Raw genomic sequence first — 55800 nt, forward strand, 5'->3', positions numbered from 1 at the left:
AGCCTCGGTGGCAAGACCGCGACCACCGCACCCGCGGCCGGCAAGGACAAGGCGCCCTGACGCAAAGGGCGGCGGATGTTCGATCCGCCGCCCTGGTTTTCCGCAGGCGCGGGAATTACTTCACCCCGTGCATCATCCGCTTCAGCAGTGGCGCAGCAATGAAGGCCAGCACCGCGCAGCCCAGGCCGATCCACATCAGCAGCCAGAACAGGTGCGCATAGGCGCCGGCGGCAGCCACCATGTCCAGCGTTTCGCCTTCCGGCACTTCGATCGCGGCCAGCTTGCCGAACAGCGCGGCCAGCGTTTCCGAGAACGCGGTTGCCAGGAACCAGGTGCCCATCATCAGGCTCATCACCCGCGGCACGGCCAGCTGGGTTACCGCCGACAGGCCGACCGGCGACAGGCACATCTCACCGCTGGCCAGCAGGAAGTAGGCCAGCACCAGCCACCACACGCTGGCCATCTCGCCGGTGGCGCCGACCTGCTGTGCGGCCAGCGCCAGTGGCACGAACGACAGCGCGCCGATCACCAGGCCCCACGCTGATTTCACCGGCTTGCCCGGTTCCCAGCCGCGGCGGTCCATCCAGGTCCACAACGCGGCGAAGGCCGGTGCCAGCAGCACCAGGAACAGGCCGCCCAGGTAGGTCAGCGAACCGGCGGTCTGCGGAATCACCAGGCAGTCGCGCACCAGCAGCACCAGCATCAGCGCAACGATGCCGATGAAGAACGCACGCGGTGCGGTCGAGCCGGGGCGCCGTTCGGACAGGCGCGCGCTGACCACGAAGCCCAGCGGTGCCAGCAGCAGCGAGATGATCGACCACGGCAGCGGCGTACCGCCGGTGATCACCAGCGAGGGCACGATGTCCTTTGTCAGCAGGCGGTCGGTGAAGGTCACCCACGAGCCGTAGGACTGCTCGTACATGGTGAAGAACACCAGCGCCATGAAGATCAGCACCATCAGCGCGATCATCTGCTGGCGCTCTACCGGCGTGCACTTGCTGCCGGTGAACCAGGCGAACCAGACCAGCACGCCACCCAGCACCACCAGCATCAGCATCAGCGCCAGGCTGATTTCACCGCCCAGCGCGAACGCGCCGTTGCCGGCCGCCCACATCAGCCACGCGACCGGCAGCACACCGAGCACCGCGCACAGATAGATGAGCCATTCGCGCGGCAGGCCCAGCACCTTCTGCTTCAGCGCGGCCGGCTGCGGCGGTTCGGCATGGCCCTGCAGGTACTTCTGGCCCCACAGGAACATCGCCAGGCCGGCCAGCATGCCGATGCCGGCTGCACCGAAACCGTACTTCCAGCCGTAGGCCTCGCCGAGGAAGCCACACACCAGCGACGAGAACAGCGCGCCGAGGTTGATGCCGGCGTAGAACAGCGAGAAGCCCGAGTCACGGCGCGGGTCGTCCTTGGCGTACAGCTTGCCGACGATGGTGGAGATGTTCGGCTTGAGGAAGCCGACGCCCATGATGATCAGCGCCAGCGACAGGTAGGTCACCGCCAGTGCCGAGGTATCGCGCACCACTTCACCGTTGACCCGGTAGGCCGCGTGACCTTCGAATGCCATGCCGAGGTGGCCGAGTACCAGCAGGATGCCGCCGAACAGCACTGCCCGGCGCATGCCCAGCCAGCGGTCGGCCAGCATGCCGCCGAACACCGGGATGCAGTACACCAGGCCGCCATAGGCACCGAGCAGGTCCAGGCCGGCCTTGTCGCCGAACAGGTGGTACTTGGTGAGATACAGCAGCAGCAGCGCCTTCATGCCATAGAAGGAGAAGCGCTCCCACATTTCGGTGAAGAAGCAGACGTAGACGCCCTTGGGATGGCCCAGGAAGTCGTCGGAAGCAGTAGCGGCAACGGTCATCGACGGCGGGGACAGCAGGAAAGGGCGCGATTATAGGCCCGTAACCGGCGCCGCACCCGGTAGCGCCGGGCCATGCCCGGCGAACGGGGTCACAGGTACCGCAACCACGCCAGATCGCGCCTTCGCGCCTTGAACCGCGCGAATGCCCGCGTCGGTGGATACATCACCACCGCCAATGCACAGGCCACCAGCAGCAGGCCGCTGACCGAATCCAGCGCATACAGCTCGCCGTGGGTCGGGCCCCAGGCGGCCAGCGCCGCCAGGTACAGCCCCTTCAGCACATACAGGTGCAGCAGGTAGAAGAACATCGGTGCTGCACCAATATCGGCCAATGGCCGCAGCGCACGTGCCAACGGCGGCCATTCGTACAGTCGCAACAGCAACAGGCCCACGCCCAGCGTCAACAGCAGGAACTGCAGCGACGGCGGGTACTTGGTGACGTTGAAGATGCTCAGCCAGGTGCGCAGCACGGTGGTCTGGTACTGCCAGGGGGAATCGCCGTATTCGTTGGCAAAGCGCAGCAATGCGAACAGGGCCAGCGCCCCCGCACCGGCCCAGAACAGCCAGCGCTGCCGCTGCTCCGGTGCGCGCTCGCGGGCGAACCAGGGCCCCATCAGATAGCCCAGTGCGATCACCCCGATCCACGGCAGCACCGGGTAGGAGGTGCGCAATCGCAGTGCCCCGGCCTCGATCCAGTCGCGCTGGTGCAGCACCTTCCACAGGACTGCCAGCGCGCCATTGCCTTCCACGCGCACGCCGTCGAGAAGGTTGTGGCCGGCCACCACCGCAACTGCCAGCACCAGCAAGGCCGGGCGCGGCAGCCACAGCAGGCCGGCCAGCGCGATCATGCTGAGGCCGATGGCCCAGATCACCTGCAGGTACAACGTGTCCGGCGGCAGCTGGAAGGTCCAGGCGAAGTTCACCAGGGTCAGTTCCAGTACCACCAGGAACAGGCCGCGCTTGAGCAGGAAGGTGGCGGTGGCGCGGCGTGGATCCGGCTGGCGCTGGCCGTACAGCCAGGCCGACAGACCGGTGAGCAGCACGAATACCGGCGCGCACAGATGCGCCAGCAGACGGCAGGCGAACAGGGCGGGAGAGACCGTGGACGCATCCATCGGGTCGCTGACCTGGTATTGCAGGAAGAAGGTCTCGCGGACGTGGTCGAGCAGCATCAGCAGCATCACGGTGCCGCGCAGCTGGTCGATGGAGGCCAGGCGCGGGGTGGGGGAAGAGGGCATGTGATGCAGGACGTGATGGGGCAACAGAAAGATATAACATATCAATTGTGTCCGTGCCCACTCCGACTTTGCTGTATCGGCCGGTTGCCCGTGCATGTGCGGGTCCATCGCACCGCAGCATCGGGCCCCATCCTTTGGCACGCTGGACTTGCCGGAGCCTGAACGCTAGCGTGGCAGGGATTTTTTGCCAGCAGGGGCTTTCATGAACCATGACGCTGCGCCGAAGCAGCTCACTTTCCGCGCGGTGGTCCTTGCCATCGTGCTGGCAGTGGTGCTGTCGGCCGCAAACGCCTACCTCGGTCTGTTCGCAGGCCTGACCATCGCCACCGCGATTCCCGCCGCGGTCATTTCCATGGGCGTGCTGCGCCTGCTGGGTGGCGGTTCCATCCTTGAAAACAACATCGTGCAGACCGGCGCCTCGGCCGGCTCGTCGATCGCCGCCGGTGTCATCTTCACCATCCCGGCGCTGGTGATCATGGGCTACTGGCCGGACTTCAAGTACTGGTGGGTGCTGGGCATCGCTGGTCTCGGCGGCCTGCTGGGCGTGCTGTTCTCGGTGCCGCTGCGGCGTTCGATGATCGTTGAAGACCCGCTTCCGTTCCCGGAAGGCAAGGCCGCGGCCGAAGTGCTCAAGGCCGGTGAGAACCCGGGCCCGGGCCTGAAGATCCTCGGCCTGTCGGCGGTGATCGGTGCGTTCGTGAAGCTGGCCGCGGAAAGCGGCATGCGCCTGATTCCCGATGCCTGGGCTACCTCGGCCTACGTCGGCAGCTCCAAGGTCACCGCCTTCATCGGCACCAACCTGTCCCCGGCGCTGCTGGGCGTGGGCTACATCGTCGGCCTCAACGTCGGCATCGTGGTGGTGTCCGGCTCGATCCTGACCTGGCACATCGCCATTCCGATCTACCAGGCGTTCTTCATGAACACCGATCCAGGCCTGGCCGCCTCGGTCGCTACCGCATCCTCCACCGAGGCGGCGTTCGCCATCTGGGGCGCGAAGATGCGCTACCTGGGTGTGGGCGCGATGCTGATCGGCGGCATCTGGACCCTGATCTCGCTGCGCAAGTCGCTGCTCAACGGCGTCAAGAGCGGTTTTGCCGCTGCCCGCAAGAGCGGTGGCCCGGTACTGGCGCACACCGAACGCGACCTGCCGATGAAGTGGATGCTGGTGGCCCTGGTGGTGTTCACCCTGCCGCTGCTGGCGCTGTACCAGGCCATCGTCGGCCAGTGGCACGTGTCGATCCCGATGACCTTGATCATGATCGTCGCCGGCTTCCTGTTCGTGTCGGTGTCGGCCTACCTGGCCGGCCTGATCGGTTCGTCCAACAACCCGGTCTCGGGCATCACCATCTCCACCATCCTGTTCGCTTCTGCGGTGCTGGTGCTGCTGCTGGGCAAGGACGGCCTGCAGCCGGTCGGTGCCTTCGGCGCGCCGCTGGGTGCGGTGGCGGCAATCATGATCGGCGCGGTGGTGTGCTGCGCCGCCGCGGTCGGTGGTGACAACCTGCAGGATCTGAAGGCCGGCTACATCGTTGGCGCGACCCCGTGGAAGCAGCAGCTGATGCTGGGCATCGGCGCATTCTCGTGCGCGCTGATCATGGCCCCGGTGCTGAACCTGCTGGCCACCGCCTACGGCATCGGCGTCAAGTCCGAGCTGCACCCGAACGCGCTGGCTGCGCCGCAGGCCAACCTGATGGCCTCGGTCGCAAAGGGCCTGTTCGGTGGTGAACTGCCGTGGACCTTCATCGGCATCGGTGCCGTGGTCGGTGCGGCGATCATCGCCTTCGACAGCTGGCTCAAGTCGCGCAACGCGCGCTTCCGCGTGCCGGTGCTGGCCGCCGCGATCGGTATCTACCTGCCGCTGGAGCTGATGGTGCCGATCTTCCTCGGCGGCCTGATCTCCTACCTGGTCGAGCGCTTCCACAAGGTGCGCGCCGACGATGAAGAAGGCCGCGACCGCGTGCACAAGCCGGGCGTGCTGTTCGCCGCTGGCCTGATCACCGGTGAGGCGCTGATGGGAATCGCCATCGCCGTTCCGATCGTGGTCAGCAGCCGCGCCGACGTACTGGCCGTGCCGTTCCACCTGCCGGCCGCACAGTGGATCGGCCTGGCCGTGCTGTTCCTGGTCGGCTGGCTGATCTACCGCACCGGCAAGCGCGCCGTGGCGTAAGGGCCATGGGGTCGGATCCCTTCCCGTAGGGAAGGGCTCTGACCCCGGGTTCGCCGCCGGCTGCACGGCAGGGGTCAGAGCCGATTCCGGTGGAATCGGATCCGACCCCGGCATTCCTCAACAAACCCCGCCTCGGCGGGGTTTGCTTTTTCTGGCGGCGCGGTCGGCCTGCACCGGCAGCCATGACCGATGGCCTTGGCAGCCCCGCCCGCGCAGGCCTACCATCGGTTTTTTGCCGTCCTGCGGAGACTCCGATGAAACTGCGTCATGCCCTGTTGCCACTGAGCCTGCTGGCTGCCCTGCCCAGCGTCGCCGCTGCCCGTGGCCTGGAAGTCCGCGACATGGTGGCCATGGACCGCGTCTCCGCGCCGGTACTGACTGCTGACGGTGGCACCGTGGTGTTCGCCAAGCGCAGCACCGATGCCGCGCTGAAGTCGAGCACGGCGCTGTTCGTGCGCAACCTGCGCACCCGCGATGCAGCGCCGCCGAAGCAGATCACCCCGGCCGGCTGGAACGTCAACTCCGCCTCCTTGTCGGCCGATGGCCAGACCGTGTACTTCCTCAGCGCCAGGAACGGTAGCCAGCAGCTGTACGCGCAGCCGATCAGCGGCGGCACCCCGCGCCAGCTGACCGACTTCCCGGTCGACGTGGACAGCTACCACGTATCGCCGCAGGACGACCGCGTGCTGTTCAGTGCCGGCGTGTTCCAGGCCTGTGCCTCGGATCTGGCATGCACCGAGAAGAAGCTGAAGGAAAAGAAGGACACCAAGGCCAGCGGCCAGGTGTGGGATTCGCTGTTCGTGCGCCACTGGGATACCTGGAACGACGGCCGCCGCAACACCCTGTTCGTGGCGCCGCTGCCGGCAGGCAAGGCCGGTGCGGTGAAGGGTGCTTCGGCGCTGAGCGCGACCATCGACGGTGATGCACCGTCCAAGCCGTTCGGCGGCAATGATGATTTCGCGTGGTCGCCGGATGGCGCCAGCGTGGTGGCCAGCATCCGCGTGGCCGGCAAGCAGGAGCCGTGGTCGACCAACTTCGACCTGTACCGCTTCGACGCCGCCGGCAAGCAAGTGCCGGTCAACCTGACCGCCGCCAACCCGGCCTGGGATGCCGGCCCGGTGTTCAGCGCCGACGGCAAGACCCTGTTCTATCGTGCGATGAAGCGCCCGGGCTTCGAGGCCGACCGCTTCGGCCTGATGGCGATGGACCTGGCCAGCGGCAAGACCCGCGAGATCGCCCCGCAGTGGGATCGTTCGGCCGGTGGCATCACCCTGTCCGCCGATGGCAGCAGCATCTACACCACTGCCGATGACCTCGGCGAACACCCGCTGTTCCAGATCGACGTGGCCAGCGGCAAGGCCACCAAGCTGATCGGCGACGGCAGCGTGACCTCGGTGGACGTGGCCGGCACCAGCGTGGCGATCACCCGCAACAGCCTGAAGAGCAACGACCAGGTGCTGGTCGGCCTGCTGCCGACCGCCGGCCAGCCGATCGGCGAACTGCGCGCGCTGACCCCGGCCGCCGGCGAGGTGCTGAAGGACGTGTCCTTCGGTGACTACGAGCAGTTCGAGTTCAAGGGCTGGAACAACGACACCGTCCACGGCTACGTGGTCAAGCCGCACAACTACCAGGAAGGCAAGTCCTACCCGGTTGCGTTCCTGATCCACGGCGGCCCGCAGGGCAGCTTCGGCAACGGCTGGAGCTACCGCTGGAACCCCCAGACCTACGCCGGCCAGGGCTACGCCGTGGTGATGATCGACTTCCATGGCTCCACCGGCTACGGCCAGGCCTTCACCGATGCGATCAGCCAGCACTGGGGCGACCGCCCGCTGGAAGATCTGCAGAAGGGCTGGGATGCGGCGCTGAAGAAGTATTCCTTCCTCAACGGTGACAAGGCCTGTGCGCTGGGTGCCAGCTACGGCGGCTTCATGGTCAACTGGATTGCCGGTAACTGGAACAGCCCGTTCAAGTGCCTGGTCAACCATGACGGCGTGTTCGACCAGCGCATGATGGGCTACGCCACCGAAGAACTGTGGTTCACCGAGTGGGAGCAGGGCGGCACGCCGTACCAGAAGGCGGCGAACTACGAGAAGTTCAACCCGGTCAACCACGTGGCGGACTGGAAGAAGCCGATCCTGGTCATCCACGGCCAGCAGGACTTCCGTATTCCGGTCGAGCAGGGCCTGGCCGCGTTTACTGCTGCCCAGCGCCAGGGCATCGAATCGAAGTTCCTGTACTTCCCGGATGAAAACCACTGGGTGCTGAAGCCGAACAACAGCATCCTGTGGCATGACACCGTCAATGCCTGGCTGAAGCAGCACATCGGCAACTGATGACTGCAGCGCCGCCCTTCGGGGCGGCGCTTTTGTTTCACCATCTGCTGTACCGGTGGGTGCCGACCGTTGGTCGGCACACCATCCTGATCTGCCGCCAACAGCAGCCGGCCAGCGGCCGGCTCTACCCAGAGCGCCTGCATGCCTTCGACCGCCCTGATCCAGAACGACATCGTCGTCTTCGGTTTGATCGCCGCCACCCTCGGCGCCGTGTTCTGGACCGCCTCGCGCGAGCAGGGGCTGTGGAAGCGCTTCTACACCTTCGTGCCGGCACTGCTGCTGTGCTACCTCATCCCCGGCATCTACAACACCGTCGGCCTCATCGACGGCCAGAACACCAAGCTCTACAACCCGATCGCGCGTGACATCCTGTTGCCGGCGGCGCTGATCCTGCTGACCCTGGCGGTGGATATCAAGGGCATCCTGCGGCTGGGTCCGAAGCTGGTGTTGATGTACCTGGGCGCCTCGGCCAGCATCATGCTGGGCGCGGTGGTGGCCTTCCTGCTGATGCGCGCCGTGCATCCGGAAACCGTGGCCGGCGATACCTGGGCCGGCATGGCCGCGCTGGCCGGCAGCTGGATCGGCGGCGGTGCCAACATGCTGGCGATGCGCGAAGTGTTCGACGTCAACGCCACCACCTTCGGCCAGTTCGCGGTGGTCGATGTTGGCGTGGGCTATGTGTGGATGGCCGCGCTTATCTTCCTGGCCGGGCGCGCGGCGAAGATCGACGCGCGCAGTGGTGCCGATACCTCGGCGATCGATGAGCTGAAGGAGCGCATCGCGCGCTTCCAGGCCGAACACGAGCGCATTCCCAGCCTGACCGACCTGATGCTGATTGTGGCGGTCGCCTTCGGCGGCGTCGGCCTCTCGCATGCGATCGGCGCGCCGTTGGCGGCATGGTTCAAGCTCAACGTCAGCTGGGCCTCGCAGTTCAGCCTGGACGCACCGTTTGTCTGGGTGGTGGTGCTGTCGACCACGCTGGGCCTGAGCCTGAGCTTCACCCGCGCACGCACGCTGGAAGGCGCGGGTGCCTCGCGGCTGGGCTCGCTGCTGCTGTACTTCCTGATCGCCTGCATCGGCATGCAGATGGATCTGCTGGCGCTGCTGGACCGCCCGTGGCTGTTCCTGCTTGGCATCATCTGGATCAGCGTGCACATCGTGCTACTGTGGTGCCTGGGCAAGCTGCTGAAAGTGCCGTTCTTCTACTTCGCGATCGGTTCGCAGTCGAACATCGGCGGACCCGCGTCGGCGCCAGTGGTGGCGGCCGCGTTCCATCCGGCGTTGGCACCGGTAGGCGTGCTGCTGGGCACGATGGGCTATGCCACCGGCACCTACCTGGCCTACATCGTCGGCATCACCCTGCGCGCGCTGGCCGGGCAGGGCTGACGGGGTAGTGCCGGCCGCTGGCCGGCAATCAGGTAATGCTTCACGGGTTCATGAGGTTGCCGGCCAGCGGCCGGCACTACCGATGCGTTACGCGACCGGCAATCCGCGTTCGATCAACCACGCTTTCGCGTCTTCGGCGTCCTGCTCGAACCACGCCTTCGTAGACCCCAGTCGATACGTATACCCCCACGCATCCATGTCAGCCATCAGCTGTTCGCTGCCGACACCGGGCAGGTGGCCGGCCAGCACGATCTGCAGGTAGCAGGTGGCGTCCTCTTCGGGCACCGAGTCGGTGGCATCGGTATGCACCTGCGCGCGGCGCTCGGGCGGCAGCACGATCAGGTGGCAGGCCTCGTGCAGCATCGAGTGCACGGGGGTGTCATCGCGCACGTACACGTCGCTGGCGATGATGCCGGCTTCGGGCTCGCCCCAGTAGCTGCCGGGAATCGGCGCGCCGGCGGCGACGTGGTGCAGCCGCAGATCGTGTGCGGCGAGCAGGCGCTGCGCATCGGCGAAGGCGATATCGCCGACGCGGGTGACGTTCGGTTCGGGCGTGGTGTCGGTCATGCGGGTCATGCAGCCCCGCCCATGCAGGCACGGGCGGGGCAGGGGGTCAGGGTTTGTCCGGGCCTTCCGGCAGCGCCACGGAGATGTCCAGCACGTCGTGCTGCCCATCCTTGACCAGGTCGACCTTCACCGCATCGACGTCGATGTTGACGTACTTCTTGATCACTTCCAGCAGCTCGCGCTGCAGCAGCGGCAGGTAATCGGGACCGCCGCGGTTGCTGCGTTCCTGCGCGATGATGATCTGCAGGCGGTTCTTGGCGGTTTCGGCGGTGGTCTTCTTCGCTTTGAGGAAATCAAACAGGCCCATGCTTACCCTCCGAACAGCTTGCTGAAGAAGCCCTTCTTCTCGACGTTGGTGAAGCGCATCGGGCGTTCTTCGCCGAGGATGCGCGCGACGGCGTCGTCGTAGGCCTGGCCGGCAGCGGACTCGACATCGAGGATGACCGGCTCGCCCTTGTTGGAGGCGTTGAGCACGTCACCCGACTCGGGGATCACGCCGATCGCCTTCAGTCCAAGCACTTCCTCGACGTCGGCGATGCTGAGCATCTCGCCGCTTTCCACGCGCACCGGGGTGTAGCGGGTCAGCAGCAGGAAGGCCGGCACGTCCTGGCCGGACTCGGCCTTGTGGGTCTTCGAATCGAGCAGGCCGATGATGCGGTCCGAGTCGCGTACCGAGGACACTTCCGGGTTCACCACGACCACGGCGCGGTCGGCGAAGTACATCGCCAGGAAGGCGCCCTTCTCGATGCCGGCCGGGGAGTCGCAGATGATGTAATCGAAGCCGTCAGCGGCCAGGTCCTTCAGGACCTTGCCCACGCCTTCCTGGGTCAGCGCATCCTTGTCGCGGGTCTGCGAGGCAGCCAGCACGTACAGATTGTCGAAGCGCTTGTCCTTGATCAGGGCCTGCTTGAGGGTCGCTTCGCCGTGCACGACGTTGACGAAGTCGTACACCACGCGGCGTTCGCAGCCCATGATCAGATCGAGGTTGCGCAGGCCGACGTCGAAGTCGATCACCGCCACCTTCTTGCCGCGCCGTGCCAGGCCGCAGGCCAGGCTTGCGCTGGAAGTGGTCTTGCCGACGCCGCCCTTGCCGGAGGTGACTACGATGATTTCAGCCAAAGGACTTCTCCTGATGATTCTGTTTGGGTGCTGCGTCAGTCCAGCGCAGCGATCTTGATCTGGTCCTGTTCCAGCCACACCTGCACGGCCTTGCCGCGCAGGGTGTCCGGGACATCGTCCAGTACCTTGTAGTGGCCTGCAATGGCGACCAGTTCCGCATGGAAATCACGGCAGAAGATGCGTGCCGCGGTGTTGCCCTGGGCCCCTGCCAGCGCGCGGCCGCGCAGGGTCCCGTAGATATGGATGCTGCCGTCGGCGATGACTTCCGCGCCAGCGCCGACGGTAGCCATCACGGTCAGGTCGCAGTTTTCCGCGTACAGCTGCTGGCCCGAGCGCACGTTGCCCAGCTGCATGCGGCCCGGTTGCGGTGCAGCCGCATCGGCGACCTTGGCCACCGGCGTGGCCGGGGCCGGCTTCGGTTCGGCGCGCGCGGCCCGGCGCGGTTCCGGTGCGGGCGGTGGCGGAGCCGGTTCGGCCTCGGCACGCTCGTACTGGGCGCGGAACTTGGCCAGCAGCGGCAACCCGAGCTGCTGCGAGAGCAGGTCGACCGCGCTGGTGCCATAGGCCAGTGCCACCGGCAGCACGCCGGCACTGCGCAGGCCATCGACCAGCGCCTGTGCGGTGGCCACGTCCGGCACCTGGCTGAGGCCACCGAAATCGAGGATCACCGCCGCACGGCCGAACAGCTTCGGCGCGCGGGTCACGCGCTCGTGCATTTCCTGCACGAGGCGCTCGACATCAAGGGTACGGATGCGCAGGTTGGCGATGCCCACCTGGCCGATCTTCAGTTCACCGGCCTGTTCGTAATCGAAATTCACCGCCACGCTCAGGTCCCCGTCGGCCGCTGTGCCTGCGCCGGCAGCTGCCGGGCACGTGTCCACGCCACATCCGGCAGCTTGTCACCGTAGGTCTCCTGGACCCACGGGTAGCTGCACAGTTCCTTGGCCAGCATGCTGGCGCGCACATCGACGTGCGGCATGGTGTTCTGGCCCAGCTCGCGGAAGCCGAAGCTGCCGTGGAAGAGCAGGGCGGCATCGGCGCCGTGGTCGAGGAAGACCTCGCAGGTCATCTGCGGATAGCGCAGCTCGGCGAAGCTCTGCGCGTCGGCATAGAACGCGCGGCCGACGCCACCGCCGCGACGGCGGCTGGCGACCACGATGCGGTCGATATAGAAGAACGGGGTGTCCAGTTGCTGCTTGAACCAGGCGAAGTTGCTGCTGTCGTGCTGGCTGTCGCTGCCGAAGCCGATCAGGAAGCCGGCCAGGTTGCCGTCGCGCTCGGCGACGCGGAAATATTCAGCGGTTTCATAGAACAGGCGCAGGCGTGCCGCATCCAGGGGAAGGATGGCCAGGCCAGCGTTGTTGTTCAAAGCCAGGACGGAATCGAGCTCGTGCTCGCGCACGTCGCGGATGACAATCGACATTGTGACTCCGTGGGGTAACGCGGTTGGTCCATCAATGGACCCTGCGCACGATTATTGCATGCCCGGGGTGGGCTGCGGCATGAACAGGCGACCGGGCGGGCATGACTTCCGTGGGGTGCGGGACGCAGGCTGGGCCCGTAGAGTGCTGGCATGTTGGGAGTCCTCAGCCATACACGCGTCCTCCGCCTGGCCGGCCTGTTCACCTGGGTCATGGTCGGACTGCCGCTGGCGTATTCGCAGTTCGAGAACCTGCACAGCCGCAACGACATGGGCGGTTGGGCGATCCTGCTGTTCGTCGCCTACCTGTCCTTCGGCACCGCCTACTACTGGCTGACCCGCATCCTGCGCAGCGACAGCCATACCAGCTGGCTGGACCGCGGGCTGCTCCTGCTGCTGACCGTCTCGGCGCTGGGGGTGAGCTTCCTCAGTGGCTCGGGCCTGGGCAGCATCCTGATGATGGTCGCCGCCGGGGTCATTCCCTGGATGCTGTCGGTGCGGCTGGGCGTGCTGTGGCTGCTGGTCAGCCAGCTGGCGGTGGCCCCGGTCTACTACATGCTGCTGCGCTTCCCGCTGTTCGAGGCAGTGATGCAGTCGCTGCTGTACGGCGGCTTCTCCATGTTCATCTTCGTGACCAGCCTGGTCGCCCGCCAGCAGACCGAGGCCCGAGACGAGCAGCGCCGGCTCAACGCGGAGCTGCGCGCGACCCGCGCCCTGCTGGCCGAAAGTGCCCGGGTCAACGAGCGAACCCGCATTTCGCGCGAGCTGCACGATCTTCTGGGGCATCAGCTGACCGCACTGACCCTGAACCTGGAAGTGGCCAGCCATCTGGCCGAGGGCCAGGCCCTGGAGCATGTAAAGCGTTCGCATGGCCTGGCCAAGCTGCTGCTGGGCAACGTCCGTGAGGTGGTCAGCCAGCTGCGCGAGACCGGTGCCATCGACCTGGCTGCCGCGCTGCGGCCGCTGACCGAGAACGTGCCCTCGCTGGACATCCAGCTGGAGATCGAGGACTCGCTGAACGTGGAGGATCCGCAGCGGGCCCACGTCCTGCTGCGCTGCACCCAGGAGATCATCACCAACGCCGTGCGCCATGCCGGTGCGCGCCAGCTGTGGATCAAGGTGTACCGTGAAGCCCCCGACCGGGTGGTGATCGAGGCCCGCGACGACGGTGTCGGCGCGGAAATGGTCAATGTCGGCAATGGCTTGCGCGGCATGCGCGAGCGCCTGCAACAATGTGGTGGCCAGCTGCAGGTCGAGACCCGTCCCGGCGAAGGCTTCCGCCTGCGGGCGACGGTGCCGGCAACGGTGCTGGTGGCCGCCCTTACCAAGGTTCCTGAAGGAGTGCGTTGATGATTCGCGTCTGCCTGGTCGACGACCAAACCCTGGTGCGGCAGGGAATCCGCTCCCTGCTGGCGCTCGACGACGGTATCGAAGTAGTGGCCGAAGCCGGCGATGGCCGGCAGGCGGTGGAGCTGATCCCGCAGGTGCGCCCGGACGTGGTGCTGATGGACATGCGCATGCCGGTGATGTCCGGGCTGGAGGCGTTGCAGATGCTGTCCCGTCAGGAACAACTGCCGCCGACCATCATCCTCACCACCTTCGACGACGATCAGCTGGTGCTGGCCGGACTCAAGGCCGGCGCCAAGGGCTACCTGCTCAAGGACGTGACCCTGGCACAGCTGGTCGGCGCCATCCGCACGGTGGCCGACGGGGGCTCGCTGGTGCAGCCGGCGGTGACCCAGCGCCTGTTGTCCGGCCTGGAGCACATGCGCAACGACTTCGTCAGCCTGGATCGCCCGGATCCGTTGACCGACCGCGAGACCGAGATCCTGCGGCTGATGGCCAGTGGTTTCTCCAACAAGGAGATCGCCAATTCGCTGGGCGTGGCCGAAGGTACGATCAAGAATCACGTGTCCAACATCCTCTCCAAGCTGGGCGTCCGCGACCGTACGCGTGCCGTACTGAAGGCGTTCGAACTGCAGCTGGTCTGAGAAAAATCGTTCCCGGACAACGACTTGGATCGCAGCCCCGGACCCTGGCCGGGGTTGACCCCTACATGCCGGGCACCGGTATGCGTTACCCTTCGAATTCTTTGTCCATACAAATACGCAGCCGGCAGGGAAACCGGTGCGCCAATCCCGATAAACAATGCCCGCGAAGCCTGCTAGGATTGGCGCTTCGCTTCAATCAACCCGGCCGTGGGATCGGCCCCGGAGACTCTCTGAATGACCCGTATTATCGAGTTCCTGATCGCCTTGGGGATCGTGGCTGGCCTGTTCGTCATCATTGGCGTATGTCTGCCGGGCGAGCGTCACATTACCGAAAGCATCGAGACCAACCGCAAGATGACGATCGTGTACGACACGGTCAGCAGTCTGCGCCGCTTCAAGGACTGGAACCCGCTGGTACTGCGCGATCCCGCCGTTGAACTGAAGCTGTCCGGCCCGGTCTCCGGTACCGGTGCCACCCTCGACTTCACCTCCAAGGACCTGGGCACCGGTTCCTGGAAGATCACCGAAGCCGAGGAAAACAAGCGTGTTGTGATCAACATCGACGACGCCACCAAGGGTCACGACAAGGTCACCACCTTCACCCTGGAGCCGACCGGCAAGGGCGGTCGCAACGTCAAGATCACCCAGGACTACTCGGTGAAGTACGGCTTCGACCTGTTCGGCCGTTACGCCGGTCTTTATGTCAGCCGCCAGATCGGCGACGACATCAAGATGGGCCTGTCGCGCATGGCCAACATGCTGGCCAGCGTTCCGAACGTGGACTACCGCACCCCGGAAGCCCCGCTGACCGATCTGGCCATCGTCGATGTGCCGGCTGAGGACCTGCTGGTCGTCAACGCCGGCAACGTGGACCGCGGCCAGGACAGCATCACCAAGTCCATCAAGGACAACCAGGAGTGGATCAAGCGCGTGATCGAGGCCAATGGCCTTGAAGCCGCCGGCCCGTTCCGCATCATCACCACCGACTTCGGTGCTGAGAAGTACGCCTTCGATATCGCCCAGCCGGTGAAGAAGAAGGGTGCTGAAGGTGCCACTGCTGAAGCCCTGACCGTCAAGATCGACGGCGGTGCTCCGGTCAAGTACGTGCACGTTGCTCCGCACCGTTCGGCACATGCGGCCTACACCGGCCACATGGCGGGTCTGGACGTGGCGCGCAGCGGCCTGCGTGCCTGGGCCGTGACCTCGGGCAACGAAGTTATCGACCGTCCGTACGAGACCTGGAAGGACGGCATCGACAAGTCGTTCACTCCGGAAGCCACGTACGACATCTACTGGGCCGTCAAGTAAGCCTCGGCTGACCCATGTAGTGCTGGACACGAAAACGCGCCGCTTCCTGCGGCGCGTTTTTTTTCATCCCGCGCCCGGCATCGGGCGCTGCGCAAGGAGCAGTCATGTTCAATCTTGAACGACGCGCACGTAAGCCCTCGCTGCTGGCCTGCCTGGGGGCGTTGCTGGCGGCGGCTTCGATCGGCCTGTCCGCCTATGCTTCGCACGGTGTTGCCGATCCGCTGGCGCAGCAGCATCTGAACATGGCGGCGTTGTATGCGTTCGCGCATGGCGCGGTGCTGGTGGCGCTGGGTCCACGTGCGCAGGGCGCGATCGCGCACCTGGCGCTGTACGTGTTGCTGCTGGGCGTGCTGCTGTTTTCCGGCAGCCTGGTGGGCGGCGCGTTGTGGCAGTGGCCGACGCGGCTCGCGCCGATCGGTGGCACCAGCATGATGGCTGGATGGGTGCTGCTGGCGATCAATGCGCTGAGGCGGTGACAACAATCCGGGGAGCAGCCGAGCATGGCTCGGCTCTACATGGGATCGTTGCGCCGACAGCATCTGTAGAGCCGAGCCATGCTCGGCTTCGAGCGAAGCGACCGGCTTTTGTCTTTGCTCTCTTGTTCCATTCCGTGGCGGACGCACACGGAATAATTCCAGGACACGGGCGGGGTGGGCTTGCGGGGGTGTAAGCCGCATGGATGCGGCGCCCAAGCCTCCACGGACGGATTCACGGCGGCCCCCGCAAGTTCATCCCGCCCGCGGCCATGCATTGACTGCTTCAGGCTTTCGCCGCGAGGGGCTCAGCCGTTGGCCGGTCTCCAGCACCAGTGCCACGGTTCGTAAACGATCCCGTGCGGGTTGTCGCGGGGGTAGCTCAGATGGAAGCCATGCCCGCCGGCATGCGCCTGCAGCCATGCGAACGCGTCGGTGGCTTCGAAGGTCTCTTCGGCGGGGGCATCGCCGGGGGTGCCGATGTCCAGCGCGTGGCCGCTGTGGTGTTCGCTGAAACCCGGCGCGGCGTTGACCTTCAGGATCTCCGCCACGCTCAAACCGCGCGCCAGCTTCCGTTCGAAGATGCCCAGCTGGTAAGCGTGGCTGCGGAAGCCGGAGATCGCGTCCAGCGCAATGCCGTCCCGCGCGGCGTGCAGTTGCATCCGCCGCCACCCCTGCGCGGCACCGCGGCGCAGCCACAGCGGGCGGGCGAAGCGATCACGGCCGGCGAAATGCAACAGGCAGGGCTCAGGTTCCAGTGGCAGGCCGCTGTCGTCTGCATAGCGCTGTGCATCCAGACCCAGCTGCTGCAGGCGATGCTGCAGCCCGGCCAATGGCAGCCACTGATCTTCCAGCGTGACCGCGAAAGGGCGGGAGCGGGTTGCATCCAGCAGCGCCAGTGCATCCTCGACCCCGGGCTCGCGCGGCAGGCGCGGCACCATCGAATGCACGCCGTGCGGCAGTACCGCCGCCAGATAGCGGCCATCACGCTTGCGCCGCAGCACCCATCGCGCCTGTGACAGCAGGCGCGCGTCAAGGTTGCTGCGCGCACGCAGCAGGTCCGCAGGCCACAGTTCGATGACCTCGGTATTGATCAGCAGGGGCGGGCGTCGTTGCATCGGCTCAGCTTACTGCCGCAGCGCAGGCGCGGCCACCTTGCGCAGTGCGTCCAGCAGCACCTGCGGCCGGTCCAGGCTGAGCAGCAGCGTGCTGCCATCGCTGACCGGCAGGGCCAGTACGCGTGCGCGGTCGGTAACCAGCGCAAAACCCTTGCCACCGCCCTGCAGGCGGAAATGGCCGGAATGGAAGCCGGGCATCGAATAGCCGTTGGTCTTGAAGCGGATGCCATAGCGACGATCTCGGCTGAGATCGACCACCTCGGCCTGGTCCAGCCGCAGCTGTGCCACCGGCACACGCCGGCGGTACATCGTCGAGCGCACATCCAGTACGTCGCCGGCCAGTTCCACCCGGCGCCGGAAGAAGGCCGCGCCCAGCCCGATGCCGAGGGCTGCGATCACCAGCAAGCTCCAGGCGGCGCTGCCGCCCATCCGGAACCAGGGCGGCGACAGCGTCACTTCGATCCAGGGCGCAGTGGCTGGTGCCTTGTACAGCTGCGCATACACGCAGGCCACGAACGCCGCCAGCAATGGCAGCACGACCCAGAGCACGCGCAGCGGCGAGCTCTCGGCCACTTCAAACGGTTTCGGATCGCTGCCGCCCATGGCTCAGGACTCCTTCTTGAACACCAGCATGGCCGGGCGCATCGGCGCGGGGATGATGATGTTGACCAGTTCCCAGCCCAGCTGGCCTTGCCGGCTCAGCTCGGCCTGGACATCCTCGGCCTTGAGTACGCCCATCATGGAGGTCTTGACCTCGATCGTCTGGTAGCTCCAGCGCTTGCTCATTCCTTGTCCTCCAGCGATGCCTTGGGTTTGGGCAGGCGTCCTGCCTTGCGCAGCGCGTCGCGCAGCACGTATTCGATCTGAGCGTTGAGGCTGCGCAGTTCGTCATCAGCCCAGCGCTGCGCCGCGGCCAGGACCTCGGCATTGATGCGCAGCGGATAGGCTTTCTTCTCACTCATGGGGGCTCCTGGCGGGGCGGTGGGGCGCCCCGTTGCGAGGGTGGCTCAGTACAGCGAGCCGGCGTTGACGATCGGCTGGGTGCCGCGGTCCGAGCACAGCACGGTCAACAGGTTGCTGACCATGTGCGCCTTGCGCTCCTCATCCAGCTGTACTACGCCATTCTTCTGCAGTTCGGCCAGTGCCATCTCGACCATGCCGACCGCACCGGCAACGATGCGCGTACGTGCGGCGATCACCGCATTGGCCTGCTGGCGCTGCAGCATCGCCTGGGCGATTTCGGCGGCGTAGGCGAGGTGGCTGATGCGCGCGTCGATCACCTGCACGCCGGCATCGGCCAGGCGCTCGGCCAGTTCGTTCTTCAGGTGCTGGGAGATTTCGCTGGCGTGGCTGCGCAGCGCGAGCTGGCCTTCTTCGTGCTGGTCGTAGGGGTAGCTGGTGGCCATCGCACGCAGCGCCGATTCGGACTGGATGTGCACGAAGCTCTCGTAGTCGTCCACGTTGTAGACCGCTTCAGACGCATCGACCACCTGCCACACGATCACCGCGGCGATCTCGATCGGGCTGCCATCGAGCTCGTTGACCTTCAGCTTGCCGCTCTCGAAATTGCGCACGCGCTGGCTGACCCGGCGCTTGCTGTAGAAGGGGTTGTTCCAGCGCAGGCCGTTGTCCTTCACGGTGCCCACGTATTTGCCGAACAGGCTCAGCACGGCCGCCTGGTTGGGCTGGACCGTGTACAGGCCGGCCAGGGCGAAGATCGCCAGCGCCGCTACCAGGATGCCGGCCAGCATCAGCAGCAGGTTCGGGGAACCGGTGCTGGCCTTGGCTGCCACCCCCAGTACGAACAGGGCGCCGCCGGCGAGGGCGACAAGCAGGGCGCCGGCCAGCGTGCCGAGGCCGTTGAGCGAAGACAGCGACTTCTCTTTCATGGCGGTACGTCCTTGAGGGTTCGAAATGAAGATATCAAAGTGATATCACATCCGGACGACCGTTCGTCGGATGCCATGGCCTGGGTGCCCGGCCAGCTAGAATGCCCACCCGCCTTCACATTGCTGCTGGAACCGCCATGGCCAAGCTTGGAACTCCGTTGTCCCCCTCTGCCACCCGCGTGCTGCTGCTGGGCTCGGGCGAACTTGGCAAGGAGGTGGCCATCGAGCTGCAGCGGCTGGGCGTGGAAGTGATCGCCGCCGACCGCTATGCCGACGCCCCGGCCATGCAGGTGGCGCACCGCTCGCACGTGATCGACATGCTGGATGCGATGGCCCTGCGCGCGCTGATCGCGCAGGAACAGCCTCACCTGGTGGTGCCGGAGATCGAGGCCATCCATACCGAGACCCTGGTCCAGCTGGAACAGGAACAGGGCCTGCGGGTGATCCCGACCGCGCGCGCCGCGCGCCTGACCATGGACCGTGAGGGCATCCGCCGCCTGGCCGCCGAGACCCTGGGCCTGCCGACCTCGCCGTACCGCTTCGTCGATACCGAAGCCGAATACCGCGCCGCCGTGGCTGCCATCGGCCTGCCGTGCGTGGTCAAGCCGGTGATGTCGTCCTCGGGCAAGGGCCAGAGCACCCTGCGCAGCGAGGCGGACATCGCCCCGGCCTGGGAGTACGCGCAGACCGGTGGCCGCGCCGGTGCCGGTCGCTGCATCGTCGAAGGCTTCATCGACTTCGATTACGAGATCACCCTGCTGACCGTGCGCCATGCCGGCGGCACCTCGTTCTGCGCGCCGATCGGCCATCTACAGAAGGACGGCGATTACCGCGAAAGCTGGCAGCCGCAGCCGATGTCGAGCGCGGCACTGGCGCGTGCCGAGGAGATCTCGCGTGCGATCACCGACGACCTCGGTGGCTGGGGCCTGTTCGGTGTCGAGCTGTTCGTGAAGGGCGACGAGGTGTGGTTCAGCGAAGTGTCGCCACGCCCACACGACACCGGCCTGGTGACGCTGGTATCGCAGGAACTGAGCGAGTTCGCGCTGCACGCGCGCGCCATCCTCGGCCTGCCGATCCCGGTGATCCGCCAGAGCGGCCCGTCGGCCTCGTGCGCGCTGCTGGCGCATGGCGAGGGCGTGCCGTACTTCAACAACGTCGCCGCCGCACTGCAGGTGCCGGACACCGCCGTGCGCCTGTTCGGCAAGCCGAGCGTGCACGGTCACCGCCGCGTAGGCGTGACCCTGGCGCGCGCGGAAACCATCGACGAAGCGCGGGCCATCGCGCGTGATGCGGCCGACGCCATCGGCGTCGAACTGCGCCCGTAAACCGGTAGCGCCGGGCCATGCCCGGCGACCGCATTTCGGTGGGTACCGACCGTTGGTCGGTACTCTCTTCACGCTTGAAAAACCGCCGGGCATGGCCCGGCGCTATCGGGTTATTTGACGTCCACCCACACCAGATGGTGGTCGCTGCCGTCGGCGATCTTCGCTTCAGGGCTTTCATTGGCCGGCCAGAACACGCCGCTGCCGACGTACTCGAAACCGGTCGAGGGCAGCACGTAGTCCAGGCGCATGGTGCCGGACTTCGGGCCGAAATCGCCGGTGGCGTGGAACGGTGCGCCCTTGCGCTCGATGCCCTTGGCCGCATAGGCCAGGCTGGTCTGCTCGGCGCCGACGCTGCGCGGGGTGGGGTAGCGCAGCACGCGGGCGTTCTCGATCAGTTCGACGATCGCCTCATGGCGGCCATCGCCATCGACCGGGTCGTTGTTGAGGTCGCCAAGGATCACGAAGCGCGCGTCCTGCGCCAGGCCACCGCACTGGCCCTTGTCGTCGCACAGCCACGGCTTGTCACCCTTGGACAGGTATTCCTGCCACAGGCGCAGTTCGTCGTGGTTGCGCGCGGCATTGCGCTTTTCCGGGCCATCGAACACTGGCGGCGTCGGGTGCGAGACCAGCGCGTGCACTACGCCGGCCGGGGTCTTCACCGGCACGTCCCAATGCGACTTCGATGACAGCCGCAGCTGCGACCACACGTGGTCGTTGTAGAAGCTCTTGCCGGTGCGCGGGTCGACCGGACGGATCGCGCCCGGCATCGCGCTCCACTTCAGCAGCTGGAAGCTGCGCACCTTGGCTTCATCGATCGGGTAGCGCGACAGCACCAGCATGCCGTACTGGCCCGGGTGCAGGCCGTAGCCCCACGCATCGTTGCCGCGGCTGCGGCCTTCGCCACCGACCACGCCGTTGTTGTCCAGGTCCAGGCCGCTGGGTACGCCGGTGTTGACCGGGGCCAGGTAGCGGTAGGCGAAGTGCAGCGGCTTGCCGCCGCCGGGCTGGGCCACTTCCAGGTAGCGTTTCTGGAACAGGTCGGCGGCGCGGTGGGCGTCGTCGAAATCGAATTCGTTCAGCAGCACCAGGTCCGGGCGCGCCTGCTGCAGCACCGCGGCGATCTTGCGCGCGTGCTCGCTGTCGCCTTCCAGTTCCTTGATCAGGCCACCGGTCTCATCGGAGTACAGCGAGGTGTTGTAGGTGGCCAGGCGCAGCGCAGCGGACGGCTTTTCGGTCATCGCAGGGGAAGTGGCGAAGGCGGGGGCGGTGGCGCCGCAGAGCAGGGCCAGGGCGAGGATCTGGGGTCGGAGGTTCATGCGCCGTATTGTGCACCCGGCCCGGTGTCAGTGGTTTGTCAGCGTCCGTCCAGTTCGTCGTCGAAATCGTGCCAGCGGCGGCCGTCGTAGGCTTCCAGCGGTCGATAGCGCCGTTTGTAGTCCATCTTCTGATGCCCGCGGATCCAGTAGCCCAGGTATACGTGCGGGAGGCCCTCGCGGCGGGCCCATTCGATCTGCTGCAGGATCGCGAAGGTGCCCAGCCCACGCGCGGCATGGTCCGGGTCGAAGAAGGTGTAGACCGCCGACAGGCCATGCTCGGTGACATCGGTCACCGCCACCCCCAGCAGCTGGCTGGGCTGGCCATCGTGGCCGGGCAGGCGCATCTCCATGAAGCGGGTGTGTGACCAGCTGCCGATCAGGAACTGCTCGAACTCGTGCGGGCCGTGGTCATCCATGCCGCCATTGGCGTGGCGATGGGTGAGGTAGCGGTGATACAGCGCGAACAGGTCGTCGCGGGCGGTGGCGGCGGTGATGCGTACTTCCAGGTCTTCATTGCGGGCGGCACAGCGGCGCTGGCTGCGGTCGGGGGCGAAGCGGGCCACCGGAATACGCACCGCCACGCAGGCCTGGCAGTGTGCGCAGTGCGGGCGGTAGACCAGGTCGCCGCTGCGGCGGAAGCCCCAGCTCAATGCCAGCGGGTACAGGCCGCCGAGACGACGGTCGTGCGGATCCAGCACCAGGTCGCGTGCCACCCGGTCCGACCAGTACCCGCAGGGGTGCTCGCCGGTCTGGAAAAGTCGCAGTTCGTCGTCTCTGTCGCCGTGAATCGCCATGGGCACAGCATAGCCCCAGCCTGTCGCATTGGCGGCGACTGTCCGCCGGATGAATGGAACCGGCAGCGGCGTCAACCGATGTCGCACCCGGGCGTTGTTGTCTCCCGAGGGTGAAGTGATCACCCCGACGCAATCCCCATCCCCAGGAGTGACCCCATGATCCGTACCCCCCTGCTGCTGGCCCTGCTGCTCGGCACTTCCGCTACCGGTATCGCGCTGGCCGCCGATGCCCCGACCGCGCCGGCGCAGCGCCCGGCCAAGCTGGACACCAACGGCGACGGCGTCATCGACCGCAGCGAGGCCGCTGCCAACCCGCGCCTGGCCGCGAAGTTCGACGAGCTGGACAAGAACAAGGACGGCAAGCTCTCGCGCGATGAGCTGCCGCGCTGGCAGCATGGTCGCCGTGGTGGTCACGGCGGTGAGCGCTGGGCCAAGCTGGACGTCAACAAGGACGGCCGCATCAGCCGCGAGGAAGCCAAGGCCGATCCGCGCCTGGCCGCGCGCTTCGACCAGCTCGACCTCAACAAGGACGGTTACCTGGACAAGGCCGACCGCGAGCTGCGCATGAAGCAGCGTCGTGATGCCTGGTTCGCCGCCGCCGACACCAACAAGGATGGCCAGCTGAGCAAGGCCGAGTTCGACGCGGCCAAGGGGCCGATGCACGGTGGCCCGCGCCACGGCGGTCCGCGCGATGGCGCGGCGCCGAAGCCGCAGCGCTGAGGTTCAACGCAGTGAATGACGACAACGCCGGCGCACTGCCGGCGTTGTCCGTTACAGGCGGCCGCTGCGCATCAGTGAGTACACCACCAGCGCGATGACCATCAGGTTCATGGCGATGATGCCGGTGCGGCCGTACATCGATTCGAACTTCCAGTTGATGCCGGTTCGTCCGCGCCGCGCCGAATCGCGCGCGATCATCGGTGCCATCACCCGCTGCAGCGGCACCAGACACTGGTAGTTGACCACGCCCAGGCCTATCGCCAGCACCGTCAGCTGCGTCCAGACCGGCGCCTGCAGCATCACAGCCAGCAGGATCGCCAGGCACCAGAACATGCCGGTGATGATGTTGAGGTACAGGAAGCGGCGCACGTCGCGGCGCTCGGACGCCGTTTCGGTGTACGACATCAGGAAACGTCCGCCCAGATAGCTGCCGATCGCTCCACCGACCACGCCGCCGATCACCGCCCCCCAACTTTCGGCCGGCAGCACGTGCAGTTGGCCCAGCGTGGCAGTCAGCGAGCCCATCGCGGTGCCGCCCGCAGCGCTGGCGCCGCCAAGGCCAAGTTTGCTGCCGCCGATGCCGACGCCTGTGCCGAGCAGGATCGCGGCGCTGGCCGTGCCGGGCGCGGCCACCAGTACCATCGATACCACGGCAGTGGCGAACGCTGCGCTCGGCGCGCTGCTGCGGGCGAATTCACCGAAGCGCTGCAGCAGGCCATCGCGCACCAGCGCGCGGGCGCGCGACAGGCGCTTGCGCACGGCGGCGTCACTCAGCCCGAGCAGGTCGGCCACCTGCTGCGAGCGCTGCCCTTCGCGGTAGTACAGCAACAGCACTTCGCGGCTGTCGGCCGGCAACGCGGAAATGATGTCCTCGGCGGCGATTTCCTCTTCCACCCGTTGCAGGCGGTCGGCCGCGCCCGGGGCCGGGTCGGCGGCCATGCCCAGTGCCACTTCGGCCGCCTCGCCGGTCAGTGGCCGGCCGCGCTGCGCGCGCAGCCAGTCGCGGGCCAGGTTGCGGGTGATCTGCCGCAGCCACGGCAGGAAGCTGGTCGAACTGCGCAGTTGATGCAGCTGCTGCCAGCCCTTCACGAACGCTTCCTGGGCGATGTCCTCACTGGCCTGGCGGTCGCGGGTAATGGCCAGCGCGATGGCGGTGACCGTGTTCTGGCAGGCCAGAACGATGCGCCCATAGGCATGCTGGCAGCCGCCAGCGGCCGCAGGCAGTTCGCGTTCCAGGGTCTGGTCGATCGATGCGGCGAAGGTCGTCATGGCGGCGGCTCTCCTGCTGGGATTGTGTCCCATGACGGAGCTGCGTGCCCAATGTGACCAGCATTCTGCGCGGTAGTGCCGGCCGCTGGCCGGCAACCTCATGACAAAAAAGGGGACGGAGGGGATTAAGTCGTTTGTGCCTCAAACGACTTAATCCCCTCCGTCCCCTTTTGCGGTTGCCGGCCAGCGGCCGGCACTACCCGTGCGTTATTTCGAGGGCTGGATGCGGACCCGGATTTCTTCCTCTTCCGGTGCGGCCTGCGGAGCCGATTGTGTCTGCTGCGGCTGGGCCTGCGGGGCAGGGGCCGGGGCAGCCGGCGCGGGGGCGCCACGATGGCGCAGGCCGATCACCAGCGCCACGCCGGCGATCACCACCAGCAGGCCGATGCGGATGCGCCAGGCCCAGCCGCGGCCGCCGCTGGGGGCGGCGACGTCATCGCGGAAAGCGAACTCGGCGGTGGGATGATCGCGGCGGGTTGTGTCGAGCAGGCGCGCGTCGCGCAGGATCTCGCGCGCCCGCGGCTGATCGTCGGCACGCACGATCCACACCGCCGGGTAGGCGTTGGCGTTGCCCAGTTCGGTATAGCTGAACTGGCCACGGCGACGGGTCTTGTACGAGCGCCCATTGGTCACCTTGACCTCGATACCATGCTCGCGCAGGAGCTCGGCGACGCCTTCGACGGTTTCCACGCGCTGGCTGCTGAAAATCTGACGCATCGGATCAATCCTTGGCCGGCACGGCGGCCGCTGCTGCCTGGTCGGGAACGACGCGGATCAGGCCTTCCTGCGCGGTGCTGGCGACGAGTACGCCATTACGGGTGAAGAACTGGCCGCGGGCCAGGCCGCGCGAATCCTGCGCGCTGGGGCTGTCCAGCGAGTACAGCAGCCAGTCGTCGGCGCGGAACGGGCGGTGGAACCAGATCGCGTGGTCCAGCGAGGCCATCTGCACGTGCGGGTGGTAGTAGCTGATGCCGTGCGGGAACGTGGCGGTGCCCAGCAGGTGGAAGTCGGAGGCATAGGCCAGCAGTGCCTGGTGCAGCTCCGGGGCATCGCCGACCGGCTCGCTCAGGCGCAGCCACACCTGGTGGTAGGGCGGGCGCTTGGGCGGGTTGAGTTCGTCACGCGGGTAGACGTGGCGGAACTCGAACGGGCCGCCGCGTGACAGCCAGCGCTGCACCTTGATCGGCAGCCGTTCCAGCACTTCAGCCGGCAGCGGCCGGTTCGGCTCGATGTCTTCCGGCTGCGGCACCTCGGGCATCTTGTGCTGATGCTCGGCACCGGTTTCGGCCTGCTGGAACGAGGCCGCGCAGAAGAAGATCACCTTGCCGTGCTGGATCGCAGTGACCCGGCGCACCGAGAAGCTGCCGCCGTCGCGGGTGCGGTCGACGTCGTAGACGATCGGGTGGTCGATGTTGCCGGCGCGCAGGAAGTAGGCGTGCAGCGAGTGCACGTGGCGGCCGTTGTCGACCGTGGCCTGCGCCGCAGCCAGCGCCTGGCCCAGCACCTGGCCGCCGAACACGTACTTGGTGCCGATGTCGCGGCTCTGCCCGCGGAACAGGTTGTCCTCCAGCCGCTCCAACGTGAGCAGGTCGATCAGCTCGGAGACGACGGGTTCGGGCGTGTCGTTCAAGGGGGCGGCCACAGCAATGAAGATGCCCCGATTATACCGGTGCAGGCCAGTCCATCATCGGTAGTGCCGGCCGCTGGCCGGCAACCTCATGATCCTCCTGGGGCACCTGCGGTTGCCGGCCAGCGGCCGGCACTACCGGTTACTTGCCCAGCCGGGCGACCAGTGCCTGCAGGGCGTTCTGCGCATCCGGGGCGAACCAGGCCTCGACAAAGCGGTCGAGCTGGATCAGGTCCGGCTGCAGCGCCACGTGCAGGTCGGCACGGGCAATCGCGCGGGTCAACAGCATCGGCTGGCGCGGTTGCTTGAGCAGGTTCTGCAGCCAGGCCACCGCACGTGCCACCACCAGGTCGCCCTCGGCCAGTTCATCGACCAGGCCGATCTGCACGGCCTGTTCGGCCGGCACCAGCGAACCGGTGGTCAGCAGGACGCCGGCGCGGTGCACGCCGACTGCGCGACGCAGCAGGCGCTGGATGCCCTCCGGCGCGATCAGGCCCACCTGCACTTCGTTCAGGCCGATCGCATACGGGCGCGACGGATCGGCGCTGCGCGCCATCACCCGGTAATCGCAGCACAGGGCCAGCACGCAGCCACCGGCCGGGGCGTGGCCGGTGATCGCCGCGACCACCGGAATGCGGCTCTCGGCCAGCGTGCGCACGGCGCCAAAGAAGGCGTTCCAGGTGTCCAACAACTTGTGCTTGTCATCGCCATGCGAGAGCAGATGCGGCACGTCCATGCCGCCGGTGAAGACACGCTCGCTGCCCGACAGCACGATGCCGTGCGCGTCTTCGGCCATGGCCAGTTCAATGGCGTGGATCAACTGCCGGCACAGTTCGGTGTCCAGCGCGTTGACCGGCGGCCGCGCCAGGCGCAGTTCGCGGATGGGGCCATGGTTGATCACCTCGATGAGCGTCGTCATGCTGCGGTCTCGTTGCGAAGAAGGAACCTGGGCGATGATAACCAAACCATTCGTTGGCGTACTGTTGGTTCTGTGTGCGGCCGCAGCATCGGCCTCGGCGGCGGAACCGGCCTGCGTCACGGTGGAGCAGGGCTGGGCGCGGCTGCCGCCGAACCCGGCGATGCCGATGACCGCCGGCTACGGCGTGATCCACAACGGCTGCAGCAAGGCGGTGGCGATCACCGGCGCGACCAGCAGCAGCTTCAACGATGTGTCGCTGCACGAAACCACGATCGTCGATGGGGTCAGCCGGATGCGCGCGATCGAGCGTCTGCCGCTGGCACCGGGCGCGCGCGCCGAGCTCAAGCCCGGTGGACTGCACCTGATGCTGATGCAGGGCAAGGGTGCGTTGAAGGAAGGCCAGGTGCTGCCGCTGCGGCTGCAGCTGGAGGGCGGTGGCGAGGCCAGCGCCACACTGACGGTGCGCAAGGTTGCCCCGTGATGCACTGCCCGTTCCGCCGGGCCATGCCCGGCGAGCGCGTAGCGCGGTGAGGCTTTACGACCAGTCGTACGAGAACAGCACCGTGCGGCTCACCGGCTCGTACAGCATCACGATCGCGTCGGCGCCGGTGGCGCACCAGTTGTAGCCGGCTACGTCGGCTACGGCGAAGAACTTGTTGCCATCGCGGGTGATGATCACCGTTTCGGCATCGTCCGCAGCGTTGGGATCATCGGCAGCCTCGGTAAAGCCCAGTTCGAAGGCCGCGGGAATTTCTGCGGTTTCGGTCCAGTTGCCGAAACCGATCGGGCCACCGAGCGTATCCAGATAATCGCGCTCGCTGGCCTCACCCTTGCCGTAGCGCGAGTAGCAGGCGAGACGACCGTGTGTGGCATGGTAATCGCGGGCCTTGGCGTAGCTCTCGCGCATCTGCACGATGTGCTCCTGCGCATCCTTGTCCTGCACCGCATCGCCGATGAAATAACCCTCGTTGCCGAGGAAACGCATCTCGTTGCCAGCGGTCAGCTCGAAGGCGATCCAGTTGGTGCCGGTGAACGCGTTGTGGTGTTCTTCAGTGGTCTCGCCGATGCAGCCGTCATACGGCTCGATCGGGCACAGCATCGTCGCCACCTGGCCGGCCAGTTCCGGGCGCAGCACGCCCAGGTCGATCTTCAGCAGCGGCAGCAGGTGCTGGCCGAGCCAGGATTGGTCGGCAGTGAAGACGTCGGCGGGGAAGGGGACCATGCCGGGCAGCAGGTCGCGTAGTTCAGTCTGGTGGATCATGTCAGTCCTTTGAACGGGAACGGTAGCGCCGGGCCATGCCCGGCGGGGCCAATGCCGACCAAGGTCGGCATCTACCGAGGGCGCGTCAGCTCGACGCGTTGCGGATCGCCTCCGGCAGCGGTGCGCTCTTGCCGGTCTGCGTATCCATCCACACCACCACCACGTTGCCATCCGAATACAGCTTCGAGTCGTCCTGCTGGTCGACGATGCGGTGGCCGATGGTCACGCTGCTGTTGCCGAGGCGCTCGACGAACAGTTCGACCAGGATGTCGTTGGGCCATACGATCGGCAGCCGGTAGTTGACGTTGGTCGCGGCCACCACCGGTGCGATGCGGTCGGTCATCGACACGCCTTCCACACCCAGCATCCAGCGCACGCGCGCTTCTTCCAGGTAGGAGATGTACTTGGCGTTGTTCACATGGCCCATGCTGTCCATGTCACGCCAGCGCACGCTGATCGGAACGCGTGCCAGGATCTTGTGCTCGTTGCTCATCAGGCATCCTTCTTCTTGCGGGGCGAAGCGGTCTTGCTGGCCTTGCCGGTGCTCTTGGCAGCGGCTGCCTTCTTCGCCGGCTTCTCCGGCTTGACCTTGCGCGGCGGGCGCGCATCGGGCTTGTTGGCCACGGCGGCGGGCTGGTCCGGGCGCGCGCTGGTGGACGGCAGCATGCGGGCCAGGAACTGGCCGGTATACGACTGCGGGCAGGCCGCCACGTCTTCCGGCGTGCCGGTGACCAGGATGGTGCCACCGCGATGACCGCCTTCCGGGCCGAGATCGACGATCCAGTCGGCGGTCTTGATCACGTCCAGGTTGTGCTCGATCACCACCACCGTGTTGCCTTCGTCGCGCAGCTTGTGCAACACGCCCAGCAGCGCTTCGATGTCGTGGAAGTGCAGGCCGGTGGTTGGCTCGTCGAGGATGTACAGGGTGCGGCCGGTATCGCGGCGCGACAGTTCCTTGGACAGCTTCACGCGCTGCGCTTCACCGCCGGACAGCGTGGTCGCGCTCTGGCCCAGCTTGATGTAGCTCAGGCCCACGTCCACAAGTGTTTCCAGCTTGCGCGCGATCGACGGCACCGGCTCGAACAGCTTCAGTGCATCCTCGACGGTCATTTCCAGCACGTCGCTGATGTTGAAGCCCTTGTAGACGATCTCGAGCGTCTCGCGGTTGTAGCGCTTGCCGTGGCAGACATCGCAGGGCACATACACGTCCGGCAGGAAGTGCATCTCGACCTTGATCAGACCATCGCCCTGGCAGGCCTCGCAGCGGCCACCGCGCACGTTGAAGCTGAAGCGGCCCGGCGAGTAACCGCGTGCACGCGCTTCGGGCACCTGCGCGAACAGTTCGCGCAGCGGGGTGAACAGGCCGGTATAGGTGGCCGGGTTCGAGCGTGGGGTGCGGCCGATTGGCGACTGGTCGATGTCCACCACCTTGTCGAACAGGTCCAGGCCATCGATCTCCTTGTAGGGGGCGATCGGGTGCGAGGCGCCGTTGATCTCGTTGGCGGCCAGCGAGAACAGGGTGTCGTTGATCAGCGTCGACTTGCCCGAGCCGGACACACCGGTCACGCAGGTCAGCAGGCCCGACGGAATCGCCAGGTCCACGCCCTTCAGGTTGTTGCCGCTGGCGCCGCGCAGGTGCAGCGTCATCTTCGGGTTCGGCTTGTGCCGGCGCGCCGGGATCTCGATCGCACGCTTGCCCGACAGGTACTGGCCGGTCAGCGAACGCGGTGCCTCCAGGATGTCCTGCAGGGTGCCCTGGCCGACGATTTCGCCGCCGTGCACGCCCGCGCCCGGACCGATGTCCAGCACGTAGTCGGCCAGGCGGATCGCGTCCTCGTCATGCTCGACCACGATCACCGTGTTGCCAAGGTCGCGCAGGCGGGTGAGGGTGCCGAGCAGGCGTTCGTTGTCGCGCTGGTGCAGGCCGATCGACGGCTCGTCGAGCACGTACATCACGCCGACCAGGCCGGCGCCGATCTGGCTGGCCAGGCGGATGCGCTGCGCCTCGCCACCGGACAGGGTGTCGGCCTTGCGCTCCAGGGTCAGGTAATCGAGGCCAACATCGACCAGGAAGCCGAGGCGTTCGCCAATCTCCTTGACGATCTTCGATGCGATCTCGCCGCGCCAGCCTGGCAGGCTCAGTTCACTGAAGAACTTCAGGGCCTCGTCGATCGGCAGCACAACCAGCTCGGGCAGCGGGCGGTCGGCCACGAACACGTTGCGCGCGGCCTTGTTCAGGCGTGCGCCGTTGCATTCCGGGCACGGCCGTTCGCTGATGTACTTGGACAGCTCCTCGCGCACCGCCGGCGACTCGGTTTCCTTGTAGCGCCGTTCGAGGTTGGGAATGATGCCCTCGAAGCGGTGCTTGCGCTGGGTGCGACCACCGGCTTCGGTGAAGTAGGTGAAGGTGATCGCTTCATCGCCGCTGCCATACAGCACGGCCTGCTGCACGCTGTCCGGCAGCGAGTTCCACGCCGCGTCGACGTCGAACTTGTAGTGCTTGGCCAGCGAGGCGATCAGCTGGAAGTAATAGGCGTTGCGGCGGTCCCAGCCGCGCACGGCACCGGCGGCCAGCGACAGCTCCGGGTGCACGACCACGCGCGAGGGGTCGAAGAACTCGGCCATGCCCAGGCCATCGCAGCCGGGGCAGGCGCCCATCGGCGCATTGAACGAGAACAGGCGCGGTTCCAGCTCCGGCAGCGAGTAATCGCAGACCGGGCAGGAATACTTGGAGGAGAACAGCGTCGGCGTGCTGTCGGCAGTGTCCAGGCTCTGCACCGAGGCCATGCCGTCGCCCAGCTTCAGCGCAGTCTCGAAGCTCTCGGCCAGGCGCTGCTTGATGTCCTCGCGCGGGCGGAAGCGGTCGATCACCGCTTCGATGGTGTGCTTCTGGCGCAGTGCCAGCGCTGGCACCTCGTCGATCTCGTACAGCTCGCCATCCACGCGCACGCGCACGAAGCCCTGCGCGCGCAGCTGGTCGAACACCTGGGCGTGCTCGCCCTTGCGGTCGCGGATGACCGGCGCCAGCAGCATGTAGCGCTGCTCCGGATCCAGCGTCAGCACGTGGTCGACCATCTGGCTGACCGTCTGCGCTTCCAGCGGATAGCCATGGTCCGGGCAACGCGGAGTGCCGACGCGGGCATACAGCAGGCGCAGGTAGTCGTAGATCTCGGTGATCGTGCCGACCGTCGAACGCGGATTGTGCGAGGTCGACTTCTGCTCGATCGAGATCGCCGGGGACAGGCCCTCGATGTGGTCCAGGTCCGGCTTTTCCATCACGCTCAGGAACTGGCGCGCATAGGCCGACAGCGACTCGACGTAGCGGCGCTGGCCTTCTGCATAGATGGTGTCGAACGCCAGCGAGGACTTGCCCGAACCGGACAGGCCGGTGATCACGATCAGCTTGTCGCGGGGCAGGTCGAGGTCGAGGTTCTTCAGGTTGTGCGTCCGCGCGCCGCGGATGCGGATGAAATCCATCGCCATGGGGGATCCGGTTGTGGGGGCGTTGGCTGGATGCCGGGCCAGCAGGGAACGGCAATCGGTCAGCCTACCGAGGTGACCAGATGGGGGCAATGGGCGACAATGCCAGCCCGGAGTCTCACCTGCTGAGACCGCCCGACAGCTTTGTGTAGAGCCGAGCCATGCTCGGCTGCCTGGGCCCCGTGCCGTTCAGCCGAGCATGGCTCGGCCCTACAGGGGCGGGGGAAGGGCCGCCCGGGGCCATTCAGGGGGTTGACTTGACCCGCCCTGGCCCCTCTGCGTACAATTCCGCTCCTGTCCGCCCTCGATGGCGGCAGTCCATAGACCACAATAACTACAGAGGAAGTCTGGTCATGTACGCAGTACTGGTCACCGGCGGTAAGCAATACCGCGTGGCGCAGGGCGAAAAGCTCCGCATTGAAAAGCTCGAAGTCGAAGTCGGCAGCGAGATCAAGTTCGACAACATCCTGCTGCTCGGCGACAGCGATGGCATCAAGATCGGCGACGCCCTGAGCGGCGCTGCGGTCACCGCCACCGTCCTGTCCCAGGGTCGTGCTGACAAGGTCCGGATCATCAAGTTCCGTCGCCGCAAGCACCACATGAAGCGTCAGGGTCACCGTCAGTACTACACCGAAATCGAGATCACCGGCATTGCCGGTGGCAGCAAGTAAGGAGATAGGTCATGGCACATAAAAAAGGCGTAGGCTCTTCGCGCAACGGTCGCGACTCCAACCCGAAGTACCTCGGCGTCAAGATCTTCGGCGGCCAGGCCATCGAAGCCGGCAACATCATCGTGCGTCAGCGCGGCACCCAGTTCCACCCGGGTTCCGGCGTTGGCCTGGGCCGTGACCACACCCTGTTCGCCCTCGTGGACGGCAAGGTGGAGTTCTCGGTCAAGGGCGCCAAGAAGCGTCGCACCGTCAGCGTCGTGTCGGTCGAAGCCTGATAAGGCTTGGCCAGCTGCCATGCCCCGGCATGGCGTCGCTGGTCGAATCGCACGCTGCATGAAGAGCCCCGCTTCGGCGGGGCTTTTCGTTGGAATCAGTGGTACAACGGGCACGGCCCGATCGCGGGGCGCGGCCCCGACAGCTGGAGCGCATCCGGCACGACATTCAAGCAAGGCAGCGGCACGCAGGCCGCGCCCATCGCAGGCATCGAAACAATGAAACTGGTAGACGAAGCAGAAATCGAAGTGTTCGCCGGCAACGGCGGCAACGGCTGCATTGGCTTCCGTCGCGAGAAGTTCATTCCGCTCGGCGGCCCGGACGGCGGCGACGGCGGTGCGGGCGGCAGCGTGTACATCCGCGCCGACGAAAACCTGAACACCCTGGTCGACTTCCGCCATGACCGCATCTTCAAGGCGCAGCGTGGCGAGAACGGCATGGGCCGCCAGGCCTATGGCAAGGGCGGCGAAGACCTGACCATCACCGTGCCGGTTGGCACCGTGATCATCAACGTGGCCACCGACGAAATCATCGGCGACCTGACCCAGCATGGCGACCGCCTGCTGGTGGCGCAGGGCGGCCGTGGTGGCCTCGGCAACATGCACTTCAAGAGCTCGACCAACCGCTCGCCGCGCCAGGCGCTGCCGGGCGAGCCGGGCGAAGAGCGCACGCTGAAGCTGGAGCTGAAGCTGCTGGCCGATGTCGGCCTGCTGGGCTTCCCCAACGCTGGCAAGAGCACCCTGATCCGTGCCGTTTCGGCGGCGACGCCGAAGGTGGCCGATTACCCGTTCACCACGCTGTACCCGAACCTGGGTGTGGTGAAGGTGGAGAACTACCGCAGCTTCGTGATTGCCGACATTCCGGGCCTGATCGAAGGCGCCGCCGACGGTGCCGGCCTGGGTGCGCAGTTCCTGCGCCATCTGCAGCGCACCCGCCTGCTGCTGCACCTGGTGGACATTTCCCCCATGGAAGGCGGCGTGGAAGGCATTTCCCCGGTCGAGCAGGTGCGTGCCATCGAGCGTGAGCTGGAGAAGCACGACCCGGAGCTGCTGCAGAAGCCGCGCTGGCTGGTGCTGAACAAGGCCGACCTGATGTTCGAGGACGAGGCCAAGGCTGCAGCCGAGCAGATCGTCGCCGAGCTGGGCTGGAAGGAGCCGTGGTTCCTGGTTTCGGCGCTGGGCCGCGAAGGCACCTTCCCGATCATGAGCCGGATCATGGCGTTCTTCGATCGCCAGAAGGAAGATGAGCTGGAAGCCCGCAACGCGCTGTAATGCCGTTGTGGTTCCGCGCGAAAAACCCGGCTTCGGCCGGGTTTTTTTTGTTGTGGTAGTGCCGGCCAGCGGCCGGCACTACCGGATCGCGCGGACCCCGTGGATCGCCTGGATCGCAGGCAACAAAAAACCCGGCCGAGGCCGGGCTTTTGTCTGCAGCCCAACCCCGAAGGGCAGGGCTGCAACGCCGGATCAGGCGGCCGCGAGGGCCTTGATGCGGTCGTTCAGGCGGCTCTTATGGCGAGCAGCCTTGTTCTTGTGGATCAGGCCACGCGCGCTGAAGCGATCCAGGATCGGCTGGGCAACGGCGAAGGCGGCTTGGGCGCCGGCGGCATCGTTGGCGTCCAGCGCCTTGATCACTTTCTTGACAGCGGTGCGCAGCATCGAGCGCTGAGCCACGTTGCGCGCGTTGCGCACGACGGTCTGCTTGGCGCGCTTCTTGGCGGACTTGATATTGGCCACGGTGGTGGTTTCCTGAAAAAATCGGTGTTATGGGAACAGCAAGCTAGCTAGTATGATGGCCCGAGAAATGCACGTCAAGTCGATTGTCAAGAGGGACGCTGAGTGAGTTCACCGAAGATGTTGCGAGGCCTGCTGTCGTTCAGCAGCATGACCATGGTCTCGCGGGTGCTCGGACTTGTCCGTGACCAGGTGATCACCACCACGTTCGGCACCAATGCGGTTACCGATGCGTTCTGGGTTGCCTTCAGGGTACCCAATTTCCTGCGGCGATTGTTCGCCGAGGGCTCCTTCGCCACCGCATTCGTGCCGGTGTTCACGGAAGTGAAGGAGACCCGCAGCCACGCCGAACTGCGTGAACTGATGGCCCGCACCGCCGGCACCCTGGGTGGGGTGCTGATGCTGGTCACCGCGCTGGCGCTGATCTTCGCCCCACAGCTGGCCTCGGTCTTCTCAAGCGGTGTTGATACCGACCCGGTGAAGCAGGGCCTGCTGGTCGACCTGTTCCGGCTGACCTTCCCGTTCCTGTTGTTTGTCTCGCTGACCGCGCTGGCCGGTGGTGCGCTGAACAGCTTCCAGCGCTTCGCGATGCCGGCGCTGACCCCGGTGATCCTCAACCTGTGCATGATCGCCGGCGCGCTGTGGCTGGCGCCGCGGCTGGGCGGCACCCCGGAGAAGCAGATCCTGGCACTGGGCTGGGCGGTGCTGGCCGCCGGCCTGCTGCAGCTGCTGTTCCAGCTGCCTTCGCTGAAGGGCATCAACCTGCTGACCCTGCCGCGCTGGGGCTGGAGCCATCCGGGCGTGCGCAAGGTGATGACGCTGATGGTGCCGACCCTGTTCGGTTCCTCGGTGGCACAGATCAACCTGCTGCTGGACACCGTCATCGCCGCCAAGCTGACCGACGGCTCGCAGTCCTGGCTGTCGCTGGCAGACCGCTTCCTGGAGCTGCCGCTGGGCGTGTTCGGCGTGGCGCTGGGTACGGTGATCCTGCCGGCGCTGGCCCGTCATCATGTGAGCACCGACCGCGAGGGCTTCTCGCGCTCGCTGGACTGGGGCCTGCGCATGACCCTGCTGATCTCGGTGCCGGCCATGCTGGGCCTGCTGCTGCTGGCCGAACCGCTGATCGCGACCATCTTCCAGCACGGCCAGTTCAGTGCCTTCGATACCCGCATGACCGCGCTGTCGGTGTACGGCCTGAGCTTCGGCCTGCCGGCGTTCGCCCTGCTGAAGGTGGTGCTGCCGGCGTTCTATGCGCGCCAGGACACCAAGACCCCGGTGCGCGCCGGCGTGGCCGCACTGGTGGCCAACATGGTGTTCAACTTCGCTCTGCTGGCGGTGCTGTACCAGGTGATGGTGCCGGACGAACTGAAGGCGCAGGGCGTGATGGCCGCCATCGGCAAGCAGCCGGGCCTGCACCTGGCGTTGGGCATCGCCAGCGCGCTGTCCAGTTACCTGAACCTGGGCCTGCTCTGGTACTGGCTGGGCAAGACCGATGTCTACCAGCGTCGGCCGGGTTGGGGCGGCTATCTGGTACGCCTGCTGCTGGCCTGCGCGGCCATGGTCGGCGTACTGCTGGCCCTGCTGTACTGGCTGCCGGGCTTCTCGGCGATGGGTGCATGGGAGCGGATCGGCGCACTGGCACTGCTGGTCGGCGGCGGTGGCGCGACCTATGCGGTGGCCATGGTGGCAATGGGCTTCCGCCCGCGCGACCTGCGCGGGCATTGATCGCGGCCTGTGGCGGCTATACTTCAGGGTTACACCATTGAAGCGGCGGCCCCGGTTGGGCCGGAACGAGAGTTGATGAGCAGGCTGTTCAGAAGCGTCGAGGGCGGGGAGCTGTTCCCCAACGGAAGCGTGGTCTGTATCGGTGCATTCGACGGCCTCCATCTGGGCCATCGTGCGCTGGTCCGCCACGCGGTTGCCCGCGCGCGCGCCTTGGGCGTGGCCGCAGTTGCCGTGGCGTTCGAGCCGTTGCCGCGTGAATTCTTCGCCCAGGGCACGCCGCCGCCGCGGCTGACCCTGGCGCGCAGCAAGGTCGAGATCCTGCGCGAGCTCGGCGTCGATGCGATCGGCCTGCTGCGTTTCGACGCAGCGATGGCGGCGATGCCGGCCGAGACGTTCGTACGCCAGCTGCTGGTCAATCGCCTGAGTGCGCGTGAGGTCTGGATCGGTCCGGAGTTCTGTTTCGGCAACCGTCGTCGCGGCGACCTGGCCCTGCTGCAGAAGCTCGGCGCCGAGCTCGGTTTCAGCGCTGGCGAGATCGAAGCGGTCGACCTGCATGGCGAGCGCATTTCCAGCACCCGCATCCGCCAGCTGCTGCAGGACGGCGACTTCGCCCGTGCCGGCGACCTGCTTGGCCGCCCGTATGCGATCAGCGGCCGGGTGGTGCGTGGGCGCCAGCTTGGCCGTACGCTGGGTTTCCCTACCGCCAACCTGCGTTTCCCGAAGACCCCGGCGTTGTCGGGCATCTACGCAACCTGGGTGCACGGCGTGTTCGACCAGCCGTGGCCTTCGGTGTCCAGCTTCGGCACGCGGCCGACCGTGGATGGCGTGGAGCCGTTGCTGGAAGCCCACCTGTTCGATTTCCAGGGCGATCTGTACGGGCGCCACATCGACGTCGAATTCGTCGCCAAGCTGCGCGACGAAGAAAAATTCAATGATCTGGCGGCGCTGACCGACCAGATGCACCGTGACGCCGAACAGGCGCGCGCCATCCTTTCCGAACATAGATTGCGAGCCACTGCGTGAGCCAGGACTACAAGACCACCCTGAACCTGCCAGCCACCGAATTCCCGATGCGCGGCGACCTGCCCAAGCGCGAGCCGGGCATTCTGGCGCGGTGGGAAGAGCAGGGGCTCTACCAGCAGCTGCGCGACAACGCCGCAGGCCGCCCGCTGTTCGTGCTGCATGACGGCCCGCCGTACGCCAACGGCCGCATCCACCTCGGCCACGCGGTCAACAAGATCCTGAAGGACATCATCGTCAAGTCGCGCTACCTGGCCGGCTTCGATGCGCCCTACGTGCCGGGCTGGGACTGCCATGGCCTGCCGATCGAGATCGCGGTCGAGAAGAAGTGGGGCAAGGTCGGCACCAAGCTCGACGCCGTCGAATTCCGCCAGAAGTGCCGCGAGTTCGCCGAAGAGCAGATCAACATCCAGCGCGTGGACTTCAAGCGCCTGGGCGTGACCGGTGACTGGGACAACCCGTACAAGACCCTGAGCTTCGACTTCGAAGCCAACGAAATCCGTGCGCTGGCCAAGGTCGTGGCCAACGGCCACCTGGTGCGTGGCGCCAAGCCGGTGTACTGGTGCTTCGACTGTGGCTCGGCGCTGGCCGAGGCCGAGATCGAATACCAGGAAAAGGAATCGCCGGCGATCGACGTGGCCTACGCCGCGCGCGATGCGCAGGCCATCGGCCAGGCGTTCGGCGTGAGCGTGCCGGCCGATGTGGAAGTGGCCGTGCCGATCTGGACCACCACCCCGTGGACGCTGCCGGCTTCGCTGGCGGTGTCGCTGGGCGCGGAGATCAACTACGTGCTGGCCGAAGGCCCGGCGCACAACGGCAAGCGCCGTTGGCTGGTGCTGGCCGCCGCCCTGGCCGAGCGCGCACTGCAGCGCTACGGCGTGGAAGCGGTGGTGCTGCACGGTGAGGCGGACGGTTCGGCGCTGGAAAACCAGCTGCTGGCGCACCCGTTCTATCCGGAGCGCGAGATCCTGGTGCTCAACGGCGAGCACGTGTCCGACGAGGACGGTACCGGTGCGGTGCACACTGCCCCCGGCCACGGCCAGGAAGATTACGTGGTCAGCCAGAAGTACGGCCTGCTGGACAAGTACAACGCTGGCCAGGTCACCCCGATCGACGGCCGTGGCGTGTACCTGGAATCGACGCCGCCGGCGGGTGACGTGGTGCTGGCCGGCCAGCATCTGTGGAAGGCGCAGGAGGCCATCGTCGGCGTGCTGCGCGACAACGGTGCGCTGCTTGCCTTCCACCCGATCCGCCACAGCTACCCGCACTGCTGGCGCCACAAGACGCCGGTGGTGTTCCGCGCCACCCCGCAGTGGTTCATCTCGATGGACAAGGCCAACCTGCGCAACGATGCGCTGGCCGCCATCGACACCGTGGGCTGGTTCCCGAGCTGGGGCAAGGCGCGCATCCAGAGCATGGTCGATGGCCGCCCGGACTGGACCATTTCGCGCCAGCGCACCTGGGGTGTGCCGATCGCACTGTTCACCCATCGCCAGACCGGTGAGATCCACCCGCGTTCGGTGGAGCTGATGCGGCAGGTTGCCGACCGCGTTGAAGCCGAAGGCATCGACGTGTGGTACTCGCTGGACGCCAGCGAACTGCTGGGTGCCGAAGCGGCCGACTACGAGAAGGTCACCGACATCCTCGATGTCTGGTTCGACTCGGGCGTGACCCATGAGGGTGTGCTCGCCGCGCGTGGCTTCGGCAAGCCGGCCGACCTGTACCTGGAAGGTTCCGACCAGCATCGTGGCTGGTTCCAGTCCTCGCTGCTGACCGGCGTGGCGATCGACAAACGCGCGCCGTACAAGCAGTGCCTGACCCACGGCTTCACCGTGGACGAGCACGGCCGAAAGATGTCCAAGTCGCTGGGCAACGGCATCGAGCCGCAGGACATCATGAACAAGCTGGGCGCGGACATCCTGCGCCTGTGGATCGCCTCGGCCGACTACAGCAACGAGATGTCGCTGTCGCAGGAGATCCTCAAGCGCAATGCCGACGCCTACCGTCGCCTGCGCAACACCGCACGCTTCCTGCTCGGCAACCTGGACGGTTTCGATCCGGCCCAGCACCTGCAGCCGCTGGACCAGATGGTCGCGCTGGACCGCTGGATCGTGCATCGCGCGTGGGAACTGCAGGAGAAGATCAAGGCGGCCTACGACGGCTACAACATGGCCGAGATCGTGCAGCTGTTGCTGAACTTCTGCAGCGTGGACCTCGGTTCGCTGTACCTGGACGTGACCAAGGACCGCCTGTACACGATGCCGACCGATTCCAGCGGTCGCCGTTCGGCACAGAGCGCGATGTACCACATCGCCGAAGCATTCACCCGCTGGGTCGCGCCGATCCTGACCTTCACCGCCGACGAGCTGTGGGGCTACCTGCCGGGCGAACGCGCCGAGCATGTGCTGTTCACCACCTGGTACGACGGCCTGGCGCCGCTGCCGGCCGATGCCCAGCTCAACGCCGCCGACTTCGACCAGCTGCTGGCCGTGCGCGAGCAGGTGGCCAAGGTGCTCGAGCCGATGCGCGCCAACGGCGCGATCGGTGCCGCGCTGGAGGCGGAGATCACCATCGCCGCCAGCGAAGAGCAGGCCGCGCGCTGGCAGCCGCTGGCCGATGAACTGCGTTTCCTGTTCATCAGCGGCGACGTGCAGGTGCGCCCGGCGACCACCGACGAGGTGTTCGTCAGCGCGCAGCCGACCACCAAGGCCAAGTGCGTGCGCTGCTGGCACCACCGCGCCGACGTCGGCAGCAATGCCGACCACCCGGAACTGTGCGGCCGCTGTGTGAGCAACATCACCGGTGCCGGTGAAGTGCGGAGCTGGTTCTGATGGCCGCGCCCCGTCCGCATCCGAACGCCCTGGTCTGGCTGCTGCTGTCGGCGGCCATCATCGGCCTGGACCAGTGGTCCAAGGCCTGGGTTCTGTCGAGCCTGCCGGAGTTCCAGCCGGTGGTGGTCATCGACGGCTTCTGGAACTGGTACCGCACCTACAACACCGGTGCGGCGTTCAGTTTCCTGAGCGACGCCGGTGGCTGGCAGAAGCACTTCTTCACCGTGCTGGCGATCGCCATCAGTGGCCTGATGGCCTGGTGGCTGCGCAGCACCGCCCGTGGCAACTGGAAGGCGGCGGTGCCGTATGCGCTGATCATCGGCGGCGCCATCGGCAACGTGATCGACCGCCAGGTGCATGGCCACGTGGTCGATTTCATCCAGTGGTACGTGGGCAGCTACACCTGGCCCTCGTTCAACATCGCCGATTCGGCCATCGTGGTCGGTGCCGTGGGCATCGCCCTGTTCGGCCTGTTCGAAGGCAAGTCCGCCAAAAAGGCGGATAATGCCAACCCGAAACCGTAAGCCGGCCGCTGCCGGGAGACTGAACTGATGGATGTGCTGCTCGCCAACCCGCGTGGATTCTGTGCCGGCGTCGATCGTGCGATCGAGATCGTCAAGCGCGCGATCGAAACGCTGGGCGCGCCCATCTATGTCCGCCATGAAGTGGTGCACAACCGCTTCGTGGTCGATGACCTGAAGCAGCGCGGCGCGATCTTCGTCGAGGAACTGGATGAAGTGCCGGACAACAATACGGTCATCTTCAGTGCGCACGGCGTGTCCCAGGCCGTGCGCCAGGAAGCCGAACGCCGTGGTCTGAAGGTGTTCGACGCCACCTGCCCGCTGGTGACCAAGGTGCACTTCGAAGTTGCCCGCCACTGCCGTGCCGGCCGTGACGTAGTGCTGATCGGCCACGCCGGTCACCCGGAAGTGGAAGGCACCATGGGTCAGTGGAACCGCGAAGCCGGTACCGGCCAGATCTATCTGGTGGAGGACGTGGAGCAGGTTGCCACGCTGCAGATCAAGCAGCCGGAAAACTTCGCCTACACCACCCAGACCACGTTGTCGGTGGATGACACGCGCGGCATCATCGATGCGCTGCGCGAGCGCTTCCCGGCGATGCAGGGCCCGAAGAACGACGACATCTGCTACGCCACGCAGAACCGCCAGGATGCCGTGCGCGACCTGGCCAAGCGCTGCGATCTGGTGCTGGTGGTCGGCTCGCCGAACAGTTCCAACTCCAACCGCTTGAGCGAGCTGGCCCGCCGCGAAGGCGTCGAGTCGTACCTGATCGATGGTGCGCACGAGATCGACCCGGCGTGGGTGGTGGGCAAGCAGCACATCGGCGTGACTGCGGGTGCCTCGGCGCCGCAGGTGCTGGTCGATGGCGTGCTGGCGCGGCTGGCCGAGCTGGGTGCCAACGGCGTGGGCGAGCTGGACGGCGAGCCGGAATCGATGGTGTTCGCGCTGCCGAAGGAACTGCGCCTGCGCCTGGTCGACTGACCGCGGCAGGTGTTCGCCGGGCATGGCCCGGCGCTACCGGGTGTGTGTCATCCACGCATGGTGTGGATCTACTGCGTTGGTGGGTGCGGACCGTTGGTCCGCACTGATGGTCGCACCACCATGACCTTCGGCCATGGGGCCGCGCACGCGACAGGCCTAGCATCAAAGGTTCTACCGCTGCTGGAACCTGCCCGATGAAGACCCGTGCCCTGGTGATGTCCGTGCTGTTCGCGCTGGCCGCCACGCCTGCGCTGGCGCAGACCTCGCCCCCGGCGAACGCAGCGGCCCCCGGCTTGCTGCGCATCGATGTGGACGCGCGTGACCTGGCCCGGCGCATCTTCAAGGTGACTGCCACGGTGCCGGCCAAGCCCGGCCCGATGACCCTGCTGTACCCGCAGTGGATTCCCGGCAACCATTCGCCGACCGGCCCGATCGACAAGCTGGCCGGGCTGCGCGTGACTGCCAACGGCAAGCCGCTGGCCTGGCAGCGCGACCAGTTCAACGTCTATGCGTTCAAGGTGAACGTGCCCGAGGGCGTGAGCGAGATCGTCGCCTACTTCGATTTCCTGTCCTCGCAGGGCGGCAGCCAGGGCCGGGTGGTGATGACCCCGGAAATGCTCAACCTGCAGTGGAACGCCAATTCGCTGTACCCGGCCGGAGTCGATGCGCGCAACCTGCAGGCGCAGGCCAGCGTGACCCTGCCCAAGGGCTGGTCGTTCGCCACTGCGCTTGAAACCGCACGCCGCGACGGTGACACCGTGGTGTTCAAGCCGATCTCCTATGACCATCTGGTCGATTCGCCGTTGTTCGCTGGCGAGCACTACCAGCGCATCGATCTCGATCCGGGCGCAAAGGTGCCGGTGCATCTCAATGTGTTTGCAGACGAAGCCAAGTCGCTGAAGCCGAGTGACGCGCAGATCACGATGCACCGCGCGCTGGTGCAGCAGGCCGACAAGCTCTATGGCGCGCGCCATTACAACCACTATGAGTTCCTGCTGGCGTTGACCGACCGCCTCGGCGGCATCGGCCTGGAGCATCACCGTTCCAGCGAGAACAGTGCCGACCCGGGGTACTTCACAGAGTGGGACAGCAACGCGTGGATGCGTGATCTGCTACCGCACGAGTACACCCATTCCTGGAATGGCAAGTACCGTCGCGGCGCCGATCTGGCCACCGCCAATTTCAACGTGCCGATGGGCGACAGCCTGCTGTGGGTGTACGAAGGCCAGACCCAGTTCTGGGGCCAGGTGCTGGCCGCGCGCTCTGGGTTGTGGTCGACCGCGCAGGCGCGCGACATGCTGGCCAACGTGGCCGCGACCTATGACCGTGGCCGCCCGGGACTGGCCTGGCGCCCGCTGCAGGACACCACCAACGACCCGACCATCGCCCAGCGCCGCACGCTGCCGTACCGCAATTACCAGATGAGCGAGGACTATTACTCCGGCGGCCAGATGCTGTGGCTGGAAGTGGAGGGCAAGCTGCGCGAGCTGAGTGGCAACCGGCGCAGCCTGGACGACTTCGCGCGTGCGTTCTTCGGCGTCGGCAATGGCGACTGGGACGTCAACCCGTACACCTTTGATGACGTGGTCGCGACCTTGAACGGCATCGCCCCGTATGACTGGGCCACGTTCCTGCGCGGGCGCCTGGACGGTCATGGTTCGTTGACCGGCGGCCTGGAACTGGCGGGCTGGAAGCTGGTCTATCGCGATGCCCCGAACGATGCCTACAAGGCGCAGGAGAAGCGCGCCAAGGCGGCGCTGCTGGCGTATTCGCTGGGCGCGACCGTGCTCGACAGCGGCACGGTCGGTGATGTGATCTGGGACAGCCCGGCGTTCAATGCTGGCCTGGCGCCGGGCATGAAGGTGATTGCAGTTGGCGGGCGCGAGTACAGCAGCCAGCGGCTGAAGGATGCGGTGGCGGCAGCAGCAAAGGACAAGGCACCGATCGTGTTGCTGGTGAAGCAGTTCGACCGCATCGAAACGATGAGCATCGCCTACCACGGTGGCCTGCAGTACCCGGTGCTGGAGCGCATCACCGGCAAGCCTGACCGCCTCGCAGAGCTGTGGAAGGCGCGATGAAACCGCGCGCCGGCGATGGTCTGATCCTGCTGATGGCAATCCTCGCCATCGTCGGGGCCTACCTGCAGGGGGACGGGCGCTGGCTGCATTGGCTGGCCAAGCCCGCCACCACGCTGTTGATCGCCGCCATCGCCTGGCGCGTGCATGATCCGGCGCAACCGTTCTACCGCCGCGCGGTGCTGGCCGGCATGCTGCTTTCGTGCGTGGGCGACATTGCGCTGATGCTGCCGGTGGATGCGTTCGTGCCGGGGCTGGTCGCCTTCCTGTTGGCGCACCTCTGCTACATCGTCGCATTCCGCGATGGCTTGCGTGCCGGACGCGGCCTGCTTGCCTCCAGCGTCCTGCTGGCGGCGTTCGCCGTGCTCAATGTACTTGGCCTGTGGCCGCACCTGCCCGCACCGATGCGCATTCCAGTGCTGGCGTACGTGGTGGTGCTGGCCTCGATGGCCGTACTGGCTCTCGCACGGCAGTGGCGCCGTCCGCAGCCCGATGCCATGCAAGCGGGCAGTGCACGCTGGGCCGCGGCAGGTGCATTGCTGTTCGTGGCCAGCGATTCACTGCTGGCCTGGGACCGCTTCGCCGGTGGCCTGCCGCTGGCCAGCCTGCTGGTGCTGTCCACGTACTACGGCGCGCAGTACGCCATCGCGCGCTCGGTGAAGTAGCAAAAAGGGGACGGAGGGGATTAAGTCGCAAACCGCACCAAGGCACATGCGACTTAATCCCCTCCGTCCCCTTTTTTTTGTGGTCTACCGGCGGCTCACGCCGAGCACGGTGCCCTGCGCATCGAACTGCAGGCGCACCGATTCGCGGTCTCCGGCAACTTCATCCGGCAGCCACACCAGCTTGCCGCCCTTGCGTACGATCACGTAGACGTGGCCGACTTCAGATGCGGGGTTCTGCAGGGCATTGCGTTGTTGCTGCAGTGCCTGTGCCACGCGCGGCACGGCGTCGAAATCGATGCTGGCCAGGGATGTGCTGCTGCGCTGCAGGCTGATGGTCGGCGCGAACTGCTGCGGATTCACCGGATTGCCCTTGCGCCACTGGCCACGCTCGAAGTGGTAGCTGTCGACGTGGGCTGGCTGCTGGGGATCGATCAGATCCAGGTTGATGCGACCATCATCGTAGAAGTGGATGCTGTGGAAGACCGTCAACCGCTGCCCGGCCAGCGCCGGCAGTTGCTCCAGTGCCTGGCGCGCGGCCTGCAGGTAGTCTGCATCGAACAGACGGTTGTTGCGTTCGGGAATCGGAATGGGTTGCGGATCCGGTACCGGCGCGAGCGATCCAGGATTCTCGCGCGACGGCTGCATGGTGACCGGCGCGGGCAACCGGTCGCGCTGCACCGAGTGGCCCAGCGTTTCGCTGATCGTCTGCAATCCGCCGCCAGCAACGGCCACGCCCGCCAGCACCAGCAGCACCAGCGAGAACACCAGCCGGGTGGAGGGCGGCTGCTTCATATCCCCTCCAGGCGCACGTTGCCACGATCATCCGGGTCGTACAGCAGCGTCACGTGCTCGCGCGGGATGTTGGCCAGTTCGATCAGCGGGATGAAGCGACGCACGCTCGCCTGCTGCACAGCGCCTTCGCGGTCGGTGTACTGCAGCTGGAATTCCACCTGCGGCTGTTCGTTGAGATAGGTGCCGGTCTGGCGCACCTTCAGCACCCTGGCTTCCACGCCGATGCCGCGATACTTCAGCGCGTCGCCACGTGCATCGGCGTGCAACAGTCGGCCGAGCAGGCGCAGGCCCAGTGCGTAACCGCACAGCACCAGCGGGCACATCAGCAACGGGTGGCCGAACGACAGGAAGGTCCAGCCCAGGCCTTCGCTCTGCAGCCTGTAGGTGAACACATAGGCACTGGCAACCACCACGATGGCGATGCCACCGCCGATCCCTCGCCGCCACAGGCTGGCAACATCCAGCTCGGGATGGGCGCCGTCGAGCACCACGTTGGGGAATTCGCCTGGCGTGCGGCTCAGGCGTGCATCGAGGTGATTGCCTGCGACGAAGCGCTGCAGCTGCGGTTTGCTGTCGACCACCAGCATCTGCTCACTGATCGGCGTGCCGGACAGGTTCTGGAAGGCCAGCTGCAGCTTCCACTGCGCGAAGCCATGCATATGCACGCCGGTCTGTTCGGCCTGCTTGATCAGTGTGGTGCGCGGCTCACCATCAGTGAGAATCGAGCGCACCCGGTACAGGGCGCGCAACGGGCCCAGCAGCAGGTAATGCAGGAACGCGAGCAGCAGGACCAGCCACAAGGCCAGTGACAACGCCAGCAGCAGCACGGCCAGCCACGGCGGGCTGCGATCGGCCAGCGCCACCGGCCATGACGTGCCGAAATAGAGGATGCAGGGGAAAGGCAACGCGAAGAACAGCAGGAACGCGCCCCAGAACCAGAGATAGGCCTTCATGGGGTGGAGGTGGCAGACCGGTGGAACAGGGCGCGTAGGTTACTACGCTTCAGCGGAATTGCAGGGTCAGCAGATAGTAGCGGCCGAGTGGGTCGTCCAGCCCCGGCATCTGCCCGCCGTTGCCGACCAGATAGTTCACCGGCTGCGTGTCGAGCACGTTGTGCACGTCCAGCGCGGCGACAAGGCGAGGCCCCAGCCGGCGTGCGAGGTGCAGGTTCCAGCGCAGCTGCCGCGGGTTCATGCAGTGGCTCAGTTCGATCTGCTCCTGCGGGCACTCGGCACCGGGCAGCCACGCGCGCGTGCGTCCGGTCTGGTTGCCACGCAGCGCGATATCCCAATTGCTGTTCTGCCATTGCACGTTCAGCACGGCGGCGATCTCCGGCGTAACATGGCCGCGCAGGTCCACCGCGGGTTCATGATCGCGTCGCCGACGCAGTTCCTGCTGCTTCAGCGCATCAACCGAGAACAGCCACTGGCCGTTGCTGCCGGCATCGATGCGGTACTCGCTGCGCAGTACCCAGTTGCGGGACGTGGTGCGGCCGATGTTGTCGAACGACAGGCGCAGGCTGCTCAGGTGTCCGTCTTCGTCCAGCTGCCAGGTGCTGCGGTTCCAGACTGCGTCGGATGGCTGCAGCGCCAGAATCTCGTTGCGCAGCTCGACGATGTTGTGGGTCAGCGACACCGAAAAAGTGTCGTTGGGTGTCCAGCTGGCGGCCAGCGAATGACTGCGCGAGCGCTCTGCTTTCAACGCGTCGTTCTCCACCACCTCGGCGGTGACGCTGCAACGACCATCACTGATGGTCATCGCGCATTCCGGCAGCGCGCTGGAGGCGGGCAGCGTGATCGAGCCGAAGTAGCCGGGCGGTCGCCGCTGTTCGAACAGGCTGGGAGCGCGGTAGCCGCGTCCGCTGGCCAGCAGGAACGACCACTGCGGTGTCGGGCTCCAGCGCAGGCCGGCCCGTGGCGAGAACGCCATGAAACCGCCATCACGATCCCAGCGAGCGGCCAGGTCCGCGCGCAGCGTGGGCGCAAGCGGCAGGCCGAGTTCGGCGTAGACGCCGCTGCTCTGCCGCGACAGGCGACGTTGCTGCTGTGGCAGGCCCAATGCGAGGTCACCCTGGCTGAGCAGCGCATCGGGACGCGACGTCCAGCGTTCATGGCGCAGGTCGATGCCGGTGGCCAGCTGCGCGGGGCCGCCAGGCAGCGGCATCAGTTCGCGCTGCATGCCCCACCAGCCCTGCCACTGTTCGGTACGTCCGCGGTTGCGGATGGACGGGAACAGCGTTTCCACCTCGGCTGCTGGTGGTGCGTCGAAGCCAGGGGTGAATCTGCGGGCCTGCGTCGCTTCCAGGAGCCGGGTCGCACGCACGGTGCCTGCCGTGGACAGCGTGACGTCACTGCGTTGCGAGCTGATTCCCGCTTCCCAGCTGCGTCGGCCCTGGTCACGGCCGAGACCGAAAGTGATATCTGCATCGGTGGCGCGAACGCTGGGGCGCACATTGCCTGCTTCATGCAAGACGCTGTTGAAGGTGATTCCGCGCGAGACCACGGCGATGGCGGTGGGGCCGAGATCGAAGCGCTGCCGGTTGTGGTTGGCGCGCGCTTCGACATAGGCATAGCGTCCTTCGCCGCGTTCATGCCGGTAATGCAGGTAGGCCGAAGCGGTATCCGAGGCGGGTTGCAACGAACGCGGGCGCGCACTGTCGAACCAGCAGCCATCCTCGCGCCGCTTCAGTGGAGGCTCGCAGCGCCGGGCCGGCAGATACCAGTTGCCGAAGATCGCGCCGATCGGATACAGCGAGGTTTCTGCATGCCAGTCGCGGCGATCACCGGCCACATGCTCGACCCGGTGCAGGTCAAGGCCTGCAAACCAGCGGTCACCGCCTTCGCGCAGCCCGCCGGTGGCCATCTGGACACGGTACTGGCCGGCGTCGCCACGGCTGCTCAGCCCGGTCTGCAGCATCGCTTCGGGACCATCGGCCTGGTCGCGCAGGATGATGTTGACCACTCCGGACATCGCGTCGGCACCGTAGATGGCGGAGGCACCACCGCGGACCAGTTCGATGCGATCGACGAAGCTCAGGGGAATGCCGCCCAGGTCGGTCAGCCCGCCCTGTTCCAGCGACACCATCGGGTAGCGCGGCAGTCGCCTGCCGTTGACCAGGAACAATGTTGCACGTGGCCCCATGCCATCGAAGCTGGTGGTGGCCGCGGCTCCCACCGGCAGGTACTGCGAATCACCACTGCGAGCGCTGCTCATCGCAGGAAGGCCGTTCATTCCGGGCAGATGGCGCAGCAGGTCGAACAGGCTGCCGTAGCCACTGCGCAGGATGTCGGCGCGATCGATCGTTGTCACCGGCAGGGTGGTCTGTACCGAGGTGCGTGGCAGGCGGCTGCCAGTGACATGGATTGGTGCCAGTTCCACCTGCGGCGGGCGCTCCGGTGCCGTGCGCGGGCCGGCCACGGGCGTTGCAGGAGATGTCGCTGCTGCGGGCGCGGGGGCCACTCGGATGCGTCGGATGACGAAACCGCCGGACGGCGTACGCAGGACATTCACCGGCATGCCGGCGACCAGTTGTTTCAGGGCCGTGGCAGGGTCTGCCTGGCCGTTGGCCCCATCGCTGTGCAGCCCACTGAGCTCGCGGGCGTCGAACAGCAGGGCGATGCCGCTCTGTCGTGCCCACTGCTGCAACGCCGACGGCAATGGGCCAGCACCGACACGCGTGCCTGCCGCTTCACCGGCGCTGGCCACCGGCAGCACGGCCGCCAGCAGCGCCAGGTACAGCAGGGGGCGGAGCAGCCCCCACTGCCGCGCGCCCGGACCTGCTGCCATGGCTGGCACCTCTCAGTAGGTGCGACGCAGTTCCAGCGCGCCATCCGGGCGCGTCTGGCCAGCGACGGACCATCCCAGTTCCAGCGCGGACAGCAACTCCTGTGCGTCGCCTGCGCGGAACGTTCCACTTACCGCCAGATCGGTGATCTCCGGGTCGACAATCACCAGTGGCGTCCGGCCATAGCGGTTCATGCGTTCGACCACGATCGACAACGGTGTGGCATCGAACACCAGTTTTCCGCGCAGCCAACCTTCGGCCGCCACGGTGGAGGACAACGCCGGGCCAGGCTGGATGCGGCCGGAGGGCAATACCTGCAGCTGCTGGCCGGGCGCCAGCATGTGCTGGGCCGTGCCGTTGCTGACTTCAACCGCACCTTCCAGCAATGCCACTTCAACCAGTCCATCGCGCAGGCGCTCGACCTGGAAGGTGGTGCCGATGTCGCGGATGGTGCTGTCGCCGGCACGCAGCTGCAGCGCCTTGCTCGACGGCGCGACCTGCAGTTGCAGACGTCCGCGTTCCAGTTCCAGATCGCGATGACGCCAGCCGAAGCGCGCGCGCAGCGTGGTGCCGGCGTCGAGGGTGGCCAGGCTGCCGTCGGCCAGGGTCAACTGGCGCGGCAGACGGGTGTCATTGGCATACAGCTGCGGTGTCGGATTGCCATCCAGCGCAATCATCCAGCCGATGCCGATCGCCAGACAGATGCCGGCGGCTGCGGCCAGGCCGGGCAACAGGCGGCGGCGTGCAGGCCGCGCCACGCGCGCGGCCGCAGTGCGCAGCCACGGGTCGGAGCCCAGCGTCTCGCCCTGCTGGAACAGCGTCTCGGCCTGTACCCAGGCTTTGACATGGGCAGGATCTTCAGCCAACCAGTCTTCGAATGACTCGCGCTCGGCCGCGGTGCAATCCGGGGCTTCCAGGCGTGCCACCCAGTCGCTGGCACGTTCGTACAGCGAGGCATCTTCCTTGTGCCGGAGGCGGCTCATTCGGCGTCCCCGTCGTGATGCAGCGGGTCCGGTCCCAGTTCCTGACGCAGGCCCTGAAGGGCACGGGCAATATGTTTTTCCACGGTCTTGGCGGTGATTCCACAGTGCCGCGCGATCTGCGTATAGCTCATGCCGGTGATCCGGTTGAGCAGGTACACCTCGCGCGCGCGCTCGGGCAGTTTGAACAGGGCCTGCCGCAGCAGGGACAGCATCTGCCCGGACTCGGCCTGGCGCAATGGATCGGGCGACTGGCTGGTGGGCTCGTCGCTGCCATCATGCTCGGCCAATGACAGGTGCGGTCGCGATTGCGGTGAGCGGCCGCGATCCGCCAGGCGGTTGCGGGCGATACGATACAGCAGCAGGCGCAGCTCGTCGGGCCCGTGCGCGCGATAACGGATCAACCGCTCCATGCAGTCCTGCGCGATATCCTCCGCATCCTCCGGCCCGACCCCCCGAGTGCGCAGGAACGCGCACAGCGGCGTGCGTTCTTCGCGTACGAACGCGATGAAGGCGTCCGCGGGCACGGGCAGGTCCGATGCGCGATGGATCAGGGGGGACGGGGCGGACAGGGCTGGCCTCGGCTGACTGTGGAGAATGCGTCATCGAGTTTTACGCGACGATGACCTGATGGGGAAGAGTGCATGTCGCTCGGGCTCTCATTGTGAATGCATTCATCTTCAGTGGCCTGGCATGCTGGGGGAGATCGGGCCGTTCCGACGTTTGACTCTCTACCCGCGTGTTGCGGGTGGAGAGAGAACGTATGAAGCATTCGAAGTTGAGCCTGGCCCTGGCCGGGCTGCTTGGCATTGGCGCCATCATGGCGGCTGATGACGTCATGGCAATGAGTTATCACGTGCAGGGCGACCGCATCTTCCTGAGCGGCGGCGTGACCTATGCAGACGTGGTGTCGCTGCCGGCGTTGCTGGCCAAGGCGCAGGCCGAGGGCCGGCCGATCCGCGAGGTGGTGCTGCGCACCTCCAATGGTGGCGCGCTGATCGCCGGCGAGTGGCTGCAGGGGGTGATCCGCACCTCCGGCCTGAACACCATCGTGTCCGGTCACTGCATTTCGTCCTGCTCGATCATGCAGTCCGGTGGCGTCGAGCGCTATCTGGCCGGCGACCTGCCGATCATCGACTCGGTGCAGATCCACGCGGCCAGCAGCGGCGGCAAGGTGATCTACACACCGTCGCTGCGCATGACCCAGATCTATACCGGCAACTACGGCGGCGGCATGGATGCCGGGCTGCTGCACAAGGCCATGTATGAAGTGGTGCAACCGAACGGGTTGCTGGTGTTCCGCGATCCGGCCCGTGGCACCGGTCCTTCGGTCACCTTCGATCCGGATGGCAGCGGAACCAAGCAGGAGTCGTTCCCCGGGCAGGACATCTACAGCAACAGGATCATCACCGCGAACGGTTACCGCGATCCGGGTGACACCCTCAACGTGACTGTGAATGTGAGCGGCGACATCAACCCCGGCTACCTGCGCACCGGGCGCCAGTTGCAGACCTTCGTCGATGATGATTTCGCACGGTGGAATACCAACATATCGTCGGCCTACATCAGTCTGGCGCAGGGCATCTACAACGCGTCTGGCAATGGGCCGCAGGGTATTGGCTCGAGATCGGTGCAGAGCTACCAGAACGATCCGCTCTACAAGGCTGCGCTGCTGTCGAGGCTGCGCCTGGCTGATCTGGACGTGTCCACGCTCGACAATTCCATGGGCGTGATCCGCGTCAGCAATGGCGCCACCTGGCGTACCTCCGCGACCACCGGTGCCGACTTCATGCTGGTCGACAACGGCACCATCGCACTGGAGGGGGGCGCCCTGAGAGCACCGGAAGTGCGGGTGCTGGGCGCGGGCATGCTGGTTGGCCATGGTGATGTGGCCGGTACCGCGACGGAATTCAGCGCACTGATCAGCGGCACCCGTCCGTCCTGGCGTGAGGACGGCTTCAACCGCCTGCGCGTGTTCGGGACACTGATGCCACGCGGCGGCGATCTGGTCACCCATGGCTACGTCAACATCATGCCGGGCGGCAAGGTGCTGTTCGACGTGACCGAGAACGGTGGCACTGGCAGTGGTCGCATACGCGTGGGCAGCTTCTTTGATCAGTCCAGTGGCAAGGTGAACGACGGTGCGCTGGTGATTTCCAAGGGCGCCTTCCTTGAACTGAACGTGGCGCAGGGCTACTACGGCCAGGATTTCCGTCGTGACCTGGTGCAGGGGCCGATCTACCAGGGCGGTTTCGAAGAGGCTGTACGCCTGGGCGACACCGGCTACAGCGCCAGCATCACTGGTGGTGAAGTCTTCCGCCCGCGCCACAACTCGCTGTTGAGCTTCAACGTGAAGCAGACCGCAGATGGCCTGTGGCTGACCGCCAACCCCGGCTTCGACCAGGTGGGGCTGTTCGCTAATGGCACCTCCGGCGATGGCCTGGGGCGCGCGCTGGCGACCGCTTCCGATCGCCAGGACAACGGCCTGAAGTCGCTGCTCGGTGCGCTGCAGTTCGCCGACCGTGATGTGATCGCACAACAGGCCGGCGCCCTGCGCGGTGATGCGCACGCCAGCCTGCGCCTGGCCGACACTGCGCTGGTGGGCAGCATCGGCAACGTCGTGCAACAGCATCAGTCGGCCATGCGCAGCGGCGGTGATGCCGATGGCCTGGCCTCGCAGGTGGCACAGTCGGTCTCCTCCCAGCCGGGCATGCGTCATGGCAGCCTGTTCAACCAGCTGGCGATGCACCTGGTCGAGCCGGCGTCGGGAAGCGTTGCGGGCAGCGGTGATGCTGGACGCAGCCATGGCATCTGGGCGCGCGGTTTCGCCAGCCATGGCCGCATCGATGCTGACGGTGGCGTGGCCGGCCTGAGCCACAACATCGGCGGTATCGTGATCGGTGCAGACACCCGCGTGGCCGATGACCGCGTCACCCTGGGCGCCAGCGTGGCAGCGGCCGATATGTCGACCAAGGCCAGTGACGGCTCCGGGTTCACCGGCGATGTGCGCGCGCTGGACGTGGGCGGCTACCTGGATGCGACCTATTCGCGTGGCTACCTGTCGGCAGCGGTGCGCTACACCGACCTGCGCCACGACACCCGTCGCAGCATCGGCGGTATCGATGGCCTGCAGCAGCCCCTGCGCGCCAGGTACAGCAACGATGCGATCTCCGCGCGTGTTGAACATGCGTTCTCGTTCACCACCGGCAAGGGGCTGGTGATCCAGCCGTTGCTGCCGGTGGTGGACTACGCGCGCACCTCGGCCACCCGTTTCAATGAAGGGCAGGGTGCCGGTGCGCTGGTAGGTCGCAGCGGCAGCCTGGAGAGCATCCGCGTGGGCGCAGGCCTGCAGCTGTTCAAGACCTTCGAGGGCAACAACGGCGAGCGCATCACGCCGCGCGCCCGGGTGGTCTGGCAGAAGGAGCTGGGCGATTCGCGGGCCCGCTACAGCACCGGCTTCGCCGCGGCACCGGATCTGGTGTTCGGCGCCAGCAGCCAGCGCGTGGGCGAGCAGGTGCTGGCCTGGAACCTGGGTGTGACCAGCCGCGCCAGCGAGCGTCTCTCGATCATGGCCGACTATGTGGGCGAGCGCCGCGACGGGCAGATCCAGAATGGCGTGATGCTGGGGCTGGGCTACAGGTTCTAAGTGGCGCACGGCACCGGCGATGAAGGCATCGCCGGTGCCATCCCAACGCGGGTGCTGCTGCGGTATGGTCGGTATGCCATTCCACCCAGGCCCGTCCATGCAGATCGCCGTCTTCAGTGCCCGTCCCTACGACCGTCGTTTCCTTGATGAGGCGAACCAGCGCGATGCGGCTGGGGACGGCTTTGCGTTCGTGTACTTCGATGTGGCGCTGGACGTGCACACGGCCGCGCTGGCGCAGGATTGCGCAGCCGTATGCGTGTTCGTCAATGACCGTCTCGACGCGCCGGTTCTGCGCGCGCTGCATGCGTTGGGCGTGCGGGCCGTACTGCTGCGCTGCGCCGGCTTCAACAATGTGGACCTGGCAGCCGCGAAAGCGCTGGATCTGTTCGTCGCACGCGTACCGGCCTATTCCCCGGAGGCGGTGGCCGAGCATGCGTTGGCACTGGTGATGACCCTCAACCGGCAGACCCATCGTGCCTACAACCGTGTGCGCGAGGGCAACTTCATGCTGGATGGCCTGCTCGGACGCACCCTGCATGGCCGCACGGTCGGCATCGTCGGCACCGGCAAGATCGGCCTGGCTACTGCGCGCATTTTCAAGGGCATGGGCTGCACTGTGCTGGGGCACGACCCGTATCCGTCGGCGGCCTTCGCGGGTGTGGGCGAGATGGTGAGGCTGGGTGAACTGCTGGCCCGCGCCGACATCGTGTCGCTGCATTGCCCGCTGACGCCTGAGACCCATCACCTGATCAATGATGCATCACTGGCGCGGATGAAGCCGGGCGCGATGCTGGTCAACACCTCGCGTGGCGGGCTGGTCGATACCCATGCGGTGATCCGCGCGCTGAAGTCGCGCCGGCTGGGTCATCTGGCCATCGATGTGTACGAGCAGGAGAGCGCGTTGTTCTTCCAGGACCTTTCCGGCGAGATCATCGACGACGAGGCTTTCCAGCGCCTGATGACCTTCCCCAACGTGCTGGTGACCGGCCACCAGGGCTTCTTCACGGTGGAGGCACTGCAGGAGATCTCGGCGATCACGCTGGGGAATCTGCAGGATTTCGCGGCTGGGCGGGTATGCGCCAACCGGGTAGAGGCGGGCTGAGCCGGATGGATTGACCGCCGGGGCGCCCAGCCCGTAAAATCGCGGGCTCCGCCGGAATAGCTCAGTTGGTAGAGCGGCGCATTCGTAATGCGTAGGTCGCAGGTTCGACTCCTGTTTCCGGCACCAGTTGTAATGAAAAGCCCCGGCCCTTGGTCGGGGCTTTTTTTGTGCTCCGGTAGTGCCGGCCGCTGGCCGGCAGCTCCAGTAGTGCCAGCCCATGGCTGGCAGCCCAGGATTTCCGAGTCTCGCGGTCTACTCGCCCCTCCGGCTTCCCAGGCGCTTAGCTCCTCGCACAGTTCCTGACCTGGCAACCGCAGCCGGTCATTCCTGTGCTATGAATACCCAGCCTTGCTTCAAGGCTCTTTCAAGGATTGGAAGGATGAGCAGGTTCGGGGGAACTGCAGGCGGTGTGTCGACCCGCTTCAGGAGAATTGAAAATCGAATTCGGAAGCTGGGGGCATTGGGCGCCTGGCTGTGCTGCGTGCTGCTCATTGGCCTTGGCCTGTCGCCAGCCGCAATGGCACAGACGACAGTCACGTACATCCACACGGATGCCTTGGGCTCGGTTGTCGCCGAGAGCGATGCCAACGGCAATGTGATCAAGCGCTACGACTATGAGCCCTACGGGGCTCTGGTGGGTGATCAGGTCACGGACGGGCCGGGGTATACCGGGCATGTGAGCGATGCGGCCACCGGGCTGAGCTACATGCAGCAGCGGTACATGGATCCGCAGTTGGGTGTGTTCCTGTCGGTGGACCCGGTGACGGCGTATGAGCAGCCAGTGGGGCAGTTCAATCGGTACCGGTATGCCAATGGAAATCCTTACAAGTTCAAGGATCCGGATGGGCGGCAGAGTCTGCCGCGTTCGGTCTACGAAACGGACTGGACGAAGCCTGAAACTAGACAGGCGTTCCGTGAAGCAGCCTCGATGGTCGCGGACTTCACCCCTATCGTCGGTGACGTCAAGGGTGCGATTACTGCAGTTCAAGATCCTTCTGCTATCAACATAGCTGCCGCAGCCGTTGGCCTGGTCCCCATCGTGGGTGATGGCGCTGGCGCGATGGCACGAGGGGTAGCGTCGGAAGCAAGAGTTCTTGGAGCGATTGGTGAAGTCAAGAACACGGAAAAGGCGCTGACCTCGCACGGGGCGACAATTCCTGATTTCAAGAATTCTCGACAGGTTGGCGAAATTAAGGATACAAAACGATTGTCTGATTCGTCGCAACTCAGAGCGCAGCGGGAACATGCTCAGGCGACTGGGCGAGAGCATGTTGTCGTCACGGGCGCAAATACTAAGGTAAGTTCTACGGTGGAACGGCAGTCAACAATTGTTCGACGAGATGACTTAGGACCTAAAAGATGACGCCCAAAGAACAGGTCGAGAGAATACTCGAAGACATGCTGAATTTCGCCA

General features: G+C 66.3%; 52 protein-coding genes and 1 tRNA gene (2 of these 53 running past the window's edge). 26 read left to right on the forward strand and 27 right to left on the reverse strand.

Features of this window, described 5'->3' with window-relative positions:
• A protein-coding gene (locus tag AC3ITW_RS05500; RefSeq protein ID WP_489390130.1) for an alpha/beta hydrolase family protein crosses the window boundary here: on the forward strand, positions 1-60 show its end. 1893 nt of this gene lie to the left of the window's left edge; only the last 60 of its 1953 coding nucleotides appear in the window; its start codon lies beyond the left edge, outside the window; it ends in the stop codon at positions 58-60.
• 55 nt (positions 61-115) lie between these two features.
• Here the strand turns inward: AC3ITW_RS05500 and AC3ITW_RS05505 are convergent, their stop codons facing one another.
• Positions 116-1870: a peptide MFS transporter gene (locus AC3ITW_RS05505; RefSeq protein ID WP_100467965.1), complete on the reverse strand. Its 1755-nt coding sequence runs from the start codon at positions 1868-1870 to the stop codon at positions 116-118.
• Between the two features lie 89 nt (positions 1871-1959).
• Positions 1960-3108: an acetyltransferase domain-containing protein gene (locus AC3ITW_RS05510; protein ID WP_489390131.1), complete on the reverse strand. Its 1149-nt coding sequence runs from the start codon at positions 3106-3108 to the stop codon at positions 1960-1962.
• Positions 3109-3310: 202 nt separating this feature from the next.
• Here AC3ITW_RS05510 and AC3ITW_RS05515 point away from each other — a divergent pair, with 202 nt between their 5' ends.
• The 3 genes from AC3ITW_RS05515 (at position 3311) to AC3ITW_RS05525 (ending at position 8994) form a co-directional block, all read left to right on the forward strand.
• The gene (locus tag AC3ITW_RS05515) at positions 3311-5275 is read left to right on the forward strand and encodes an OPT family oligopeptide transporter (RefSeq protein WP_004148011.1); all 1965 of its coding nucleotides are present in this window, start codon (positions 3311-3313) and stop codon (positions 5273-5275) included.
• 254 nt (positions 5276-5529) lie between these two features.
• The gene (locus AC3ITW_RS05520; protein WP_489390132.1) at positions 5530-7608 is read left to right on the forward strand and encodes a S9 family peptidase; all 2079 of its coding nucleotides are present in this window, start codon (positions 5530-5532) and stop codon (positions 7606-7608) included.
• A 141-nt stretch (positions 7609-7749) separates the two neighbouring features.
• Positions 7750-8994 (forward strand): DUF819 family protein, encoded by a 1245-nt coding sequence (locus AC3ITW_RS05525; protein ID WP_004148069.1) that lies wholly within the window; start codon positions 7750-7752, stop codon positions 8992-8994.
• 87 nt (positions 8995-9081) lie between these two features.
• Here AC3ITW_RS05525 and AC3ITW_RS05530 read toward each other — a convergent pair whose 3' ends face one another.
• From AC3ITW_RS05530 to AC3ITW_RS05550, 5 genes are read right to left on the reverse strand one after another with little or no spacing between them, the layout of a single operon-like run.
• A complete protein-coding gene (locus tag AC3ITW_RS05530) occupies positions 9082-9561 on the reverse strand; it encodes a hypothetical protein (protein ID WP_032969226.1) in 480 nt (159 codons plus the stop codon).
• 46 nt (positions 9562-9607) lie between these two features.
• Positions 9608-9868: a cell division topological specificity factor MinE gene (gene minE, locus AC3ITW_RS05535; protein WP_004148073.1), complete on the reverse strand. Its 261-nt coding sequence runs from the start codon at positions 9866-9868 to the stop codon at positions 9608-9610.
• A 2-nt stretch (positions 9869-9870) separates the two neighbouring features.
• Positions 9871-10680 (reverse strand): septum site-determining protein MinD, encoded by an 810-nt coding sequence (gene minD / locus AC3ITW_RS05540; protein WP_004148075.1) that lies wholly within the window; start codon positions 10678-10680, stop codon positions 9871-9873.
• A gap of 35 nt (positions 10681-10715) precedes the next feature.
• Entirely contained in the window at positions 10716-11504 is a 789-nt protein-coding gene (minC, locus tag AC3ITW_RS05545; protein WP_012510400.1) for a septum site-determining protein MinC, read from the reverse strand.
• A gap of 2 nt (positions 11505-11506) precedes the next feature.
• A complete protein-coding gene (locus AC3ITW_RS05550) occupies positions 11507-12103 on the reverse strand; it encodes a GNAT family N-acetyltransferase (RefSeq protein ID WP_004148078.1) in 597 nt (198 codons plus the stop codon).
• 150 nt (positions 12104-12253) lie between these two features.
• On the opposite strand from AC3ITW_RS05550, the gene AC3ITW_RS05555 reads away from it, so the two are divergent.
• The 4 genes from AC3ITW_RS05555 to AC3ITW_RS05570 all read left to right on the forward strand — a co-directional run bounded on the left by AC3ITW_RS05555 (position 12254) and on the right by AC3ITW_RS05570 (position 15875).
• On the forward strand, positions 12254-13450 hold the full coding sequence (locus AC3ITW_RS05555; protein ID WP_004148080.1) for a sensor histidine kinase: 1197 nt from the start codon (positions 12254-12256) through the stop codon (positions 13448-13450).
• A complete protein-coding gene (locus tag AC3ITW_RS05560; RefSeq protein ID WP_004148082.1) occupies positions 13450-14091 on the forward strand; it encodes a response regulator in 642 nt (213 codons plus the stop codon). The genes AC3ITW_RS05555 and AC3ITW_RS05560 overlap by 1 nt, the downstream gene beginning before the upstream one ends.
• Before the next feature lie 234 nt (positions 14092-14325).
• On the forward strand, positions 14326-15399 hold the full coding sequence (locus tag AC3ITW_RS05565; RefSeq protein WP_065722494.1) for a polyketide cyclase: 1074 nt from the start codon (positions 14326-14328) through the stop codon (positions 15397-15399).
• A 104-nt stretch (positions 15400-15503) separates the two neighbouring features.
• Positions 15504-15875, forward strand: a complete 372-nt coding sequence (locus AC3ITW_RS05570; protein ID WP_012510401.1) for a DUF423 domain-containing protein — start codon at positions 15504-15506, stop codon at positions 15873-15875.
• 305 nt (positions 15876-16180) lie between these two features.
• Here the strand turns inward: AC3ITW_RS05570 and AC3ITW_RS05575 are convergent, their stop codons facing one another.
• The 5 genes from AC3ITW_RS05575 to AC3ITW_RS05595 are packed head-to-tail and all read right to left on the reverse strand — an operon-like array spanning position 16181 to position 18879.
• Positions 16181-16990: a M15 family metallopeptidase gene (locus AC3ITW_RS05575; RefSeq protein ID WP_100467969.1), complete on the reverse strand. Its 810-nt coding sequence runs from the start codon at positions 16988-16990 to the stop codon at positions 16181-16183.
• Between the two features lie 9 nt (positions 16991-16999).
• On the reverse strand, positions 17000-17593 hold the full coding sequence (locus tag AC3ITW_RS05580) for a PH domain-containing protein (RefSeq protein WP_100467970.1): 594 nt from the start codon (positions 17591-17593) through the stop codon (positions 17000-17002).
• Positions 17594-17596: 3 nt separating this feature from the next.
• On the reverse strand, positions 17597-17776 hold the full coding sequence (locus AC3ITW_RS05585; RefSeq protein ID WP_065722491.1) for a DUF4177 domain-containing protein: 180 nt from the start codon (positions 17774-17776) through the stop codon (positions 17597-17599).
• Positions 17773-17952, reverse strand: coding sequence for a type II toxin-antitoxin system antitoxin (locus AC3ITW_RS05590; RefSeq protein ID WP_448122707.1), 180 nt, complete (start codon positions 17950-17952; stop codon positions 17773-17775). Before AC3ITW_RS05590 ends, AC3ITW_RS05585 begins: the two co-directional genes overlap by 4 nt.
• A gap of 45 nt (positions 17953-17997) precedes the next feature.
• Positions 17998-18879 carry an SPFH domain-containing protein gene (locus tag AC3ITW_RS05595; protein ID WP_012510403.1) on the reverse strand — a complete coding sequence of 294 codons (882 nt, stop codon included), beginning with the start codon at positions 18877-18879 and terminating at the stop codon, positions 17998-18000.
• Between the two features lie 137 nt (positions 18880-19016).
• Here AC3ITW_RS05595 and purT point away from each other — a divergent pair, with 137 nt between their 5' ends.
• The gene (purT, locus tag AC3ITW_RS05600; RefSeq protein ID WP_049404703.1) at positions 19017-20204 is read left to right on the forward strand and encodes a formate-dependent phosphoribosylglycinamide formyltransferase; all 1188 of its coding nucleotides are present in this window, start codon (positions 19017-19019) and stop codon (positions 20202-20204) included.
• Between the two features lie 110 nt (positions 20205-20314).
• Here purT and AC3ITW_RS05605 read toward each other — a convergent pair whose 3' ends face one another.
• Together AC3ITW_RS05605 and AC3ITW_RS05610 are read right to left on the reverse strand one after the other, a co-directional pair.
• Positions 20315-21520 carry an endonuclease/exonuclease/phosphatase family protein gene (locus AC3ITW_RS05605; protein ID WP_004148171.1) on the reverse strand — a complete coding sequence of 402 codons (1206 nt, stop codon included), beginning with the start codon at positions 21518-21520 and terminating at the stop codon, positions 20315-20317.
• A 38-nt stretch (positions 21521-21558) separates the two neighbouring features.
• Positions 21559-22314 (reverse strand): arginyltransferase, encoded by a 756-nt coding sequence (locus AC3ITW_RS05610; RefSeq protein ID WP_012510405.1) that lies wholly within the window; start codon positions 22312-22314, stop codon positions 21559-21561.
• A gap of 156 nt (positions 22315-22470) precedes the next feature.
• Between AC3ITW_RS05610 and AC3ITW_RS05615 the strand changes: the two genes are divergently transcribed.
• Positions 22471-23034 carry an EF-hand domain-containing protein gene (locus AC3ITW_RS05615; protein ID WP_012510406.1) on the forward strand — a complete coding sequence of 188 codons (564 nt, stop codon included), beginning with the start codon at positions 22471-22473 and terminating at the stop codon, positions 23032-23034.
• 51 nt (positions 23035-23085) lie between these two features.
• On the opposite strand, the gene AC3ITW_RS05620 is transcribed toward AC3ITW_RS05615, so the two are convergent.
• The 4 genes from AC3ITW_RS05620 to AC3ITW_RS05635 all read right to left on the reverse strand — a co-directional run bounded on the left by AC3ITW_RS05620 (position 23086) and on the right by AC3ITW_RS05635 (position 26849).
• Positions 23086-24303: an RNA polymerase sigma factor gene (locus AC3ITW_RS05620; RefSeq protein ID WP_012510407.1), complete on the reverse strand. Its 1218-nt coding sequence runs from the start codon at positions 24301-24303 to the stop codon at positions 23086-23088.
• Between the two features lie 207 nt (positions 24304-24510).
• Positions 24511-25020, reverse strand: coding sequence for a pathogenicity-like protein (locus AC3ITW_RS05625; protein ID WP_012510408.1), 510 nt, complete (start codon positions 25018-25020; stop codon positions 24511-24513).
• 4 nt (positions 25021-25024) lie between these two features.
• Positions 25025-25945 carry an acyl-CoA thioesterase II gene (gene tesB, locus AC3ITW_RS05630; RefSeq protein ID WP_004148214.1) on the reverse strand — a complete coding sequence of 307 codons (921 nt, stop codon included), beginning with the start codon at positions 25943-25945 and terminating at the stop codon, positions 25025-25027.
• A 127-nt stretch (positions 25946-26072) separates the two neighbouring features.
• Positions 26073-26849 carry an enoyl-CoA hydratase/isomerase family protein gene (locus AC3ITW_RS05635; protein ID WP_012510409.1) on the reverse strand — a complete coding sequence of 259 codons (777 nt, stop codon included), beginning with the start codon at positions 26847-26849 and terminating at the stop codon, positions 26073-26075.
• 34 nt (positions 26850-26883) lie between these two features.
• Here AC3ITW_RS05635 and AC3ITW_RS05640 point away from each other — a divergent pair, with 34 nt between their 5' ends.
• Positions 26884-27330: a copper chaperone PCu(A)C gene (locus AC3ITW_RS05640; protein ID WP_012510410.1), complete on the forward strand. Its 447-nt coding sequence runs from the start codon at positions 26884-26886 to the stop codon at positions 27328-27330.
• A gap of 54 nt (positions 27331-27384) precedes the next feature.
• Here the strand turns inward: AC3ITW_RS05640 and AC3ITW_RS05645 are convergent, their stop codons facing one another.
• From AC3ITW_RS05645 to uvrA, 3 genes are all read right to left on the reverse strand, one after another.
• Positions 27385-28110: a hypothetical protein gene (locus AC3ITW_RS05645; RefSeq protein ID WP_004148249.1), complete on the reverse strand. Its 726-nt coding sequence runs from the start codon at positions 28108-28110 to the stop codon at positions 27385-27387.
• A gap of 85 nt (positions 28111-28195) precedes the next feature.
• Positions 28196-28603, reverse strand: a complete 408-nt coding sequence (locus tag AC3ITW_RS05650) for an acyl-CoA thioesterase (protein WP_004148280.1) — start codon at positions 28601-28603, stop codon at positions 28196-28198.
• The gene (gene uvrA / locus AC3ITW_RS05655; protein WP_032969243.1) at positions 28603-31593 is read right to left on the reverse strand and encodes an excinuclease ABC subunit UvrA; all 2991 of its coding nucleotides are present in this window, start codon (positions 31591-31593) and stop codon (positions 28603-28605) included. The genes AC3ITW_RS05650 and uvrA overlap by 1 nt, the downstream gene beginning before the upstream one ends.
• 350 nt (positions 31594-31943) lie before the next feature.
• Here uvrA and rplU point away from each other — a divergent pair, with 350 nt between their 5' ends.
• The 3 genes from rplU to cgtA all read left to right on the forward strand — a co-directional run bounded on the left by rplU (position 31944) and on the right by cgtA (position 33805).
• Entirely contained in the window at positions 31944-32261 is a 318-nt protein-coding gene (rplU, locus tag AC3ITW_RS05660; protein ID WP_004148331.1) for a 50S ribosomal protein L21, read from the forward strand.
• 11 nt (positions 32262-32272) lie between these two features.
• The gene (gene rpmA, locus AC3ITW_RS05665) at positions 32273-32536 is read left to right on the forward strand and encodes a 50S ribosomal protein L27 (RefSeq protein WP_004148333.1); all 264 of its coding nucleotides are present in this window, start codon (positions 32273-32275) and stop codon (positions 32534-32536) included.
• A gap of 216 nt (positions 32537-32752) precedes the next feature.
• Positions 32753-33805 (forward strand): Obg family GTPase CgtA, encoded by a 1053-nt coding sequence (cgtA, locus tag AC3ITW_RS05670; RefSeq protein ID WP_004148388.1) that lies wholly within the window; start codon positions 32753-32755, stop codon positions 33803-33805.
• 192 nt (positions 33806-33997) lie between these two features.
• On the opposite strand, the gene rpsT is transcribed toward cgtA, so the two are convergent.
• Positions 33998-34267 (reverse strand): 30S ribosomal protein S20, encoded by a 270-nt coding sequence (rpsT, locus tag AC3ITW_RS05675; protein ID WP_004148449.1) that lies wholly within the window; start codon positions 34265-34267, stop codon positions 33998-34000.
• Between the two features lie 117 nt (positions 34268-34384).
• On the opposite strand from rpsT, the gene murJ reads away from it, so the two are divergent.
• From murJ to AC3ITW_RS05710, 7 genes are all read left to right on the forward strand, one after another.
• Positions 34385-35989, forward strand: a complete 1605-nt coding sequence (murJ, locus tag AC3ITW_RS05680; protein ID WP_065722482.1) for a murein biosynthesis integral membrane protein MurJ — start codon at positions 34385-34387, stop codon at positions 35987-35989.
• A 75-nt stretch (positions 35990-36064) separates the two neighbouring features.
• Positions 36065-37012 carry a bifunctional riboflavin kinase/FAD synthetase gene (locus AC3ITW_RS05685; protein ID WP_012510414.1) on the forward strand — a complete coding sequence of 316 codons (948 nt, stop codon included), beginning with the start codon at positions 36065-36067 and terminating at the stop codon, positions 37010-37012.
• The gene (ileS, locus tag AC3ITW_RS05690) at positions 37009-39840 is read left to right on the forward strand and encodes an isoleucine--tRNA ligase (RefSeq protein WP_004148457.1); all 2832 of its coding nucleotides are present in this window, start codon (positions 37009-37011) and stop codon (positions 39838-39840) included. The genes AC3ITW_RS05685 and ileS overlap by 4 nt, the downstream gene beginning before the upstream one ends.
• Positions 39840-40364 (forward strand): signal peptidase II, encoded by a 525-nt coding sequence (gene lspA, locus AC3ITW_RS05695; protein ID WP_004148459.1) that lies wholly within the window; start codon positions 39840-39842, stop codon positions 40362-40364. The genes ileS and lspA overlap by 1 nt, the downstream gene beginning before the upstream one ends.
• 27 nt (positions 40365-40391) lie before the next feature.
• Positions 40392-41342: a 4-hydroxy-3-methylbut-2-enyl diphosphate reductase gene (ispH, locus tag AC3ITW_RS05700; RefSeq protein WP_004148461.1), complete on the forward strand. Its 951-nt coding sequence runs from the start codon at positions 40392-40394 to the stop codon at positions 41340-41342.
• 194 nt (positions 41343-41536) lie between these two features.
• Positions 41537-43420 (forward strand): M61 family metallopeptidase, encoded by a 1884-nt coding sequence (locus AC3ITW_RS05705; protein ID WP_100434224.1) that lies wholly within the window; start codon positions 41537-41539, stop codon positions 43418-43420.
• Positions 43417-44082 (forward strand): lysoplasmalogenase, encoded by a 666-nt coding sequence (locus tag AC3ITW_RS05710; RefSeq protein WP_100434225.1) that lies wholly within the window; start codon positions 43417-43419, stop codon positions 44080-44082. Before AC3ITW_RS05705 ends, AC3ITW_RS05710 begins: the two co-directional genes overlap by 4 nt.
• A gap of 84 nt (positions 44083-44166) precedes the next feature.
• On the opposite strand, the gene AC3ITW_RS05715 is transcribed toward AC3ITW_RS05710, so the two are convergent.
• The 5 genes from AC3ITW_RS05715 to AC3ITW_RS05735 are packed head-to-tail and all read right to left on the reverse strand — an operon-like array spanning position 44167 to position 50165.
• Positions 44167-44874, reverse strand: a complete 708-nt coding sequence (locus AC3ITW_RS05715; RefSeq protein ID WP_004148528.1) for a hypothetical protein — start codon at positions 44872-44874, stop codon at positions 44167-44169.
• Complete coding sequence (locus AC3ITW_RS05720) at positions 44871-45827, reverse strand: hypothetical protein (RefSeq protein WP_004148530.1); 957 nt, start codon at positions 45825-45827, stop codon at positions 44871-44873. The genes AC3ITW_RS05715 and AC3ITW_RS05720 overlap by 4 nt, the downstream gene beginning before the upstream one ends.
• 49 nt (positions 45828-45876) lie before the next feature.
• Positions 45877-48660: a TonB-dependent receptor domain-containing protein gene (locus AC3ITW_RS05725; RefSeq protein WP_489390133.1), complete on the reverse strand. Its 2784-nt coding sequence runs from the start codon at positions 48658-48660 to the stop codon at positions 45877-45879.
• A gap of 12 nt (positions 48661-48672) precedes the next feature.
• A complete protein-coding gene (locus AC3ITW_RS05730; protein ID WP_012510419.1) occupies positions 48673-49641 on the reverse strand; it encodes a FecR family protein in 969 nt (322 codons plus the stop codon).
• Positions 49638-50165 carry an RNA polymerase sigma factor gene (locus AC3ITW_RS05735; RefSeq protein WP_004148617.1) on the reverse strand — a complete coding sequence of 176 codons (528 nt, stop codon included), beginning with the start codon at positions 50163-50165 and terminating at the stop codon, positions 49638-49640. Before AC3ITW_RS05735 ends, AC3ITW_RS05730 begins: the two co-directional genes overlap by 4 nt.
• A 236-nt stretch (positions 50166-50401) precedes the next feature.
• Here AC3ITW_RS05735 and AC3ITW_RS05740 point away from each other — a divergent pair, with 236 nt between their 5' ends.
• The 5 genes from AC3ITW_RS05740 to AC3ITW_RS05760 form a co-directional block, all read left to right on the forward strand.
• Complete coding sequence (locus tag AC3ITW_RS05740) at positions 50402-53284, forward strand: autotransporter domain-containing protein (protein WP_489390134.1); 2883 nt, start codon at positions 50402-50404, stop codon at positions 53282-53284.
• Positions 53285-53381: 97 nt separating this feature from the next.
• The gene (locus AC3ITW_RS05745; RefSeq protein ID WP_100434228.1) at positions 53382-54386 is read left to right on the forward strand and encodes a 2-hydroxyacid dehydrogenase; all 1005 of its coding nucleotides are present in this window, start codon (positions 53382-53384) and stop codon (positions 54384-54386) included.
• Between the two features lie 50 nt (positions 54387-54436).
• Positions 54437-54512 (forward strand) — tRNA-Thr (locus AC3ITW_RS05750).
• A gap of 253 nt (positions 54513-54765) precedes the next feature.
• Positions 54766-55749 (forward strand): RHS repeat-associated core domain-containing protein, encoded by a 984-nt coding sequence (locus tag AC3ITW_RS05755; RefSeq protein WP_100434229.1) that lies wholly within the window; start codon positions 54766-54768, stop codon positions 55747-55749.
• Positions 55746-55800, forward strand: the beginning of a protein-coding gene (locus AC3ITW_RS05760; protein WP_100434230.1) for a hypothetical protein. The gene runs 380 nt beyond the window's last position; 55 of the gene's 435 nt are visible here — the first part of the coding sequence; its start codon is at positions 55746-55748; its stop codon lies beyond the right edge, outside the window. The genes AC3ITW_RS05755 and AC3ITW_RS05760 overlap by 4 nt, the downstream gene beginning before the upstream one ends.

The sequence above is a fragment of the Stenotrophomonas sp. KH_052 genome (genome assembly GCF_057838755.1).

Excerpts from the sequence above, each read along its gene's own strand:
- AC3ITW_RS05505 (WP_100467965.1), bottom strand. The coding sequence starts at position 1,870 with ATGACCGTTGCCGCTACTGCTTCCGACGACTTCCTGGGCCATCCCAAG.
- AC3ITW_RS05510 (WP_489390131.1), bottom strand. The coding sequence starts at position 3,108 with ATGCCCTCTTCCCCCACCCCGCGCCTGGCCTCCATCGACCAGCTGCGC.
- AC3ITW_RS05515 (WP_004148011.1), top strand. The coding sequence starts at position 3,311 with ATGAACCATGACGCTGCGCCGAAGCAGCTCACTTTCCGCGCGGTGGTC.
- AC3ITW_RS05520 (WP_489390132.1), top strand. The coding sequence starts at position 5,530 with ATGAAACTGCGTCATGCCCTGTTGCCACTGAGCCTGCTGGCTGCCCTG.
- AC3ITW_RS05525 (WP_004148069.1), top strand. The coding sequence starts at position 7,750 with ATGCCTTCGACCGCCCTGATCCAGAACGACATCGTCGTCTTCGGTTTG.
- AC3ITW_RS05530 (WP_032969226.1), bottom strand. The coding sequence starts at position 9,561 with ATGACCGACACCACGCCCGAACCGAACGTCACCCGCGTCGGCGATATC.
- minE (WP_004148073.1), bottom strand. The coding sequence starts at position 9,868 with ATGGGCCTGTTTGATTTCCTCAAAGCGAAGAAGACCACCGCCGAAACC.
- AC3ITW_RS05550 (WP_004148078.1), bottom strand. The coding sequence starts at position 12,103 with ATGTCGATTGTCATCCGCGACGTGCGCGAGCACGAGCTCGATTCCGTC.
- AC3ITW_RS05555 (WP_004148080.1), top strand. The coding sequence starts at position 12,254 with ATGTTGGGAGTCCTCAGCCATACACGCGTCCTCCGCCTGGCCGGCCTG.
- AC3ITW_RS05560 (WP_004148082.1), top strand. The coding sequence starts at position 13,450 with ATGATTCGCGTCTGCCTGGTCGACGACCAAACCCTGGTGCGGCAGGGA.
- AC3ITW_RS05565 (WP_065722494.1), top strand. The coding sequence starts at position 14,326 with ATGACCCGTATTATCGAGTTCCTGATCGCCTTGGGGATCGTGGCTGGC.
- AC3ITW_RS05570 (WP_012510401.1), top strand. The coding sequence starts at position 15,504 with ATGTTCAATCTTGAACGACGCGCACGTAAGCCCTCGCTGCTGGCCTGC.
- AC3ITW_RS05575 (WP_100467969.1), bottom strand. The coding sequence starts at position 16,990 with ATGCAACGACGCCCGCCCCTGCTGATCAATACCGAGGTCATCGAACTG.
- AC3ITW_RS05580 (WP_100467970.1), bottom strand. The coding sequence starts at position 17,593 with ATGGGCGGCAGCGATCCGAAACCGTTTGAAGTGGCCGAGAGCTCGCCG.
- AC3ITW_RS05585 (WP_065722491.1), bottom strand. The coding sequence starts at position 17,776 with ATGAGCAAGCGCTGGAGCTACCAGACGATCGAGGTCAAGACCTCCATG.
- AC3ITW_RS05590 (WP_448122707.1), bottom strand. The coding sequence starts at position 17,952 with ATGAGTGAGAAGAAAGCCTATCCGCTGCGCATCAATGCCGAGGTCCTG.
- AC3ITW_RS05595 (WP_012510403.1), bottom strand. The coding sequence starts at position 18,879 with ATGAAAGAGAAGTCGCTGTCTTCGCTCAACGGCCTCGGCACGCTGGCC.
- purT (WP_049404703.1), top strand. The coding sequence starts at position 19,017 with ATGGCCAAGCTTGGAACTCCGTTGTCCCCCTCTGCCACCCGCGTGCTG.
- AC3ITW_RS05605 (WP_004148171.1), bottom strand. The coding sequence starts at position 21,520 with ATGAACCTCCGACCCCAGATCCTCGCCCTGGCCCTGCTCTGCGGCGCC.
- AC3ITW_RS05610 (WP_012510405.1), bottom strand. The coding sequence starts at position 22,314 with ATGGCGATTCACGGCGACAGAGACGACGAACTGCGACTTTTCCAGACC.
- AC3ITW_RS05615 (WP_012510406.1), top strand. The coding sequence starts at position 22,471 with ATGATCCGTACCCCCCTGCTGCTGGCCCTGCTGCTCGGCACTTCCGCT.
- AC3ITW_RS05620 (WP_012510407.1), bottom strand. The coding sequence starts at position 24,303 with ATGACGACCTTCGCCGCATCGATCGACCAGACCCTGGAACGCGAACTG.
- AC3ITW_RS05625 (WP_012510408.1), bottom strand. The coding sequence starts at position 25,020 with ATGCGTCAGATTTTCAGCAGCCAGCGCGTGGAAACCGTCGAAGGCGTC.
- AC3ITW_RS05635 (WP_012510409.1), bottom strand. The coding sequence starts at position 26,849 with ATGACGACGCTCATCGAGGTGATCAACCATGGCCCCATCCGCGAACTG.
- AC3ITW_RS05640 (WP_012510410.1), top strand. The coding sequence starts at position 26,884 with ATGATAACCAAACCATTCGTTGGCGTACTGTTGGTTCTGTGTGCGGCC.
- AC3ITW_RS05645 (WP_004148249.1), bottom strand. The coding sequence starts at position 28,110 with ATGATCCACCAGACTGAACTACGCGACCTGCTGCCCGGCATGGTCCCC.
- AC3ITW_RS05650 (WP_004148280.1), bottom strand. The coding sequence starts at position 28,603 with ATGAGCAACGAGCACAAGATCCTGGCACGCGTTCCGATCAGCGTGCGC.
- uvrA (WP_032969243.1), bottom strand. The coding sequence starts at position 31,593 with ATGGCGATGGATTTCATCCGCATCCGCGGCGCGCGGACGCACAACCTG.
- rplU (WP_004148331.1), top strand. The coding sequence starts at position 31,944 with ATGTACGCAGTACTGGTCACCGGCGGTAAGCAATACCGCGTGGCGCAG.
- rpmA (WP_004148333.1), top strand. The coding sequence starts at position 32,273 with ATGGCACATAAAAAAGGCGTAGGCTCTTCGCGCAACGGTCGCGACTCC.
- cgtA (WP_004148388.1), top strand. The coding sequence starts at position 32,753 with ATGAAACTGGTAGACGAAGCAGAAATCGAAGTGTTCGCCGGCAACGGC.
- murJ (WP_065722482.1), top strand. The coding sequence starts at position 34,385 with ATGTTGCGAGGCCTGCTGTCGTTCAGCAGCATGACCATGGTCTCGCGG.
- AC3ITW_RS05685 (WP_012510414.1), top strand. The coding sequence starts at position 36,065 with ATGAGCAGGCTGTTCAGAAGCGTCGAGGGCGGGGAGCTGTTCCCCAAC.
- lspA (WP_004148459.1), top strand. The coding sequence starts at position 39,840 with ATGGCCGCGCCCCGTCCGCATCCGAACGCCCTGGTCTGGCTGCTGCTG.
- ispH (WP_004148461.1), top strand. The coding sequence starts at position 40,392 with ATGGATGTGCTGCTCGCCAACCCGCGTGGATTCTGTGCCGGCGTCGAT.
- AC3ITW_RS05705 (WP_100434224.1), top strand. The coding sequence starts at position 41,537 with ATGAAGACCCGTGCCCTGGTGATGTCCGTGCTGTTCGCGCTGGCCGCC.
- AC3ITW_RS05710 (WP_100434225.1), top strand. The coding sequence starts at position 43,417 with ATGAAACCGCGCGCCGGCGATGGTCTGATCCTGCTGATGGCAATCCTC.
- AC3ITW_RS05715 (WP_004148528.1), bottom strand. The coding sequence starts at position 44,874 with ATGAAGCAGCCGCCCTCCACCCGGCTGGTGTTCTCGCTGGTGCTGCTG.
- AC3ITW_RS05720 (WP_004148530.1), bottom strand. The coding sequence starts at position 45,827 with ATGAAGGCCTATCTCTGGTTCTGGGGCGCGTTCCTGCTGTTCTTCGCG.
- AC3ITW_RS05725 (WP_489390133.1), bottom strand. The coding sequence starts at position 48,660 with ATGGCAGCAGGTCCGGGCGCGCGGCAGTGGGGGCTGCTCCGCCCCCTG.
- AC3ITW_RS05730 (WP_012510419.1), bottom strand. The coding sequence starts at position 49,641 with ATGAGCCGCCTCCGGCACAAGGAAGATGCCTCGCTGTACGAACGTGCC.
- AC3ITW_RS05740 (WP_489390134.1), top strand. The coding sequence starts at position 50,402 with ATGAAGCATTCGAAGTTGAGCCTGGCCCTGGCCGGGCTGCTTGGCATT.
- AC3ITW_RS05745 (WP_100434228.1), top strand. The coding sequence starts at position 53,382 with ATGCAGATCGCCGTCTTCAGTGCCCGTCCCTACGACCGTCGTTTCCTT.
- AC3ITW_RS05755 (WP_100434229.1), top strand. The coding sequence starts at position 54,766 with ATGAGCAGGTTCGGGGGAACTGCAGGCGGTGTGTCGACCCGCTTCAGG.